Origin of the sequence: Pedobacter glucosidilyticus DSM 23534 (genome assembly GCF_000425145.1) — a bacterium.
GTDB lineage: Bacteria > Bacteroidota > Bacteroidia > Sphingobacteriales > Sphingobacteriaceae > Pseudopedobacter > Pseudopedobacter glucosidilyticus.
Genome location: NZ_AULF01000024.1, coordinates 1 through 57,671, shown reverse-complemented (window position 1 = coordinate 57,671; position 57,671 = coordinate 1). Strand labels below are relative to the sequence as shown.

At 35.1% G+C, this 57,671-nt stretch carries 52 protein-coding genes and 1 tRNA gene (1 of these 53 running past the window's edge); 17 read left to right on the top strand and 36 right to left on the bottom strand.

The window, feature by feature from the left end; translation table 11 throughout:
* The 8 genes from ileS to H510_RS0109590 form a co-directional block, all read left to right on the top strand.
* Positions 1–3,263, top strand: the 3' portion of a protein-coding gene (ileS, locus tag H510_RS0109625) for an isoleucine--tRNA ligase (protein WP_026904134.1). The gene continues 130 nt to the left of window position 1, outside the view; only the last 3,263 of its 3,393 coding nucleotides appear in the window; its start codon lies beyond the left edge, outside the window; its stop codon occupies positions 3,261–3,263.
* Between the two features lie 2 nt (positions 3,264–3,265).
* Positions 3,266–3,649: a TraR/DksA family transcriptional regulator gene (locus tag H510_RS0109620; RefSeq protein ID WP_026904133.1), complete on the top strand. Its 384-nt coding sequence runs from the start codon at positions 3,266–3,268 to the stop codon at positions 3,647–3,649.
* Positions 3,649–4,251: a lipoprotein signal peptidase gene (locus H510_RS0109615; protein ID WP_026904132.1), complete on the top strand. Its 603-nt coding sequence runs from the start codon at positions 3,649–3,651 to the stop codon at positions 4,249–4,251. Before H510_RS0109620 ends, H510_RS0109615 begins: the two co-directional genes overlap by 1 nt.
* Before the next feature lie 21 nt (positions 4,252–4,272).
* Positions 4,273–4,965, top strand: coding sequence for a DUF2490 domain-containing protein (locus tag H510_RS0109610; protein WP_026904131.1), 693 nt, complete (start codon positions 4,273–4,275; stop codon positions 4,963–4,965).
* Between the two features lie 222 nt (positions 4,966–5,187).
* The gene (locus tag H510_RS0109605; protein WP_026904130.1) at positions 5,188–6,630 is read left to right on the top strand and encodes an SDR family oxidoreductase; all 1,443 of its coding nucleotides are present in this window, start codon (positions 5,188–5,190) and stop codon (positions 6,628–6,630) included.
* A 72-nt stretch (positions 6,631–6,702) separates the two neighbouring features.
* Positions 6,703–7,128 carry a CBS domain-containing protein gene (locus tag H510_RS0109600; protein WP_026904129.1) on the top strand — a complete coding sequence of 142 codons (426 nt, stop codon included), beginning with the start codon at positions 6,703–6,705 and terminating at the stop codon, positions 7,126–7,128.
* Positions 7,129–7,193: 65 nt separating this feature from the next.
* Positions 7,194–8,099 carry a TIGR01777 family oxidoreductase gene (locus H510_RS0109595; protein ID WP_026904128.1) on the top strand — a complete coding sequence of 302 codons (906 nt, stop codon included), beginning with the start codon at positions 7,194–7,196 and terminating at the stop codon, positions 8,097–8,099.
* Positions 8,092–9,405: a cryptochrome/photolyase family protein gene (locus H510_RS0109590; RefSeq protein ID WP_026904127.1), complete on the top strand. Its 1,314-nt coding sequence runs from the start codon at positions 8,092–8,094 to the stop codon at positions 9,403–9,405. Before H510_RS0109595 ends, H510_RS0109590 begins: the two co-directional genes overlap by 8 nt.
* 3 nt (positions 9,406–9,408) lie before the next feature.
* Here H510_RS0109590 and H510_RS0109585 read toward each other — a convergent pair whose 3' ends face one another.
* From H510_RS0109585 to H510_RS0109545, 9 genes are all read right to left on the bottom strand, one after another.
* Positions 9,409–10,413, bottom strand: a complete 1,005-nt coding sequence (locus tag H510_RS0109585) for a LacI family DNA-binding transcriptional regulator (protein ID WP_026904126.1) — start codon at positions 10,411–10,413, stop codon at positions 9,409–9,411.
* A 125-nt stretch (positions 10,414–10,538) separates the two neighbouring features.
* Positions 10,539–11,657, bottom strand: a complete 1,119-nt coding sequence (locus H510_RS0109580; RefSeq protein ID WP_026904125.1) for a PKD domain-containing protein — start codon at positions 11,655–11,657, stop codon at positions 10,539–10,541.
* Positions 11,658–11,667: 10 nt separating this feature from the next.
* A complete protein-coding gene (locus tag H510_RS0109575; protein ID WP_026904124.1) occupies positions 11,668–12,369 on the bottom strand; it encodes a fasciclin domain-containing protein in 702 nt (233 codons plus the stop codon).
* 19 nt (positions 12,370–12,388) lie between these two features.
* On the bottom strand, positions 12,389–13,948 hold the full coding sequence (locus H510_RS0109570) for a RagB/SusD family nutrient uptake outer membrane protein (protein ID WP_026904123.1): 1,560 nt from the start codon (positions 13,946–13,948) through the stop codon (positions 12,389–12,391).
* Between the two features lie 11 nt (positions 13,949–13,959).
* Positions 13,960–17,130, bottom strand: a complete 3,171-nt coding sequence (locus H510_RS0109565) for a SusC/RagA family TonB-linked outer membrane protein (RefSeq protein WP_026904122.1) — start codon at positions 17,128–17,130, stop codon at positions 13,960–13,962.
* 369 nt (positions 17,131–17,499) lie between these two features.
* A complete protein-coding gene (locus tag H510_RS0109560) occupies positions 17,500–18,522 on the bottom strand; it encodes an asparaginase (RefSeq protein WP_026904121.1) in 1,023 nt (340 codons plus the stop codon).
* A 53-nt stretch (positions 18,523–18,575) separates the two neighbouring features.
* Positions 18,576–19,343, bottom strand: coding sequence for a TatD family hydrolase (locus tag H510_RS0109555; RefSeq protein WP_026904120.1), 768 nt, complete (start codon positions 19,341–19,343; stop codon positions 18,576–18,578).
* Between the two features lie 79 nt (positions 19,344–19,422).
* Entirely contained in the window at positions 19,423–20,382 is a 960-nt protein-coding gene (locus tag H510_RS0109550) for an FKBP-type peptidyl-prolyl cis-trans isomerase (protein WP_026904119.1), read from the bottom strand.
* A 117-nt stretch (positions 20,383–20,499) separates the two neighbouring features.
* Complete coding sequence (locus H510_RS0109545; RefSeq protein WP_026904118.1) at positions 20,500–21,510, bottom strand: DHH family phosphoesterase; 1,011 nt, start codon at positions 21,508–21,510, stop codon at positions 20,500–20,502.
* Between the two features lie 108 nt (positions 21,511–21,618).
* Between H510_RS0109545 and H510_RS0109540 the strand changes: the two genes are divergently transcribed.
* A complete protein-coding gene (locus tag H510_RS0109540) occupies positions 21,619–22,038 on the top strand; it encodes a nucleoside-diphosphate kinase (protein ID WP_026904117.1) in 420 nt (139 codons plus the stop codon).
* 61 nt (positions 22,039–22,099) lie between these two features.
* Here the strand turns inward: H510_RS0109540 and H510_RS0109535 are convergent, their stop codons facing one another.
* The 11 genes from H510_RS0109535 to pruA form a co-directional block, all read right to left on the bottom strand.
* Positions 22,100–23,107: a hypothetical protein gene (locus H510_RS0109535; protein WP_026904116.1), complete on the bottom strand. Its 1,008-nt coding sequence runs from the start codon at positions 23,105–23,107 to the stop codon at positions 22,100–22,102.
* A gap of 69 nt (positions 23,108–23,176) precedes the next feature.
* Positions 23,177–24,712 carry a 2-oxoglutarate dehydrogenase complex dihydrolipoyllysine-residue succinyltransferase gene (gene odhB, locus H510_RS0109530; RefSeq protein ID WP_026904115.1) on the bottom strand — a complete coding sequence of 512 codons (1,536 nt, stop codon included), beginning with the start codon at positions 24,710–24,712 and terminating at the stop codon, positions 23,177–23,179.
* Between the two features lie 29 nt (positions 24,713–24,741).
* Positions 24,742–27,546: a 2-oxoglutarate dehydrogenase E1 component gene (locus H510_RS0109525; protein ID WP_026904114.1), complete on the bottom strand. Its 2,805-nt coding sequence runs from the start codon at positions 27,544–27,546 to the stop codon at positions 24,742–24,744.
* Between the two features lie 92 nt (positions 27,547–27,638).
* The gene (locus H510_RS18615; protein WP_036692481.1) at positions 27,639–28,538 is read right to left on the bottom strand and encodes a MerR family transcriptional regulator; all 900 of its coding nucleotides are present in this window, start codon (positions 28,536–28,538) and stop codon (positions 27,639–27,641) included.
* An 81-nt stretch (positions 28,539–28,619) separates the two neighbouring features.
* Entirely contained in the window at positions 28,620–30,143 is a 1,524-nt protein-coding gene (locus tag H510_RS0109515; RefSeq protein WP_245584814.1) for a cryptochrome/photolyase family protein, read from the bottom strand.
* A gap of 84 nt (positions 30,144–30,227) precedes the next feature.
* Positions 30,228–31,298, bottom strand: a complete 1,071-nt coding sequence (gene arsB, locus H510_RS0109510; RefSeq protein WP_026904112.1) for an ACR3 family arsenite efflux transporter — start codon at positions 31,296–31,298, stop codon at positions 30,228–30,230.
* A gap of 3 nt (positions 31,299–31,301) precedes the next feature.
* Positions 31,302–31,721 carry an arsenate reductase ArsC gene (locus tag H510_RS0109505; RefSeq protein ID WP_026904111.1) on the bottom strand — a complete coding sequence of 140 codons (420 nt, stop codon included), beginning with the start codon at positions 31,719–31,721 and terminating at the stop codon, positions 31,302–31,304.
* Positions 31,722–31,745: 24 nt separating this feature from the next.
* Complete coding sequence (locus H510_RS0109500) at positions 31,746–32,312, bottom strand: DUF6428 family protein (protein ID WP_026904110.1); 567 nt, start codon at positions 32,310–32,312, stop codon at positions 31,746–31,748.
* Positions 32,313–32,340: 28 nt separating this feature from the next.
* Positions 32,341–32,670: an ArsR/SmtB family transcription factor gene (locus tag H510_RS0109495; protein WP_026904109.1), complete on the bottom strand. Its 330-nt coding sequence runs from the start codon at positions 32,668–32,670 to the stop codon at positions 32,341–32,343.
* Positions 32,671–32,802: 132 nt separating this feature from the next.
* Positions 32,803–33,756, bottom strand: coding sequence for a Fic family protein (locus H510_RS0109490; protein ID WP_026904108.1), 954 nt, complete (start codon positions 33,754–33,756; stop codon positions 32,803–32,805).
* 199 nt (positions 33,757–33,955) lie between these two features.
* Positions 33,956–35,584: an L-glutamate gamma-semialdehyde dehydrogenase gene (gene pruA / locus H510_RS0109480; protein WP_026904107.1), complete on the bottom strand. Its 1,629-nt coding sequence runs from the start codon at positions 35,582–35,584 to the stop codon at positions 33,956–33,958.
* Positions 35,585–35,799: 215 nt separating this feature from the next.
* On the opposite strand from pruA, the gene H510_RS0109475 reads away from it, so the two are divergent.
* Both H510_RS0109475 and H510_RS0109470 read left to right on the top strand, forming a co-directional pair.
* Positions 35,800–37,008 carry a proline dehydrogenase family protein gene (locus H510_RS0109475; RefSeq protein ID WP_211226566.1) on the top strand — a complete coding sequence of 403 codons (1,209 nt, stop codon included), beginning with the start codon at positions 35,800–35,802 and terminating at the stop codon, positions 37,006–37,008.
* A 55-nt stretch (positions 37,009–37,063) separates the two neighbouring features.
* A complete protein-coding gene (locus tag H510_RS0109470) occupies positions 37,064–37,948 on the top strand; it encodes an AraC family transcriptional regulator (RefSeq protein ID WP_026904105.1) in 885 nt (294 codons plus the stop codon).
* 343 nt (positions 37,949–38,291) lie between these two features.
* Here H510_RS0109470 and kbl read toward each other — a convergent pair whose 3' ends face one another.
* The 5 genes from kbl to H510_RS0109440 all read right to left on the bottom strand — a co-directional run bounded on the left by kbl (position 38,292) and on the right by H510_RS0109440 (position 43,540).
* On the bottom strand, positions 38,292–39,482 hold the full coding sequence (gene kbl / locus H510_RS0109460; RefSeq protein ID WP_026904104.1) for a glycine C-acetyltransferase: 1,191 nt from the start codon (positions 39,480–39,482) through the stop codon (positions 38,292–38,294).
* Between the two features lie 50 nt (positions 39,483–39,532).
* Complete coding sequence (locus tag H510_RS0109455) at positions 39,533–40,594, bottom strand: glutaminyl-peptide cyclotransferase (protein WP_026904103.1); 1,062 nt, start codon at positions 40,592–40,594, stop codon at positions 39,533–39,535.
* Complete coding sequence (locus tag H510_RS0109450; protein ID WP_026904102.1) at positions 40,572–40,940, bottom strand: YraN family protein; 369 nt, start codon at positions 40,938–40,940, stop codon at positions 40,572–40,574. Before H510_RS0109450 ends, H510_RS0109455 begins: the two co-directional genes overlap by 23 nt.
* Positions 40,940–42,874, bottom strand: coding sequence for a DNA primase (gene dnaG / locus H510_RS0109445; protein ID WP_026904101.1), 1,935 nt, complete (start codon positions 42,872–42,874; stop codon positions 40,940–40,942). The genes H510_RS0109450 and dnaG overlap by 1 nt, the downstream gene beginning before the upstream one ends.
* Positions 42,875–42,940: 66 nt before the next feature.
* Positions 42,941–43,540 (bottom strand): TetR/AcrR family transcriptional regulator, encoded by a 600-nt coding sequence (locus tag H510_RS0109440; protein ID WP_026904100.1) that lies wholly within the window; start codon positions 43,538–43,540, stop codon positions 42,941–42,943.
* 269 nt (positions 43,541–43,809) lie between these two features.
* Here H510_RS0109440 and H510_RS0109435 point away from each other — a divergent pair, with 269 nt between their 5' ends.
* Complete coding sequence (locus tag H510_RS0109435; RefSeq protein WP_026904099.1) at positions 43,810–44,427, top strand: outer membrane beta-barrel protein; 618 nt, start codon at positions 43,810–43,812, stop codon at positions 44,425–44,427.
* A 121-nt stretch (positions 44,428–44,548) separates the two neighbouring features.
* Here H510_RS0109435 and H510_RS0109430 read toward each other — a convergent pair whose 3' ends face one another.
* Positions 44,549–45,025 (bottom strand): Lrp/AsnC ligand binding domain-containing protein, encoded by a 477-nt coding sequence (locus H510_RS0109430; protein ID WP_026904098.1) that lies wholly within the window; start codon positions 45,023–45,025, stop codon positions 44,549–44,551.
* 163 nt (positions 45,026–45,188) lie between these two features.
* Between H510_RS0109430 and H510_RS20125 the strand changes: the two genes are divergently transcribed.
* The 3 genes from H510_RS20125 (at position 45,189) to H510_RS20120 (ending at position 46,302) form a co-directional block, all read left to right on the top strand.
* Positions 45,189–45,300 (top strand) — tRNA-Asp (locus H510_RS20125).
* 518 nt (positions 45,301–45,818) lie between these two features.
* Positions 45,819–46,034 carry a hypothetical protein gene (locus H510_RS0109425; protein ID WP_026904097.1) on the top strand — a complete coding sequence of 72 codons (216 nt, stop codon included), beginning with the start codon at positions 45,819–45,821 and terminating at the stop codon, positions 46,032–46,034.
* Positions 46,035–46,128: 94 nt separating this feature from the next.
* Positions 46,129–46,302 (top strand): hypothetical protein, encoded by a 174-nt coding sequence (locus tag H510_RS20120; RefSeq protein ID WP_155977914.1) that lies wholly within the window; start codon positions 46,129–46,131, stop codon positions 46,300–46,302.
* A 99-nt stretch (positions 46,303–46,401) separates the two neighbouring features.
* On the opposite strand, the gene H510_RS0109415 is transcribed toward H510_RS20120, so the two are convergent.
* The 7 genes from H510_RS0109415 to H510_RS0109385 all read right to left on the bottom strand — a co-directional run bounded on the left by H510_RS0109415 (position 46,402) and on the right by H510_RS0109385 (position 51,375).
* Positions 46,402–47,712, bottom strand: coding sequence for an ABC1 kinase family protein (locus H510_RS0109415; RefSeq protein WP_036692478.1), 1,311 nt, complete (start codon positions 47,710–47,712; stop codon positions 46,402–46,404).
* 177 nt (positions 47,713–47,889) lie between these two features.
* Positions 47,890–48,576, bottom strand: coding sequence for a TetR family transcriptional regulator C-terminal domain-containing protein (locus H510_RS0109410; protein ID WP_342662625.1), 687 nt, complete (start codon positions 48,574–48,576; stop codon positions 47,890–47,892).
* 19 nt (positions 48,577–48,595) lie between these two features.
* Positions 48,596–49,237 carry a flavin reductase family protein gene (locus H510_RS0109405; RefSeq protein WP_026904094.1) on the bottom strand — a complete coding sequence of 214 codons (642 nt, stop codon included), beginning with the start codon at positions 49,235–49,237 and terminating at the stop codon, positions 48,596–48,598.
* 1 nt (position 49,238) lies between these two features.
* On the bottom strand, positions 49,239–49,937 hold the full coding sequence (locus tag H510_RS0109400; protein ID WP_026904093.1) for an SDR family NAD(P)-dependent oxidoreductase: 699 nt from the start codon (positions 49,935–49,937) through the stop codon (positions 49,239–49,241).
* A gap of 1 nt (position 49,938) precedes the next feature.
* Positions 49,939–50,640, bottom strand: coding sequence for a GTP cyclohydrolase I FolE (gene folE, locus H510_RS0109395; protein WP_026904092.1), 702 nt, complete (start codon positions 50,638–50,640; stop codon positions 49,939–49,941).
* A complete protein-coding gene (locus H510_RS0109390; RefSeq protein WP_026904091.1) occupies positions 50,603–51,016 on the bottom strand; it encodes a 6-pyruvoyl trahydropterin synthase family protein in 414 nt (137 codons plus the stop codon). The genes folE and H510_RS0109390 overlap by 38 nt, the downstream gene beginning before the upstream one ends.
* 71 nt (positions 51,017–51,087) lie before the next feature.
* Positions 51,088–51,375, bottom strand: coding sequence for a TIGR03643 family protein (locus tag H510_RS0109385; protein WP_026904090.1), 288 nt, complete (start codon positions 51,373–51,375; stop codon positions 51,088–51,090).
* A 40-nt stretch (positions 51,376–51,415) separates the two neighbouring features.
* Here H510_RS0109385 and H510_RS19885 point away from each other — a divergent pair, with 40 nt between their 5' ends.
* On the top strand, positions 51,416–51,568 hold the full coding sequence (locus tag H510_RS19885) for a DUF2256 domain-containing protein (protein ID WP_081659247.1): 153 nt from the start codon (positions 51,416–51,418) through the stop codon (positions 51,566–51,568).
* 37 nt (positions 51,569–51,605) lie between these two features.
* A complete protein-coding gene (locus tag H510_RS0109380) occupies positions 51,606–52,949 on the top strand; it encodes a DASH family cryptochrome (protein ID WP_026904089.1) in 1,344 nt (447 codons plus the stop codon).
* A gap of 933 nt (positions 52,950–53,882) precedes the next feature.
* Here the strand turns inward: H510_RS0109380 and H510_RS0109370 are convergent.
* From H510_RS0109370 to H510_RS0109350, 3 genes are all read right to left on the bottom strand, one after another.
* Positions 53,883–54,191, bottom strand: coding sequence for a hypothetical protein (locus H510_RS0109370; protein WP_026904087.1), 309 nt, complete (start codon positions 54,189–54,191; stop codon positions 53,883–53,885).
* A 1,129-nt stretch (positions 54,192–55,320) separates the two neighbouring features.
* Positions 55,321–55,521: a type II toxin-antitoxin system VapB family antitoxin gene (gene vapB, locus H510_RS0109360; RefSeq protein ID WP_026904086.1), complete on the bottom strand. Its 201-nt coding sequence runs from the start codon at positions 55,519–55,521 to the stop codon at positions 55,321–55,323.
* Between the two features lie 808 nt (positions 55,522–56,329).
* A complete protein-coding gene (locus H510_RS0109350; protein WP_026904084.1) occupies positions 56,330–57,466 on the bottom strand; it encodes an ATP-binding protein in 1,137 nt (378 codons plus the stop codon).
* Between the last annotated feature and the right edge of the window lie 205 nt (positions 57,467–57,671).

The window sequence follows — 57,671 nt, the reverse complement described above, 5'->3', positions numbered from 1 at the left end:
AGGGGCCGCCGTCTGCTAACGGAATGCCAGGTATTCATCATGTTATGGCTAGGTCTATTAAAGATATTTTTTGCCGTTATAAAACTTTAAAAGGTTTTCAGGTTAAAAGAAAAGGCGGTTGGGATACACATGGTTTACCTATTGAGCTAGCGGTTGAAAAATCTTTAGGTATCACCAAAGAAGATATCGGTAAAAAAATTAGTGTAGAGGAATATAACGATGCCTGCCGTAAAGAGGTAATGAAATATACCGATGTATGGAATGACCTTACTGAGAAAATGGGTTATTGGGTAGATTTAGAAAACCCATACATCACTTACGAAAATGAATATATTGAAAGCCTTTGGTGGATTTTAAAGCAATTACATAGCAAAGGTTTCTTATACAAAGGTTATACCGTACAGCCTTACTCGCCTGCTGCCGGTACAGGTCTAAGCTCGCATGAGTTAAACCAACCTGGCACTTATCGTGATGTTAAGGATACTTCTATTGTTGCGCAGTTTAGGTTAAAGAAAGATCAAGTTCATCCGCTGATTTCAAGACTTTTTGAAACCGAGGAAGAAGATACCTCCATTATTGCTTGGACAACCACGCCTTGGACTTTACCCTCCAACTGTGCTTTGGCTGTTGGCGAGAAAATCACCTACGTAAAAATCAAGACCTTTAACCAATATACGCACCTTCCGGTAAGTGTTGTTTTGGCTAAAGATTTAATAGCTAAACACTTTAAAGTAGAAGCTCAGAATTTATCTTTTCAGGACTATAAAGCTGGCGACAAACTCATCCCTTGGGAAATTGCTGCCGAGTTTACAGGTAAAGAGCTTTTAGGCTTACGCTATTTCCAATTGCTTCCTTATGTAAGTAACGAGGATTTAGAAGCCAAAGCTTTCCGTGTGATAGCTGGTGATTTTGTGACGACAGAAGATGGTACGGGTATCGTTCATATTGCATCAGTTTATGGTGCTGATGACTTTAGAGTTGCCAAAGAAAATGGTGTACCATCTGTTATGGTTACCGATGAAAAAGGAAACGAATTCCCATTGGTAAACAAACAAGGTAAGTTTGTGGATGAGGTAACAGATTTTGCTGGCAAATATGTAAAAGAAGAGTATTATAGTGATGAAGAACGTAAAGCGGCCGATTTTAAGCCAACTGATGTTTTAATTGCCATAAAACTTAAAGAAGAAAACAAAGCTTTTGATGTTAAAAAGTACGAGCACAGCTACCCACATTGCTGGCGAACAGACAAACCTGTACTTTATTACCCTTTAGATAGCTGGTTTATTAAAACCACAGCCGTTAAAGAAAAACTTGTTGCCCTTAATAAAACCATTAATTGGAAACCAGAAAGCACCGGAACCGGAAGGTTTGGTAATTGGCTTGAGAATTTAGTGGATTGGAATTTATCTCGTTCTAGATATTGGGGAACACCTCTACCAATTTGGAGAACAGAAGACGGTACTGAAGAAATTTGTATTGGTGCTGTTGCCGAGCTAAACGCAGAAATAGCAAAAGCTATAAAAGCTGGTTTTATGCCAGAAGGTTTTACTTTACAAGACATGCATCGTCCTTTTGTTGATGATGTAATTCTAGTTTCTTCAACGGGTAAAAAAATGTTCCGCGAGCCAGATTTAATAGATGTTTGGTTTGATTCTGGAGCCATGCCTTATGCACAATGGCATTATCCTTTTGAAAATAAAGAAGAATTTGAGAAAGCCTACCCAGCAGATTTTATTGCTGAAGGTGTAGACCAAACCCGTGGATGGTTTTTTACTTTACACACTATTGCAACTTTATTAAGCGAAACCAGCGATGATATAAGAGCCGTAAATATTAAAAATGCTAACCAAGGCATTGCATTTAAAAATGTAATTTCTAATGGTTTGGTATTAGATAAAAACGGCAATAAAATGTCTAAAAGGTTAGGAAATGCAGTAGATCCTTTTAGCACCATAGACACCTATGGCGCTGATGCTACACGTTGGTACATGATTAGCAACGCATCGCCTTGGGATAACTTAAAATTCAATTTAGATGGTTTAGATGAGGTTCGTAGGAAATTCTTCGGTACTCTTTATAATACTTATGCGTTTTTTGCCCTTTATGCCAATATAGATGGTTTTAAATACGCAGAAGAAGAAGTTGCTAACCGCCCAGAGATAGACCGTTGGATTATATCTTTATTAAATACTTTAACCAAAGAAGTAGACGAGTTTTATGAAGATTTTGAGCCTACAAAAGCGGCTAGAGCCATACAAAACTTTGTTGATGAGCATTTAAGTAACTGGTTTGTACGTTTAAGTCGTCGCCGTTTCTGGAAAGGAGATTATACTGAAGATAAAATATCGGCTTACCAAACTTTATACACTTGTTTAGTGGGTGTTGCCAAATTAATGTCTCCTATAGCACCTTTCTTCTCAGATAGGTTGTTTAACGATTTAAATAGCATCACACAGAAGGAGGATGTAGCATCTGTACATTTAACAGATTTCCCAGTTTATCAAGCAAACTTGGTTGATAAAGACTTAGAAGAAAGGATGCAACTAGCACAAGATATATCTTCCATGATATTATCATTGCGTAAAAAAGTAGGCATTAATGTAAGACAGCCACTGAGTAAAATATTGTTACCAGTACTAGATCAAGGTTTCCAGCAAAAAGTAGAAAAAGTAAGAGAACTCATTCTTTCTGAGACCAATATCAAAGAAATAGAGTTTATTACAGATACAGCGGGTATCATTAAAAAGAAAATAAAACCAAACTTTAAAGCACTTGGGCCAAAAGTTGGTAAGAGCATGAAAGCTGTAGGAAATTTTTTAACGGCTTTAAATGATGAGCAAATCCAAACTTTGGAGACCAATAGAAATATAACCTTTGAAGTAGAAGAACAAACATTCAGCATTGCTGTTGAGGATGTAGAGATTATTGCGGAGGACGTACCGGGCTGGCAAGTTACCAATTTAGGGCGTTTAACTGTTGCTTTAGATGTTACCATCAGCCAAAACCTAAAAGAAGAAGGTATTGCCAGAGAGGTAATTAACAGAATACAAAATTTAAGAAAAGACAAAGGTTTTGAAGTTACGGATAAGATAAGTGTTGTGCTGCAAAGGCTTCCAGTTATTGCGGATGCGGTTAGTAGCAATTTATCCTATATTTGCGAAGAAACACTGGCAGAATCTTTGATATTAAGCGATGAATTAACCGGTGGAGACACCATAGAAATAGAAGACACTCAAATTTTTATCTCACTAAAAAAGAACTAAACATGGAGACTAATAATAAAACCCGCTACTCTGATGCCGAGCTACAAGAGTTTAAAGAACTGATAACAGCAAAATTAAATAGCGCAAAAGAAGAGTTAGCTATGCTTGCGGGCTCTTTAAGTAACCCAAATGTTAATGGTACAGATGATACTGCTGGTACTTATAAAACCTTAGAAGACGGCTCTGCAACTTTAGAGAAAGAGCAAATTAACCAGCTTGCTGCCCGTCAGAAAAAGTTTATTGAAAACCTAGAGGCTGCATTGGTAAGAATAGAAAATAAAACTTACGGTATTTGCAGAGAAACAGGGAAATTGATACAAAAAGAGCGCTTGAAGGCTGTACCGCATGCTACTTTAAGTATGGAAGCTAAATTAAAACAGAATTAATGAAAGGTTATACCAAGCCTGTATTTTTAATTGTACTGGTACTTCTTGCTGATCAGATTTTGAAAACCTGGATTAAAACCAATATGTATATTGGTCAGGAATTCCAGATTATTCAAGACTTTTTTATTATCCATTTCACAGAAAATAACGGAATGGCCTTTGGAATGGAGTTTGGCGGAGAACTAGGGAAATTGGCGCTGTCTTTATTTAGAATTGTAGCTGTTATAGGGATAGGCTACGGCTTACACCATCTTATTAAGCATAAATATCATAGAGGTTTAATTCTTAATGTATCTCTTATTTTTGCTGGTGCCTTAGGAAACATCATAGATTCTGTTTTTTATGGTCTAATTTATGGCTATGAAAAACTTTTTCATGGCCGTGTGGTTGATATGTTTTACTTCCCTATTTTTACAGGGGTTTTCCCAGAATGGTTACCTGTTTGGGGTGGCGAGGATTTTATCTTCTTTAGACCAGTATTCAACATCGCTGATGCTGCTATATCCGTAGGTGTTATTTTGATTTTAATTTATCAGAAAGTTTACTTTAAAGAAGAAATTAAAGAAGAGCCAAGTACCAATAGTGAAGTAATTGAAGATTAAGAAAATTCATTAATTACATTCATGAAGAAAAAAATTCTACTTTTTTTAGCAGGTATTACATTAGCCTTAACAGCAACAGCGCAAACGGTTAATCAACAATCTGGCTGGGCGGCTTGGTTCCATAGTCAGAAATTTTCTAAAAAAACGGGGCTACATTTTGATTTTCAAGTACGCTCTGCAGATGATTTGGAATATGTAAGAAACATCCTGATAAGACCTGGCTTTACTTGTTTTATTAATGATAAGCTAAATGCAACGGTTGGTTACGCTTTAATTATTACCGATGAACCTAACAGAGAAGCCCTTACAGAAAGTCGTATATGGGAGCAATTTATAGTCACCTACAAATTGGGTAAAATCCCCTTAACCCATCGTTTTAGGTTAGAACAAAGGTTTATTAACCAAGCTAATGGCGATGATGCTTTTTCGCAAAGGTTACGCTATTTTTTCAGGAGTGTTATCCCATTACAAAAACAAAATACGCCAGCTTTTAGTAAAGGTGCTTTCGTAGCTTTACAAAACGAAGTTTTCTTAAGTATTCAAAACCAACCCAATGGTTATTTATTTGACCAAAATAGGCTTTACTTGGCAGCAGGCTATAGGTTAAACCCGAAAATGGATTTAGAAGCAGGTTATCTCAATCAATCTATTAAAGGTGCTGCTGTAAATACCAATAACCATATTTTTCAATTAGCCTTGTATACTAGATTTTAATATTTAACAATATCCTATAGAATAGGCTATCTCAAAATCGCATTTGTCACATTGAGCGGACCTTTGTTGTCATCCTGAGCGAAGTCGAAGGATAATAAAAGGCTTCGACTCCGCTCAGCCTGACACAAAATTGTAGCTTGAGACAGGCTTTTCTGTTTTACACTGATATTAAAAACTTCATCAACACCTAAAACTGCTTTTGATTTTAGGTGTTGATATTGTATGAAGATTCTACTAACAGGTGCTAATGGCTATATCGGAACCAGATTATTACCTGTCTTACTAGAGCATAAACATGAAATAGTTTGTCTGGTAAGGGATAAAAGGCGTTTCCAACAGGATAACAATTGGGAAAATCAAGTAGAGATTATCACTGGAGATTTACTTCAGGAAGAGTCTTTACAAGAAATCCCTAAAGATATTGATGCTGCTTATTATCTGGTTCATTCTATGAGCAGTACAGATTTCAGTGATTTAGAAAAACTATCTGCTCATCATTTCATCAAAGCTTTAGAAAAAACCAATTGTAAGCAGGTTATTTACCTTACCGGGATTGTTAATGATGATAATTTATCGGTACATTTAAAATCTAGGTTAGGCGTAGAAGAGATTCTTAAATCCTCAAAAATTGCACATACATGTTTAAGAGCCGCCATAATTATTGGCTCTGGCAGTGCATCTTTTGAAATCATACGAGATTTAACAGAGAAACTTCCTATCATGATTGCCCCTAAATGGTTAAAAACACGTTGCCAGCCTATTGCTATCAGAGATGTTTTAGCCTATTTACATGGCGTATTAGGCAATAACAAAGCTTTTAACAAAACTTTAGATATTGGAGGTCCTGATATACTTACCTATAAACAAATGCTATTGCTTTATGCCAAAGAAAGACATATTAAACGCTGGATTTTTACTATCCCGGTACTTACCCCAAGATTATCATCCTATTGGTTAAATTTGGTTACCTCTGTAAATTATAGTATTGCCAGTAGCTTGGTAGAAAGTATGCGTAATGAGGTGATTTGTAAAGACGAAGAGATTAAAAAAATTGTTCCGCATGAGTGTGTAAGCTACCAAACAGCTTTAAAATTGGCCTTTGAAAAAATAGAGCAAAACTCTATAGTATCTAGCTGGCGTGATGCTTTAAACCGTGGCTTTTTAGAAACCAGTTTTATGGACCAAGTTAAAGTACCACAAAATGGAACGCTAGCGTACAAAGTTAAAATTGATTTTAAAAGAGATAAACATGAGGTTTTACAAAATATTTGGGCTATTGGTGGTAAAAGGGGCTGGTATTATTTAGACTGGCTTTGGAATTTAAGAGGGATTATAGACAAACTAGCCGGTGGTGTAGGTACCAGAAGAGGAAGAAGAAGTAATATAAACGTAAAAGCAGGTGATGCCTTAGACTTTTGGAGGGTAATTTTAGCTGATAAAAAAAATAGCAGGCTGTTGCTATATGCGGAGATGCGTTTACCGGGCGAGGCATGGTTGGAATTTAAAATTATTGATAGACCAAGTGGAAGCATCTTAAGCCAAGTGGCAACCTTCAGACCCAGAGGGCTATGGGGACGTATTTATTGGTGGATGTTATGGCCTTTTCATTATTTTATCTTTAATGGGATGGCACTTAACCTGGTGAATTACAAAGAAAATGTTTAACCGTTTTTTGATATTACTATTTCTTTGTAAGGAAAATTTTACTAAATTTAGTTAACCCATAAAACTAGATTTATGAAACCTGTAAGTAAAATCCTTAAACAAAAAACCAATCATCTTATTAAACTCAGTCCTGATGCTACAGTTTTTGAAGCTCTCCAGCTGATGATGGACCATAATATTAGTGCTGTTTTAATAGGCCAAGACCAACTTGAAGGAATTTTTACTGAAAGAGATTATGCCCGTAAAGTGGTACTACAAGGTAAATCATCAAAAGAAGTTAAGCTTAAAGAAGTGATGACTGCAAATTTAGTTACCATTTCTCCGCAAGATAGTGTTGAGTACTGCATGCAAATGATGACAGACAGACATATACGCCATTTACCCGTTTTAGAATTTGGAAATTTGGTGGGCATGGTTTCTATAGGTGATGTTGTAAAATTTGTTATAGAAGACCAAAAACAAACCATTCAGGATTTAGAAAGCTACATCAAAAGCTAAAATTTACAACTTAAAATCATAGACTGCTAAAACTAAAATCTGGTATTTTGGTTATTAAAACAGCTATGGCAAAAAAGATTCTGATTACTGGCGGCACAGGTTCTGTTGGTAAAACCTTAACACAACTATTACTCAGCAAAGGACATGAAGTTTGTCACCTTTCCAGAAGCAAAGGCAAAAACCCTGATGTTAAAACTTTTATCTGGGATGTAGAAAATCAAGTTATTGATGAAACTTGCATTGATGGTGTAGACACCATTATCCACTTGGCTGGTGCTGGTATTGCAGATAGCCGCTGGACAGCAAAAAGAAAAGAGTTATTGATAAAAAGCCGTACAGAATCTATAAAGCTTATTTATCAGTTATTAGATAAAAAACCACATCAAGTTAAAGAAGTTATTTCCGCTTCGGCTTCTGGCTATTATAGTAACCGTGGTGATGAAATTTTAACAGAAACATCAAAACCTTTAGATGATTTCTTAAGTACCTGCTGTATTTTATGGGAGCAAGCTGTAGATTTAGGAAAGAAATACAATTTGCGTATCGTGAAATTTAGAACGGGTGTTGTGCTAGATAAAGACTCTGGTGCGCTAGAAAAATTAGCACAACCTATAAAATTTGGCGTGGGCTCTCCGCTTGGTAATGGCAAACAATGGATTTCTTGGTTACATCTGCATGATGTGGTAAATATGTATGATTTTGCTATTGAAAATGAGCAATTGGAAGGTGTTTTTAATATGGGATCGCCTATACCTGTTACCAACAAAGAGCTAACCCAAGCTGTAGCTCAACAATTTAAAAGACCTATCTGGCTCCCTAACGTTCCAGCTTTTATTTTAAAACTTTTATTTGGAGAAATGAGCTTAGTAGTGCTTGGAAGTACCCGCATGGATGTAAAAAAAATACAAGATGCTGGCTTTAAGTTTAAATTCCCTGATATCAAATCTGCATTAAAAAATATTTATGAGTAACTCTAAAATCAGTATCTTTTGGTTTAGAAGAGATCTTAGGCTAAATGATAACGCTGCCTTGTATCATGCTTTAAAAAGTAATTATCCGGTATTGCCCTTATTTATTTTTGATGAAGAGATACTGTCAAAACTCGAAGATAAAGATGATGGCAGGGTAACTTTTATCCATCAGGAAATCATGAAAATAAGTGAACTACTTCATGGTTTAGGCAGTTCAATCATCATTAAATACGGTAAACCTTTAGCTATTTGGTCATCCCTATTAAAGGAATATGATATTGCTGAGGTATATACCAATCATGATTATGAGCCTTATGCTAAAGAAAGGGATAAAAGTTTAAATCAGTTATTTCAAGAAAAGCAGGTCGTATTTAAAACTTTTAAAGACCAAGCTATCTTTGAAAAAGATGAAGTTGTTAAAGATGATGGCTCTCCTTATGTAGTTTTTACGCCTTACAAAAGGAAATGGTTAGCTCAGTTAAATCCCTATCACTTCAAACCTTATCCAACAGAAAAATATTTCCAGCATTTCTACCAAACTAAACCATTTGCGGCTGTAGATTTGGCTGATATGGGTTTTGAACCTAGTAAATTAAAATTTTCTGAAATATCTTATTTAGGTATTTTAAAAGGATATGGAGAAAATAGGGACTACCCTGCTAAAAATGCTACTTCTCGTATCAGTTTACATCTTAGATTCGGGACTATCAGTATACGCGAATTGGTAAAAAATGCTTTGGATTATAAAAGTGAAGCTTGGTTAAATGAATTGATTTGGAGGGATTTTTATTTTGCTATTATATGGCATTTCCCACATTCTGCAACACAAGCTTTTAGGCCTGAGTATGACCAAATAGCATGGCGTAAAGATGAAGAAGCTTTTAAAGCATGGTGCGAAGGAAAAACAGGTTACCCCATTGTAGATGCTGGTATGCGAGAACTTAACGAGACTGGTTTTATGCACAATCGTATCAGGATGGTTGTGGCTAGCTTTTTAACCAAGCATTTACTGTTAGACTGGCGCTTGGGAGAGCGTTATTTTGCCAGAAAACTTCTTGATTTTGAACTTTCTAGTAATGTAGGAGGTTGGCAATGGGCGGCAGGTTCTGGTGTTGATGCAGCACCTTATTTTAGAATTTTTAACCCTTATGAGCAACAAAAGAAGTTTGATAAAGAACTAGCTTACGTAAAAAAATGGGTTCCTGAATTTTCAGATCCGTTTAAATATCCTAAAGCTATTGTTGACCATAAATTTGCCAGAGAAAGATGCTTGAAGGTTTATCAGGAAGGATTAGCTAAGCGTTAGCTACTAGGTTGAAGCTCTTTTAATTAGGACAGATGGTAAAATAATTTTTTCATCATTTAATTCAACCATATTCCTATTCAGAGCATCCAATATGGCTTGTGCTGCTGCTTTACCAATTTCATAAGCCGGCTGCGAAACTGTAGTTAAAGGTGGGCTCAACAATGCTGCCGCAGGCATATTAGAAAATGTAACCACTTTAACATCACTAGGGATAGATAAACCTAAATCTCTACAAACGGTATAAGTTGTAATGGCTAATCTTTCTACACAAGTAAATATAGCATCGGGCCTGTTTGGAGAGGACAACAACTTTTTAATAAGATTATAATTCTCATCATCATTGGTGGTACAACTTAAAACTCTTTTTTGCTCACCTGTATATTTATAATCTTCTAAAGCTTTTAAACAACCTTGCATTCTTTTTTGGTCTACTGATATATTGAGTGATAAGGATATGTAGGCGATTCTCTGCGCTCCTCTCTCAATCAGATGTTCTGTTGCTTTATAGGCGCTTTCTATATCATTGGTAATTACTTTTACTGTATTCAGTTTATTAGAAACCCGATCAAAAAATACAATTGGAATTTTTTTCTCCTTTAATGCTCTTAAATGAGAAATATCATGGGTTTCTGTAGCCATACAAATTAATACGCCATCTACCCTTCCTTCTAGCTTATTTACAATACTGACTTCTTTTTGCTGATCTTCATGACTTAGATAAATAAGCAACTGATAACCTGCTGTTTGCATGATAGACTCTATACCATCTATAGCTAATGCAAAGAAGTTATTGGATAATTCGGGTATGATAACAGCAATAGTCTTGGTCTTTTGACTACGGAGACTCATTGCATGGGGGTTGGGCTGATAATTTAACTTTTCGGCCAGGTACTTCACCTTCTGTTTGGTTTCCTCACTAATTTCATGACTATTACTTAAAGCCCTAGAAACCGTGGAAACAGAAAGGTTTAATTCTTTAGCTAGTTGCTTCAGGTTAACTTTACTCATATAACTTCTCTTTTACCAAGATAAGAATAAGTTAAGAAATGTAGCAATGGCTACTGCATGTTTAAATAAAAACGGGCAAGTTTATAAGCTTACCCGTTTTAAAATTGGTTTAATAATATTTCTCCTTATATAGGATCACTTAAAATAGTGCCATCGTTATTGATGTAAACGCTGTTTAAAAATAAAATTGAAGGATTAGTATCAGCAGCCACTTTACCAGGGAATTGAATTTGAAATTCTCTTACCACAGGATCTTCAAAATCAGGAAATCTTGTTTTTGCCTCTGCTAACCAGTTCTTTATACCATCACTTCTAAACCATTCTACACCCTCAACGTGTGCAATAAACACATTTTCAGCATTTATGGAGAAGGTTATATTTTTTGCTACACCATCAGTAAATAGAAATCTTGGATCTCTTCCTGATTGGGCAGTTAGACCAGGTCCTGTTAGTGCATAAGGTGCTGGAAATGTACCAACTGTAAAAGTACCTGTACCAGTTGCTGGTGTATATGTTTCAAATCTTATTTGATAATTATTTTGGGTAGCTGGATTGTTTCTAGGCCAAATCTCCCATCTAATTTCTCTGATATAAGCTCTTTCTGGATTCCTTGAAGGTTGATTAAAAAGTAACCTAACAGTGAAAGGAGCACCTGTTTTAAAAAATGTTTTGTATCCTATCTTTGTTCTAACTGAAAAAGGAATTTTTAGCTCTGCCAGATTTAATAACCTACGAATATTAGCATCTGTATTACTATTGTTATTTCTATTTGATGCTAGCTCAATAGAACTATTTTGACGATTATTAGAATTAAATAAGACAGGAGTAGTCCCTCCTCTAACATTAGACTGTGACCATCCATTTCCTATAAATGTATATGGGCTTTGAAAATGATCAAAGAAATATCTGGTAACATTCATTGTAGTTGTTCTGGTAGAAGTGTTCTTCCCTTTTTTAGCAGTGGCTGTAACCTGATACTGTCCTACTTGAGTAGGGGCAACCCAAACATTTTCGAATAAATTCTGAGTTCTAAACCCTTCGAATCTACCGCCGTTTGCTGACCATTCGTAAGACATTCCTTCTTTCTCGCCCTCAGTACTAGCCCACATTAATACCTTCTCACCAAAATAGTATTCGTCTCCGGCTTTATTTAGTGAGACCATTTCTACCTCATCATCTTTCTTGCAGGAGGTAATTATTAAACCTAGTACAAGAACATAAAATATATTTTTTGCTACTCTCATTGTTTTAAAATTATGGATTGTTAATAATAGCCTGCCTTGTAGGTTGAGTTAAAAACCTGTTCATTACGTGAACTACACCATTTGTTGCATAAAGATTTGGAGTTCGTGGTGTTAAACCAGAAACAGGACTGTTTAAATAATCATTGATTCTTAAATTACCATCTCTGTCGTTTGTCATATACATCCTTACTTTAGCTGAATCATTCGTAGCATTGAAGGCAAAAGACTCAAACCAGCGTGGTGTTGATCCCAATACTGGGTAATCTACTCTACCTTTAATTACATGATATCTTAAAAGCCTAGCAATTTCTTCTCTACTATAATCAGCCCAGGATGACCCTCTAACTAATAAATTAAATGTAGGACTGCTGGGGTCTGTATCTATAACTCTATTAATGCTAAAATAGCTATTACCATCCTCTATATTTATGGTAGCATTATTATGCAATAAGAAAAATGTATTACCCTCAGACATATAAAGCTGCTTAACATCACTAAAAGCTGGATCTTGATCTACATAAGCTAAAGCTTCTATCAATCCAGAAAACAAATCTGGTCTGGATTGGATAAATTCCATAGTTGTCATATTCAATTTATCATTATAAAATGATGTTGTATACTTTTTAGACTTCTGTAAAGGGAGTTTTTCACAAGCTGTCAAAACAGTAACTAAACAAGCTACTCCAATAACAAATATTCTTTTTAAATTCATCTTAATTAAATTAAAATTATTATTCTGAATAAGGAGGATTTTGTTTACCTCTCAACAAAGGATTAGCGTTGATAACAGCTGAATTAATAGGATATAATATACGTCCCATTGCTTCATTTGAATTATAAACTACAGATCCGGCTCTACTTGATAATACAGGATTCATGATTTCTCTTAGATATTCATATCCATTTAGTGAGTAATCATAAATATTACCTATTCTACAGAGATCAAACCATCTCTTGCCTTCTCCTAATAATTCAAGCTGTCTTTCTTCCAGAACTGTTCTCTGAATTGCAATACCTATTTGGTCAGAAGTACCAGAATAATCGGATAATCTCGCCTGAATAGTGTAACCTACACGATTTCTTACTGCGTTAACAATGTCTAGAGCTTGTTGATGGCTACCTGTACGAGCCAAAGCTTCTGCTCTAAGAAGCATAACATCTGCATATCTATAAATTGGTAATTTAACATTACATTGGTCATTACCTATATATGTAAACCTATTAGTAACTGGATCTACAGCCATGAACTTCCCAAATTTCTCAACAGTTGTTTCGTAAATTGCTAAAGTTGGGTATAAAACAGTATCAACCGAGTTCCATAATCTAGAATCTAACTTTCTATTTGTAACTGGATCCACTCTGTTATAATATTTACCTATTACGTTGCCTCCAAATGTATATTGACTGGTGTTAGAACCTGAGCCAAACTTCTGGCATACACCTATACCTTCATTACCAAATTCTACAGCGTCCCAATATAAATTGAAGATAGTCTCTGTAGATGCTTCTGGATTTAGAAAAATATTCTTCCAACCAGCTCCGTTTGTAACCCAAGAATATCCTGAAATGTTATTCGATGCGCTAATTGCTTCATTGTATTCTTGAAACCACATGTGGACATCAGTCTTAAGTGCATATACCGCAGGTCTTTGAATATAAAATTTAATAGCAGTATTTCCTCCAATATTTGCAATTGCGCCGTCTAAATCAGAAAGAATTTGAGCCTTCACTTCCGCCACTGTTGCTCTAGGGAAGTTTATTTGCTCCGTTACTGATTCAATTGGAGTATCCACAATTGGAACACCTCCCCAAACTCTTAAAGCATAAAAGTACAACATTGCTCTTATCGCATAAGCTTGACCTAGCTTATCACGATATAAAACTTCACCTGCTGCCACATTGCTTTCAATCATTGGAGGTAATCTATTAATGGCTGTATTACAAAGAGAGATTGTTCTATATAAATTTGTCCAATCTGTAATGCTATTTAAATCATTATCATTACCTGCTAAAACATTATTCAATAATTTAGTTTGTGCGGTACCAGTACCAGCTCTTGTAACGTTATCAGATCTCACTTCTCCCCAATCAAACCAATTGGTACGTAGAGTTGTCTGAAGAGAGTTATAAACTCCTGCCATGAAGGCCTCAACATCCTTTTGATTCCTCCAGAAATTATCAGGTGCTACTGTTTCAAGAGGGTCTCTTTCAAGAAAGCTACAACCTGAACCACTTACCAATAAGAATATGGTAGCACTTATTGTAAAGAATATATTTTTTATCTTTTTCATATTATTAATATTTAAAAACTAGCATTCAGACCAAGACCAAATTCACGTCTTCTTGGATATCTTCCAACATCTCTTCCCGGTTCTAAAACATTTCTTTGATTAACCTCTGGATCAAATCCTGAGTAACTTGTCCATGTAGCTAAATTATTGCTATAAGCATATAAGCTTAGGTTTTTCATAAAGGCTCTTTTAGCAATTTTATCCGGCATCTGATAAGAAAGTCTTACAGTTTGCAAACGGATAAAAGATCCATCTTCTAAGAAGTAGCTATTGCCAGGACGAGAATTATTGGCTGTTCTATCTCTACTATAAACATCCGTTATTTGCCCAGGATATTTCCATAAGTTTCTGATGATATATGGGAAAGGAGTTACATTTGTTGAACTAAACTGAGCATTTCCTCTATTTAACTCATTATAAATCTGGTTTCCAAAGCTTCCAAATAAAAAGAAAGAGAACGTAAACTTTTTGTAGCTTAAGCTATTTTGAAATCCTACAGTTAATTTAGGTATACCTGAGCCAAGCACTTGTCTATCTTCAATACTTATGGTATTATTATAATTTCCATTAGCATCTGGAAGATTCTCCCATATTACATCGCCTCCTTTTGAAATAGTACCATCTACACTCAATTGGCTAACCGGTCCAGTATACGGAGTGCCATCAGGAAGAACATAGCCAGTTAATACTGGTCTTAAATTTTTATCTGTAAATATATTCCCGTCAGCATCTCTTTGAAATTGTGGGATTAATCTTGTAGCGTAATCTGGGGTATAAGCATTAGATTCATCATAAGCATAAACACCTAAAGCTTTATATCCAAAGAATCTTCCTGCCTCTTCACCTTCTCTTACTAAAAAGATATTATTAAGTATATATTCATCACCAGGTAAGTCAGTTATATCATTCCTGTTGAACCCTAAATTAACATTAGATTGCCAAATAAAATTTTTATTTGTATTTCTAATAGGATAGCCAGAAATTTCAACTTCCACCCCTCTATTTCTAATTGAACCGCTGTTTATAGTTGCATTGTCTGGAAAACCTATTTCTCTTGGAAGAGGTTGATCTGATAAAAGGTCTTTTGTTGTTTTTGTATAGTAAGAAGTTGATACAGCTAATCTACCTCCAAACAAGGTTAAGTCTAAACCAACATCAGCTTGTTCCTGTTGTTCCCATCTCAAACCGCTATTACCTAATCTCTCACTTACAACAACACCACTTACGCCATTATAAAAGTATTCACCAAATACATATTGATTTCTGGAAGCAAAATTACCTATGTTTTCATTACCTGTTATACCCCAAGTTGCCCTGAATTTCGCATCTGTTAAAAACTTCTTAGACCATGACATGAACTTTTCATCACTTACCCTCCAAGCAAAAGAAGTTGATGGAAAATAAGCCCATCTATTATCGGCACCAAATCTTGATGATCCGTCTCTTCTTATAGTTGCATTTAAAATATATTTACCTTTATAGTTATATCCGGCTCTTGCGAAAAAACCTAATAACGCATTTTGCGTTGCTCCGGTATTGGTACCAGCAGGACTTAAGTTTTCTAAAGCATTTAATGTTTCAATACTTTCGGTAATAAATCCACTACCATTTATACGGATAGAGTTTAGTCGAGACTCATCTAAGTTTGCACCTAAAGTACCTGTGATGGTATGATCATTATTTATTGTTTTATTATAAGAAAAATAAGCATTTGCTTGAAGTCTTCTTATAGTTTCATTAGATTCAGACGCTATACCTATACCTGTGGTTTCTAATAATCCAGAAACGGAGTTTCTATTTCGATCTAAGTTTAAAGAAGCCGAACCATCGAGGTGGAACATTAATGGTTTGCTTAATTTATACTCAAAAGATTGATAAATTATACCTGTATATAAACCATCTAAATCTTTTCTTAATCTTGCCTCTTCGATAGGATTTTTACGCCCCCCATTATCATAAATAGGCGTTCCGTCTGGCAGATAAAGTGCTTGAGAAGCTGGTCTTTGAGCAGCTTGAGATAAAACTCTACCGTCATTAACTCTATTTATGTTTTGGTATCCAAATGTTATTCTGGTAGCAAGTGTTGCTTTTGGAGAGATATTGTAATCTACATTGGTTCTCAAATTAAATCTCTTATTGTAAGAAGAAAGAATAATTCCTTCATCATCAAGATACTGAACACCCGTGTAATATGTTAGCCCTTTTTGCCCACCACTAACACTAAAATCTACCTGACGTCTTACACCTGTTTGGGTTATTAAATCTTGATAATCCCAATCATTGTTTCTTCTGTAAGCTGTAGAATCATCAAAAATAGGATATAACCCAAAACGAGTTGGTAAGTTACTTTGCTCAAAGCCTTCTCTTTCTAAACGATTTGCTTGAGGTAATTTATGCGCTAAGTTACTGTAGCTCTGAATATAATTTAATTGAACTCTTGGTTTACCCTCTTCTCCTCTTTTTGTTGTAATTAAGATAACCCCATTGGCAGCTCTAGCACCATAAATAGAAGTTGAAGCAGCATCCTTTAAAATCTCAATAGATTTAATATCGTTAGGACTTATACCATTAATATTATCTACCTGAACACCATCAACAACATAAAGTGGTCTTCCTCCATCTGCTGAAATAGTAGAAACCCCTCTAATTGATATTTGAGCTTCATCTCCAGGAGCACCAGAATCAGCAGCTACACGCACACCTGCAGCAGCACCTTGTAAAGCATCGAAAATATTTACAGGAACACGTTCTTCAATAGTCTTTTGGCTTACAGAACTTATTGCCCCAGCATTATCTCTTTTTGGAGCCGTTCCATAACCAATTACTATTACTTCATCTAACCTGCTAATGTCTTCTTTTAAAGTTACATTAATACTTGTTCGGTTATTTACAGCAACCTCTTGAGAAAGAAAACCCAGATATTTTAATTGCAAAACTCCATTTCCTGGCGCATTTAATTTAAACTGTCCATTTTCATTCGTCATGGTGCCTGAGGTAGTTCCTTTAATAGTCACTGCTACGCCGGGTAAAGGTAATCCACCTTCATCTTTGATAACCCCAGATACACTAATCGTTTGTGCGTAAGCACTGGCTACCATTAAAGGTATTACCAACAAGCATAGCACTAACCTTTTTTTAAAAATTAACTTTTGGAAAAAGTCTAGTAGTACTCTTTTTTTCATTTTATTGATTTATAGATTGGTTAATTGGTTTTTTCTGATGATTCTTTAATTGTGTACCGATTAAGCTTTATAGCATAGAAAAACGGTTGTGTCTAATCTTCCATGATTTAACTTGCATAGTAAAAAAAGTAATGGTTTTTGGTTTATTATTTGGGGATAGTGTTAACAAGCTATTTAGGTTAACTTCTATTAAACCCCCTTTATTCAAATATCGAATAAATAAAATCCAGATATGTATGGCAGATTGGCAAAAGAATATCTCCAATTAACATATAATACCATGTTATTTGGAGATCATTTTAATAAGATAGTGTAAGAAACCACATGATGGTGGTAGTCAAGAAGGTTGATTAAAAATACGATCGCATGTTAATATTGCGTTAATTCGCCTCTTATAGACGTACGAAGTCTACGCAATAAACGATCTTTAGGATAGTTTCTACCTAATAAATACATGAGTTTTGTTACGGCAGCTTCAAAAGTCATGTCATAACCATTAACAACACCCATTTTCAATAACTCGCTACTTGTTTCATAGCGCCCCATTTCTACTGAGCCTACTTTACATTGCGAAATATCTAAGATAATTTTTCCGTTTTTAATAGCATGGTCTAACCTATCTAAAAACCATTTTGCTGTTGTGGTGTTACCTGCCCCAAAACTCTCCATAATGATAGCTTCTGCATCAGAGTTTAGAACGGCATCTACAATCTGAGGACTTATGCCTGGATATAATTTTAACACCCCTATATTATTGTTTACATTAGAATGTACTTTTAAGATACAGTTTTCGCATTTCCCTATGGCTGCATCATTATATTTAATATGTACGCCAGCTTCTACTAAAACAGGATAATTGGGTGATCTAAAAGCTTCAAATTTGGCAGAGTTATATTTGAAGGTTCTATTACCTCTAAAAAGTTTATTCTCGAAATAGATACACACTTCTGGAACCCGAGCTTTCCCATCAGGTAGTTTTGCTGATGCAATTTCTAAGGCGGTGATAAAGTTCTCCTTAGCATCTGTTCTTACTTCAGATATAGGAAGTTGCGAGCCCGTAAAAATAACTGGCTTGGTTAGACCTTCTAGCATAAAGCTTAAAGCTGATGCCGAAAACGCCATCGTATCAGAACCATGAAGAATTAAGAAACCATCATGATCATCATAATTATCTTCAATTAATTTGGCTAGAAATGCCCAAATTTCGGGCGTCATATCAGAAGAGTCTATGATAGGATTAAAAGAGTGGACGGTTAATTGATAATCCATTCTTTTTAACTCGGGAACATTCTCTATAATTTGTTCAAAAGTAAATGGCTTAAGAGCGCCTGTTGCCGGATCGGTTATCATACCAATGGTACCGCCGGTATATATGACAAAAATTTTGGTCATCAGGTTAATTTTAATTTTGAACTTTATGAGTTACAAAGAAAAAGAAATAGTTCTTATACACCAAAGATTTCTATGGAATTAGCCGTTGTAATTTCTGCAAGCTCTTTTAAAGGAATTTGATGTAAATCTGCCACTTTTTGGGCAACATGAATAAGGTAAGCACTCTCATTAGGCTTTCCCCTGAAGGGTACCGGAGCCAGATAAGGCGCATCGGTTTCTAAAACAATATGCTTTAGATTTATTTGTTTTACTACTGCATCTAAACCAGACTTTTTATAGGTTACAACCCCGCCTATCCCTAAGAAAAACCCTAAGGAGATGACTTCTCTGGCTTGTTCTAAATTTCCGCTAAAACAATGGAATATTCCTCTTAGTTTATCATCTTTCATTTCGTGAAGTATGGCTAACACCTCATCAAACGCTTCACGACAGTGAATAACGATAGGTAAATTTAAATCTTTAGCCCATTGAATTTGCTGTTTAAATGCTTCTTGTTGTAAGCTAAGCGTGGTTTTATCCCAATATAAATCTATTCCTATTTCACCAATAGCATAAATTTTTGCATCATGCAGATAAGATTTTATTTTACTTAATTCGTCCTCAAATCCAATTTTAACATCACAAGGATGCAAACCTAGCATAGGAAAACAATTTGCTGGATATTGCTTACATAAATCAAAAACCATGGGAACAGATTCATGATCCACATTGGGTAAAAACAATCTACTTACATAGTTAAGAAAACAGTTATCCATCAACTGCTTTCTTTTATCTATATCCTGCTCATAATAAATATGAGTGTGGGTATCTGTCAATATCATTTCTAAAAAGTACTTTCTTTATCTCTTAAAAAGGAACATAACAAAAAACCCTTTCTAAAATTAGAAAGGGTTTTTATTTTTATTTTTTCGGAGCTTCCGGCGAAATTGGCGTTGCTACACCTTTACCCGGTACAACGTTTACCAATTCTATTTCAAATACTAAAGGAGTAAATGGACCAATCATGCCACCTTGCATGCCTTGCTCTCCATAAGCTAATGCAGAAGGAATCAATAAAACTGATTTACCGCCTTTTTTCATTTTTAAGACACCTTCATCAAAACCCGGTATCACATTACCTTGACCAATAACTAAGTTTAAAGTAGTGTAAGGTTCTCTTGCTGGGTTGTAAATGTTGTTCTTTTTAGCAACTTCTGGCAAGCTAGTATCAAACACTTTACCTGAAACTAGCTTACCCGTATAGTTTACCATTACGCTGTCACCCGGTTTTGGTTGCACACCTGTACCTTCTGTTAAGGTAGCTACTTGTAAACCTGAAGGGTATTTTTGGGCTTTTAAGCTGTTATCTTTAATGTATTTCTCTAATTTAGGTGCTTCTGCTTTTTTAGCTCTATCACCTTCTGCTTTAAAGAAAGCCTCAATTTTAGATTGGAACTCTTGCTCTTTCGTAGTATCCTTTTTAATTACATCTTCAATTTTTACGGTGTAGATGATGTATTTTCCTTTAATACCTTGTGGTCTTGGCTGACCTTTTTTCTCGGCTGAATCAATATCTACTTTAATGGTAGCGCTATCGCCTTTAGTTAATTGCATGATAGCGGTAAATAAATCACCATCATACATAGGTTTTGGTACAAAAGTTTGAGATGCTCTATCCATTTCATAAGAATTGTATAAAACAGAGTCGCCATCGGTTTTTGCAATAATATTTAAGCTGATAAAATCTCCTTCTTTGATTGAATCTCCTTCAACATCTTCATGAACTTTATAAAGTAAGCCTGATGCACCTTTCTTAAATCCACCGTTACAAGCTGCGAATCCTAACGCTGCTATACTTAAAATCAATAATCCTTTTTTCATTAATTTAATTTTGTTTAATGAGGCATTTTTTTGCCCTTTACTATTTTATAATCGTTTATCTGTTTTTTTAATGATTCAATATATCAAAAATTGCTGCCAAATATAAACTTATGTTTCTTATAGTAGCAATAGCTTTTGATATTCGGGTAATATACTTTTAAATTTTTGTACTACCTGCTCTAAGCTTTCTTCAGAATGGCCACCAGCAGCATTTCTATGCCCTCCGCCATCAAAATATTTTTTACAAATTTCATTTGCCGGGAAATCTCCGGTAGAACGTAAAGATAGCTTTACCCTATCTGATCTTTCTACAATAAATGCCGCTAATTTTATTCCGTTTATTGATAAAGCATAATTAACTATCCCTTCAGTTTCGCCTGTTTGAATATCAAACTTTGCGATATCACTTTTAGAAACACTAATTAAAGCTGTATTGTATTCTCTAAAAACTTCTAATTTATTACTTAAGCAATATCCTAAGAATTTTAAACGCCCTTCTGTAGCGTTATCATATACTTGTTGATGAATTCTCCAGTTTTCTGCACCTGCATCTATTAAATCTGCTACGATACGGTGTAAACCAGCAGTTACAGTTGGAAATCTAAATGATCCAGAGTCTGTCATGATACCAGTATATAAACATGTAGCTACATCCTTATTGATGTATTGTTTCTCTTCTAACTCATTTACAATAAAATCATAAACCAACTGGGCGGTAGCACAGGCGCCAATATTCCAATAACGATAATCATCAAAACCCTCTGGCTCTAAGTGATGATCTATCATAATTTTTATGGCTGATGATTTTCTTACCTCATCTCCTAACTCATTAATACGAGATAAAGCATTAAAATCAAGGCAAAAAATAAGCTCGGCATCGGCCACTAATTTCTTACTTTCTTCTTGCTTTTCTGTAAAAATGATAACTTCCGGATTATTAGGCAGCCATTGTAAAAAGTACGGATAATCTGTTGGGGAAACTACTTTAACAAAGTGTCCTTTTTGGATTAAATAGTTGTATAAACCTAATGAAGAGCCCATGGCATCTCCGTCTGGTTTATGGTGAGTAGTAATTACAATACGTCTAGGCTCAGCAAGCAGCGCTTTAATAGCGGTTATATCAATCATCCAAAAATCTAATAATTGCGAAGTTACATAATTACCAACAAATTAAAGAGCTATAGCTTTTACATTAAGATTTTAAACGTATTTTTGCGGTCAAATTCAAAAACAAATATGGCTACTAACAGAACTTTTACAATGATTAAGCCCGATGCCGTTGCAAACGGACATATTGGTGCTATTTTGAATGATATTACATCTGCCGGATTTAAAATTATTGCCATGAAATATACCCGTTTAAGTGAAGAGCTTGCTGGTAAATTTTATGAAATCCATAAAGAGCGTCCTTTTTACAAAGATTTAGTTGATTTTATGTCTTCTGGACCTATTGTAGCTGCTATTCTTGAAAAAGATAATGCTGTAGAAGATTTCAGAAAATTAATTGGCGCTACAGACCCAACTAAAGCAGAGCCAGGAACTATCCGTAACAAATACGCAAAATCTATTGATGCAAACGCAGTACACGGATCTGATTCTGATGATAACGCTTTAATTGAAGGTAATTTCTTCTTTAATGCTTCTGAGAGGTTTTAACTAACATAAAACTCATAAAAAAAGAGCTTTGGTATCATTCTGAAGCTCTTTTTTTATGAACTTACTTTTTTAGACCTTTAGAATTAAACAGGTTATACCTTAAAGAAAAAGCTTGCTGACTATCAATTACACCATCTACAAAATGTAAAGAACAAATAAATTTACCTTGTATATTCTTAAACATAATAGGTGTAAAACCAATATCTAAACGGTCATAAACATCAGATGTATAAAACTTATCCCCATTAATTAAGAAATGACCTTGACCTGCATAAAAGGTATTTTGTATATCAAACTTTTTGTAAGCTGCATATAAATTACTGATAAAACCTGTAGGAGTTTCTATACCTGTTAAACCTCTGGTTCTTTCTATAGAAGCCATTGCTCCTACCGAAATTGTTAAAGAATCAAGAAACAGGGGTTTGCCTAAATCTAAACCCAATTGCACCAAAACAGCTCCATTGTCTTGTAAATATTGGTCGGCAGGCGGCATTTTAGAAAAAGCATTATGGAACATGTAAGCATAATGTGATAAGAAGAATTTACCCGGCTGGTATTTTCCAGAAAAACCAAATAAAAATGCCTCTCTGTTTTGGTTAGTTTGCTTGCTTGTCCAATCTATCCAGATATTTTGTTTAAACTTCGCCGTTTCATATTTAACCAACATCCCCTCTATATTGGGTCTGAAATAATTTAAGGTATCGTTTAAAAGAATACGGGGATAATCATCCAATAAATTTACTCTCGGGAAGGCTCCTAAATAAAAATCCCAAGCTTTGTTTTGGTATTGATAATAGATAACCGGATTAGCTTTTTTTATAAATTCTGAAGAACCAAATTCGTGAAGTAAATTAACACCAACTCTTAGACGATGTACGCTATCTAATAAAACACCAATTTCAGGCGAGAAACGAGCACCGAATATGGTTTGAGATAAACGTCCTGATTTTGCATATTCTCTATTATCTGCAAAACCGTGGAAATTAACATTCGTTTCTAATTGCTGTGTAAAGCCACTTAAAGAGCTTAAGATTAGAACAGAAACGATTAAATACTTTTTGATGCTCATAAATTTGCTCACTAAAAAAGAAAACCTCTGGAGAAAATTCCAGAGGTTTCTTTAGTTTATCGAAAAGGCTTAAACGCCTAGTAATAATCTTGCTGGGTCTTCTAAAAGTTGCTTAACTCTAACTAAGAAACCTACAGACTCACGTCCATCAATAATACGATGGTCATAAGACAAAGCTACATACATAATTGGTCTGATAACTACTTGTCCGTTTTCTGCAACTGGTCTTTCAACAATATTATGCATACCTAATATAGCTGATTGTGGCGCATTAATAATAGGGGTAGATAACATAGAACCAAAAATACCACCATTGGTGATGGTAAAGTTACCACCTGTCATTTCCTCAATAGTAAGTTTGTTTTCTCTTGCTTTTGTAGCTAAGCTGATAACTTCTTTCTCTATCTGAGCTAAAGACATTTTATCTGCATTTCTAATGATAGGTACAACCAAACCTTTAGGCGCAGAAACCGCTATAGAAACGTCAGCAAAATCACTATAAACAATTTCATCGCCATCTATTTTAGCACCTACCGCAGGGAAATCTTTTAATGCTTCTGTAACTGCTTTAGTAAAGAATGACATGAAGCCTAAACCTACTCCATGTTTTTCTTTAAACTGATCTTTATATTTTTTTCTAAGCTCCATTACGGGCGCCATATTAACTTCATTGAAAGTAGTTAACATAGCCGTTTCATTTTTAACAGAAACTAAACGCTTAGCAATGGTTTTTCTTAGCGAACTCATTTTCTCACGACGTTCTACTCTATCGCCAGATGTTGTTGTACTTGGCTGACTAGTAGCTGCTGCTTTTGCCGGAGCACTTGCTGGCTTAGCTGCTTGAGCGTTATTAGCATCCTCTTTTGTGATTCTGCCACCTACTCCAGTTCCGCTTACTGCGCTAGGGCTGATGCCTTTTTCTGCTAAAATTTTGGCTGCTGCTGGAGAAGGTGTTTTATCTGCATAAGAAGAAGCTCCTTCAGCTTTTGCTGAACTTGCTGCTGGTGCTGCTGCCGGTGTAGAAGAAACAGTTTTTGCAGAAACACCTGCTGAACCACTAATTGAAGCTACTAAAGCACCAATCTCTAATACATCGCCTTCTTTAGCTATAGTTTTTAAAACACCTGCACTTTCTGCTGGTAACTCAAATGTTGCTTTATCAGATTCTAATTCTGCAATTACCTCATCCATAGCAACTTCATCACCATCTGCTTTTAACCATTTGGTTAAAGTAACTTCTGCAATTGATTCTCCAACTGCCGGAACTTTTACTTCTACAACACCACCACCTGTGGAAGCTGGTGCTGCTGCAGGAGCCGCTTCTTCTTTAGCAACTTCAACAGAAGCCTCTTCTTTAGCCGGAGCAGAATCTGAACCTTCTATTTTACATACTAAAGCACCAATTTCTAGGGTATCGCCTTCCTTTGCGATAGTTTTTAATACTCCTGCACCCTCTGCAGTAAGCTCAAATGTAGCTTTATCTGATTCCAGTTCTGCAATAACTTCATCCATTTCTACATGATCTCCATCAGATTTGATCCATCTGGAAAGGATCACTTCAGTTATAGACTCGCCTACTGCAGGCACTTTAATTTCTAAGCTCATAAATACGCTATTATATATTTGATATATGATTAATCTACTTTAGCAGTTTTAGCGGTCGACGCTTTTTTTACTACTTCTTTAACTTGCTCTGTATTTTTTATCTCGAAAGCTTTAGCTACTATGGCAGCTTGCTCTGCTAAGTGTAATTTTGCAAAACCTGTTGCAGGGCTGCTGCTAGGCTTTCTAGAAATTACATCAAAATCAAATTTAGATTTTCTAAACACTCTGCTAATGAATGGCCAAGCGCCCATGTTTTCTGGTTCTTCTTGTACCCAAATAAACTCAGCATTGATATATTTCTCTCTAATTTTATCTAACTGTGCAAAAGGAGTAGGATACATTTGCTCTAATCTCACAATAGCAATATCTTTTCTGTTTAACTTTTCTTTCTCCTCTTGTAAGTCGTAGAAAATTTTACCAGTACAGATTAATACACGTTTTACATCTTTAGCTTTCGCTGATGCATCATCAATAACTTCTTGGAATTTACTATTGGTAAAATCTTCTAAAGGAGAAACGCATTTAGGGAATCTTAACAAACTCTTAGGTGTAAATACAACTAAAGGCTTGCGAATTTCTCTTTTTAGCTGGCGACGTAATACATGGAAAAATTGAGCTGGCGTAGTACAATTTACAACGCTCATGTTATACTCGGCACAAAGTTCTAGGAAACGCTCTACCCTTGCAGAAGAGTGCTCCGGACCTTGACCTTCATAACCGTGAGGCAATAACATCACCAAACCATTAGCTCTTTGCCATTTGGTTTCTGCTGATGATATGTATTGGTCTACAACAATTTGAGCTCCGTTAAAGAAATCTCCAAACTGTGCTTCCCAAATGGTTAAAGCATAAGGGTTTGCCATGGCGTAACCATACTCAAAACCTAGTACACCGTATTCTGAAAGGTGAGAGTTATAAATCTCAAAAGGAGCTTGCTTTTCTGATACTTGTGTTAAAGGCGTGTATTCTTCTTCAGAATCTTCTACTTTAACAACCGCATGACGGTGAGAGAATGTACCTCTTTCAACATCTTGACCACTTATTCTTACTCGGTTACCTTCGTTAACTAAAGTACCGTAAGCCATCAACTCGCCCATTGCCCAATCAAAAACATGGGTTTCGTTAACCATTTTCTTACGATCTTTAAACAAACGGTCTACTTTAGATAAGAATTTCTTATCGGTTGGCAAATCGGTAATTTTAGAAGCTATTTTTAAGAAAGTATCTTTATCTACGCTGGTATCAGGAGATGACACAAAATCTTCTTCTTTAGAGAACCTTACTTCTGTCCATGCGCCAGAGAAAACTGGGTTTATTGGTGCACCTTCATCTTCTTTTGATTCATTTAACCTTTCTTGTAAAAGATCTCTGAACTCTTTATCCATTTGTTTAGCCAAATTGGCATCAACAGCCCCAGCAGCTTTAAGTTTTTCAACATAAATTTCTCTTGGGTTTGGATGTTTTTCTATGGTTTTATAAAGAAGTGGCTGCGTGAATCTAGGCTCATCAGACTCGTTATGTCCATATCTTCTGTAACATAAAATATCTATAAATACATCATTATGGAAACGCTGACGATATTCCATCGCCATATTGATAGCATAAACTACCGCTTCAGGATCATCACCATTTACGTGGAATACTGGCGATAAAGTAACTTTTGCAATATCTGTACAGTAAGTTGATGAACGAGCATCTTTAAAGTTAGTAGTAAAACCTACCTGGTTATTGATAACCAAATGGATGGTACCACCTGTTTTATAAGCATCTAACTTGGCCATTTGTAAAACCTCGTAAACCAAGCCTTGACCGGCTACTGAAGCATCACCATGTATCAAAATAGGGGCGATTTTTTTATAATCGCTACCGTATTTCATATCCATTTTAGATCTTGATAAACCTTCTACAATGGCACCCACAGTTTCTAGGTGAGAAGGGTTAGGACAAAGACTTAAATGAACTTTATTGTTGTTAGAGGTTTCTACATCGGTAGAAAAACCCATGTGGTATTTAACATCACCACCAAAAGGTAAATCTTTATTGTATTTACCATCAAACTCAGAGAAAATATCTTTGTATGTTTTACCCATGATATTGGCTAAAACATTTAAACGACCACGGTGGGCCATACCTATCACAAATTCTTGGATACCTAACTCCGCTCCTTTTTCTATAACCGAGTCTAAAGCAGGTATTAAAGATTCTGCTCCTTCTAAAGAAAAACGTTTCTGACCTAAGAATTTTGTTCCTAAGAAACTCTCAAAAACTACAGCTTGGTTAAGCTTTTGTAAAATTCTCTTTTTCTTGTCGGTATCAAAATTTGGCAGGTTACGACTAGATTCCATACGCTCCTCAAACCATTTAAATTTGATAGGATTACGCATGTATCTATACTCCACACCGATAGATTGACAATAAGTATCTTCTAATAGTTGATAAATGTCTCTCAGCTTAGCAGGGCCTAAACCAACTTCAACACCGGCGTTAAATACGGTATCTAAATCAGCATCGGTAAAACCAAAAGTTTCTATACCCTTTCCAGGATAATATTTTCTTCTTTCTCTTACAGGGTTGGTTTTGGTAAACAAATGGCCTCTAGTACGATAGCCATTAATCATGTTTAAAACATTAATTTCTTTTAATACATGATCTGGAGTTGAATTTACAGATACATTTTCGGCGCTGTTTCCGTCTGCTGCCTGTTGGCCAAAATCAAATCCTTCGAAAAATTTCTGCCAGCCAAAATCTACTGATTGCGGATCTTCTTTATATGATTGATAAAGGGAATCTATATAGGCAGAATCTGCGTTACTTAGGTATGAAAAACTATCCATCAAAAACTAATTCTTTATAAGGGGCAAAAGTAAAAAATAGGTTTGTAAACCACTAATTTAAAAGGCTTAAATATTCAAATAATTATTTGAAATTAAGAAGCTATGCTCATATTTAACTTTTCTATGATACTTGCAAACTCTCCTATATTTTTCACGATGATGATTTTCTCTTCTTTATTAGTCTCTTGACTGGTAATTAAACTCCCTGTAAGAATTAAGGGGGTTTGGCCAATGGCATTTTTAATTTTAGAGACTGCATCATCAACATCCGTATCTGTATTTAAAACTGTTAATACGGATAATACATAATCAGGCTCATAATAATTTACAACCTCGGCTAAGCTTTCGTAAGGGAGATTTTGACCTAAATATAAAACATGGTGACCATTGCTTCTTAGCATATATTGTGCAAACAACAAGCCTACTTGGTGATGTTCATTAGGTGGTAAAAAGAGTAAATATCTTTTACCTTGTTTATTAATTTTTTTATTGAATTGTGTGGTACAATAAATAATTTTTTGCTCTATTTTATGCGTAGCAAAGTGCTCGTGTGCTGGGTTAATGGTACCAACCTGCCACATAAAGCCTACTTTTCTTAAAAAGGGGAAAACGATTTCGGCTACAGCCGTTTCCATTCCCATTTCTCTGATACAAGTACTTAAAATTTCGTCAAACTCTTCATCATCCATTTTTAACATGGCATTTGAAAGCATTTGAACCTGTATATTGGTATTGTAATGATTTTCCTTGAGTGAGGCAACCAGTTGATTGATTTCTTCACTATTCATTTGAGAAATCTTACTGATTTTATATCCGTTTTCATTTAATGTTGCGATGTTGAGGAACATGCACAAATCTTGATCATCATAATAACGGATATTGGTTTCTGTACGTTTTGGCGTGAAGAAATTATAACGTTGTTCCCAAACCCTAATGGTATGGGCTTTTATACCAGTTAAGTTCTCAATATCACTAATAGAAAATCTTTTCACCTTACCTGTTTTATAGCTACTTCTGCTTTAGAGTTATTGCAGTAACAAGCTAATGTTAAATTTGTTTAAACAAATACAAATTTACAAGCTGTTTAGATTTTCCAAATATTTTTTTGCTTGTTCTGAAATTTTTTCTTTCTCTGTAGGTTCCATTTTTTCCAAGAGTTTATACATCATAGATACCCTTTGGTTATTTTTAAGTTTTTCTTCTTGTTGTATATAAAAATTCCAATACAAGCTATTGAATGGGCATGCCTTATTTCCGTATCTTTTGGTCTTATCGTAAAAACAGTTTTTACAATAATTACTCATTTTATCAATATAGTTGGCAGATGAAACATAAGGTTTACTTCCTACAATGCCTCCATCTGCAAATTGGCTCATTCCTCTGGTATTGGTAATTTGTACCCATTCTATAGCATCTGTGTAAACGCCTAAAAACCAATTATCAACTTCTGTAGGATGGATCCCCGCCAACAAGGTAAAGTTTCCAATCACCATTAAGCGCTGAATATGATGTGCATAAGCATTTTCTAAAGAATTAGCTAAACAGTGCTTTAGGCAGTGCATTTTCACTTTTCCATCCCAAAACCAATTTGGTAAGGAAGTAGTGTAGTTAAAGAAATTTTTTTCTTTGAAACTAGGCATTTCTGCCCAATAGATTCCACGCATATACTCTCGCCAACCTATCACTTGCCTTGTAAATCCTTCTACCTGAGCAATGGTAATGCTGTTTTGATGCTGCTCCCAGTATTTTATAACTTGCTGTACAACTTCATTAGGGCTGATGATTTTTAGGTTGAGTACGAAAGATAATCTGGAATGAAATAGAGTTACATGCTCTTTCAGCATGGCGTCTTCATAAGTACCGAAAGCGGGTAAAAGTTCTTGACAAAAGTGGTCTAACAGCGCAAAAGCCTCTTGCCTACCAACCGGGTAATCAAATTCTTTTTTATTGATTTCGCCTATATAAGGAACCTGCATTTTTTCTAGTAAGTTTACCAACTCGGTAACATCCCTTTTAAAAAGTAAAGGTTCTTTCAAAGGCGTTTTTCCATCATATTTTTTTCTATTATCAGCATCAAAATTCCATTGACCACCTATTGGGTTAAGTTGGCTATCAACCAATAGATGATGCTTTTTACGCATATACCTGTAGAAGTTTTCCATGAGGTATTGCTTTTTCCCCTTGAAAAAGTCTTTTACTTCATTTCTTGAAGTTAGGAAGTGATGCGTATCATAAACTTTACTCTCTTTAAATTCCTTTTGGATTTCTTTTAAAGTTTCATCTAGCCTTAATTCATCTGGTAATTGATACTCAAATTTCTTGATGTTGAGCTTTTGTTTGAGCCAGATTAAGTTTGCTCTAAAATCTTGTTGATTTTCTGCGCTATCCAGATAAAAGTAAATCACATGATGCCCTTGTTGTTTAAGACTCAGGGCAAAATGCCTCATATTAAGGAAGAAACCGACAATTTTTTGGATATGATGCTTCACATATAATTGTTCTGGCATAATTTCCATCATCACATAGGTAACATCCTTTTGCTTATCAGCAAACCAAGGATGTTGCCAGTTGAGTTGATCTCCTAAAATTAACCTCAAGGTTTTGGACATTTAGAGTCAACATGTAAAATGCAATTTGGTTTTGCATTATTTTATGGGTTTTGACAACCTGTGGATTTTTTTTCAATCCGTATTCGGATAATACTTTCTCCTAAACCAAAAAGCTAAATTTACCAAAGCTATTAAAGCAGGTACTTCTACTAAAGGACCAATAACCCCGGCGAAAGCCTGCCCAGAGTTAATACCAAAAACACCAATGGCAACGGCTATAGCCAGTTCAAAATTATTCCCGGTAGCTGTAAAAGCTATAGATGTTGATTTTGAATAATCGGCACCAAAATATTTTCCTACATAAAAACTCAGGATAAACATCACCACAAAGTAAATGAGTAAGGGGATGGCAATTCTTACTACATCCAAAGGTATTTGTATCATTAATTTGCCTTTTAGGCTAAACATTACCACAATGGTAAAAAGTAAGGCAATTAAAGTAATAGGCGATATAAAAGGAACAAATTTTTCTTGAAACCACGTTTCGCCTTTGAGTTTAATTAGGCTATATCTACTGATAATACCCATCAAAAAAGGAATCCCTAAATAGATAAAAACACTCTCGGCAATTTGGCTCATGGTAATATCAACAGCTAAACTGCTTAAGCCAAAATAGGGAGGCAAAACGGTTATAAAAATATAGGCATACACACTGTACAAAAGCACTTGAAAAATACTGTTTAAGGCAATTAAACCTGCAGCATACTCTCGGTTTCCTTCGGCAAGTTCATTCCAAACCACTACCATAGCAATACATCGGGCTAAGCCAATTAAAATTAGGCCCACCATATACTCGGGGTAATTAGCTAAAAAAGTAATAGCCAAAATAAACATCAAAATAGGACCAATAACCCAATTTAGAATGAGCGAAGCGCTTAACACTTTGGTATTTTTAAATACCTCGCCCATGTTTTCATATTTTACTTTTGCTAGCGGCGGATACATCATCAAAATTAAACCTATAGCTAATGGGATATTAGTTGTTCCACTAGAAAAGGAGTTGATATAAGCAGAGGATGATGGTATAAAATAACCCAGAGCCACGCCCAATATCATAGCTATAAAAATCCATAAGGTTAAATTACGATCTAAAAATCCTAATTTTTTCCGCTCTACCGCCGGAGCGCAGTTATTTGCCGACATATCTTAATCTTTTTTAACGTAGGTAGCTACAAAATTTTGTGCGTAGTTTTTAATCATCTCTCTTACTTCTCTAAACTGGGCCATAATTTCCTCTTCTGTACCTTGTGCTTTGGCTGGATCTGGAAAGTTGTAATGAAATTTCTGAGCCTGAGTTGGAAAATACGGACAATTTTCTTTTGCATGATCACAAACGGTTATCATATAATCAAAATCTATGTTAGTGTATTCATCAACATGGTTAGAAGTATGCTTAGAAATGTCTATACCATCTTCTTTCATGGTAGCAATTGCTCTTGGGTTTACACCATGTGTTTCTATTCCGGCACTATAAATATTTGCATGCTCTTGTGCAAAATGCTTTAAATAACCTTCAGCAATTTGGCTTCTGCAACTATTGCCTGTACATAAAACTAAAATATTCATCTATTCTATTTAAATAATTAAAAATTAACAACATCCAGAACCAGGCTCGCAACTGTTTCCTTCTTGCGTAACTAAGTTTTTTAATTGAATTTTTGGCTTTACAGCCGATGGTGCACAACATTCTTCTCCTGCTGGAGTGGTACCACAACTTCCACCTCTTTCTATGGCCTTACATTGGGTAACATCGGGTCTTAAATCGATAATGCAATTCTCCTCATCTTTGACAAAAGCTTTTGGCAATAACTGTCTGGTATCATATTCTTGATTACCAAATTCTACTTTTACAACCGCATCAGCCTCAATAGTTAAAGATTTTTCTACCAATTCAATAATAGAGATAGCTTTTCTAACTTTCATAGATTTAAGCTGTTGCTGATTTTCTGGCTCCCAAAGCTGGATGATAACTTCTGTCCATTTGTTTACCACACCACCACAATCAACAGAAGTGATAGGTGCGTATTTTAATTCTGTGATATGATAAGAGGGCGAAACCCATTTATCCTCGGCATATTGAAATTGTAAATCTAATAAGGGATTCGCAACCAAAGCAGCCCTAAATTCTTTCCAAGTCATCATTTCTGAAACATTCATAATAGTATGATTTAATGATTAATTCATTTTAGCAACAGCTTACAGGACCTTTAAATTCTTTTAAAAAACCGCTTAAGTGTTGTTCTAATTTTTTCCAGTTTTCTGGATGAATACAATAACAAACGCTTACACCTTCTATAGTGCCTTGTATTAATCCTGCATTTTTTAACTCCTTTAAATGTTGAGATATGGTAGCTTGCGCTAAGCCTAATTCTCCTACCAAATCTCCGCAGATACAAGTATTAGCCACCATCATACGCTGTAAAATGGCAATACGAGCCGGATGTGCCAAGGCTTTTAATAATGTAGCCAATTGGTTTTGCTCTTCTGTAAATATTTCTGTCTTTGTAACTCCCATATCTATATATTGCAATATTACGATTAATTAATAACTCGTCAAATAAAATTTTATTTTTTAACTAAAAGGGTATGAAAAGCTAATCAATTATCATGATAAGAAGATTGGTAAAAGCTTGTGATAAATTAAAATCTATTTTAATCTATATATGGTTTTATTTAGATTACCTATATTTTCAAACATATTTAATTCAACTCCCTTTTTTAAATCTCTACTTGCGGTTGCTGATGATAAATCTTTAAAAACATTCATGTAATCTTTTCTACTAAACTCTTTTATCCCTAAGCTCGAGAAATATTCTAAACGGTCTATATCTTTTAAAATGCGGTTGTTATAATTTAATAGATTTTCCAGAGATTGCTGAATAACACTTAGCATATATTCTATAAAGGGAGTTGACTTGCCAGACTTATCACTTAAAGCTAATGATTGATAATAGGCATCTTGAGTTTGGCTAATTAATGTTTCAAATGGTAAAAACTCAAAAACCGGATATTCACTCATTAAGATTAATGTTTGCCATAATCTTCCCATTCTACCATTTCCATCAAGAAAAGGATGAATAAACTCTACTTCATAATGAAATACACAACTCTTGATTAAAGTTAACTCATCATCTTTTTTTAGATACTCAAATAAGTCTTTCATGAGGTGTGGTACTTGCCCAAATGGAGGTGCTACATGTGTTACCTGTGTTCCTTTAACTATACCCACACCTTGCTTTCTATACGCTCCAGGAGATTTTATTAAACCACCCATTAATGCTTGATGAGCTTTTAAAAAGCTTTTTTCTACATCAAATTTGTGTTTTTTTAAATCGTCATAAACTCTAATCGCATTTAAAACTTCCAAAACATCTTTTTCTGGACCTATAACTCTTTTATGCTCTATCAATGCGGTTATTTGTTCTTCGGTTAAGGTATTTCCCTCAATCTGTAATGAAGAATGAATAGTTTTTATTCTATTTTGCTTGCGAAGCTGCGGTGATGGCTTATGGAGATAATTAGCATTAATTTCACCTATCTTCTCAGAAATAACGCTTATCTGTTTTAAAATTTTTGGAGTTATATCGTAAGGAGGCTTCATTGATAGTATCATTTGATAGTATCAAAAATAAAATCATTCTACCATTAGACAAAATTAATTTAGTGCAAGTTATTATGGTAGATATTGCTATGATTAACGATAGACTCAAAACTTATATAAAAGAACATAAAAAAAGCTGTCTCCATGATGGGGACAGCTAAACTTAAACCTAAACATATTCACTTAAACAATGAATTCTTTACTCCATAAATGGATATCTATAATCCGTAGGCGGATTAAAAGTCTCTTTTATTGTTCTTGGGGAAACCCATCTTAATAAATTAATCATAGAGCCGGCTTTATCATTGGTACCAGAAGCTCTGGCTCCGCCAAAAGGCTGCTGCCCTACTACTGCACCTGTACACTTATCATTGATATAAAAATTACCTGCTGCATTTCTCAATTTATAGGCTGCCTTTTCTATTACATATCTATCATTAGCTAAAATAGCACCTGTTAAAGCGTAAGCTGATGTTTGATCTATCAAATCTAAAGTTTCATCAAATTGCTCATCGTCAAAAACATAAATGGTTAAAACAGGGCCAAATAATTCCTCGCTCATGCTGCTATAATGAGGGTCCTTTGTTACTAGAATCGTAGGTTCAATAAAATACCCAACAGATTTATCGTAATGACCGCCAGCAATAATTTCTACACCATCGGCTTGCTTAGCATCGTCTATAGCTTTGGCTAGTTTATCAAAAGATTTTTCATCAATAACTGCATTTATGAAATTGCTAAAATCTTCTACTGGGCCCATCTTAAAACTAACTACATCTTTCAATAAGAACTCTTTTAACGCTGGCCAAACTGATTTAGAGACATAAACTCTTGAAGCCGCTGAACATTTTTGCCCCTGATATTCAAACGCTCCTCTGGCAATAGCTGTTGATGCTGCTTTAACATCAGCACTAGCATGTACCAGAATAAAATCTTTACCTCCTGTTTCGCCAACAATACGCGGGTAAGTTTTGTAGAGATGAATGTTTTCTCCAATGGTTTTCCATATTTCTTGAAAAACTTTGGTTGAGCCTGTAAAATGTATCCCAGCAAAATCTGGATGTTTAAAAATAACCTCTCCTATATTTGGGCCATCGCCATAAATTAAATTGATAACACCAGCGGGTAAACCTGCTTCTAAGAAAATACGCATGATTAATTGTGCTGCATAAATTTGTGTATCGGCTGGTTTCCAAACCACTACATTACCCATTAAAGCTACCGAAGCTGGTAAATTTCCAGCAATGGCGGTAAAATTAAATGGCGTTAAGGCAAATACAAATCCTTCTAAAGGGCGTTGCTCTACCCGGTTCCAGCTGCCTGCCGGAGATACTGGTGGCTGCTGCTGATAAATCTCCGTCATGTATTTTACATTGAAACGTAAAAAATCTATCAACTCGCAAGCCGAATCTATTTCTGCTTGATAAGCATTTTTAGATTGCCCCGCCATGGTTGCTGCATTTAAATCATATCTATATTTTCCAGCAATTAAATCAGCTGCTTTTAAAAATATAGCTGCCCGATGTTCCCAAGACATGTTTTCCCAATTTTCTTTAGCTTTTAAAGCTTCAGAAATTGCTTTCTCTACATGGCTTTTATCTCCTTTATGGAAATTTGCGATTACTTTCTGGTGCGCATGAGGCGGACGAATACTTCCTGTATCGCCAGTTCTAACTTCCTCGGCACCAACAAACATCGGTATATCAAGCGTTGTGGCATATACCTTTTCTAAAGCGTCTTTAAGTAAATTACGCTCTTTACTTCCCTTTGCGTATTGCAAAACAGGTTCATTAATGGAAACTGGTATATTAAAAAATCCTTTCAACATTTCTTGATATTTATAAGTAACACGCAAAATGTATACCTAACGTTTTTATCTCTAAATAAAACAAGCCTTTTAAAACAAATAGCCTAGTTTTTGTTTAACAAAGTAAGTGCTAATACAGGATTTAGATATAACAAAAATTGTCCATTAATAGTCTAAAATTGCCAAAACAAGGCAAATAAATGTTTGCTTATTATTTTTGATATATTATAAAATAGATGATGAATAAGAAGGTTTCTTTTAACGATACAGCCATTGCCTTTTCGCACAAAACAGACAAAGAATTGGCCCAAGCGCATTTTGTTTTCTCTTTAATGAAATTCCAATGGTTAGTAAGAATTGGAACCAAATTAACGCCTTTAGCTCTTAAGTGGAAGTTTCCTATAAAAAGTCTTTTACGCAATACTATTTTTAAAATATTTATAGGTGGCGAGAGTTTGGAAGAAACTAAAAAGGTATTAAAAACGCTAGATCAATATCAGGTAAAGGCAATTTTAGATTATGGTGCCGAAGGGAAAGAAAATGAAGAAAGCTTCACCAAAACTTGTGCGGAGTTTATCTCTCTTATTCATTATGCTGGTGCACAATCATCTGCTCCTTTTATCAGTATCAAAGTAACAGGCTTAGCTCGTTTTAGCTTTTTAGAGAAGTTAAACATCATCATTAAACAGCATCCATTTACATTACCTAACCCGAAGGCTCTAACATCAGCAGAGCAAAAAGAACTTCAACTACTTTTAGCTAAAATTACTACTATTGTAGAAGCCGCTAAACAACAACATATTGGAGTTTTAGTTGACGCTGAAGAAACTTGGATTCAAGATACCATTGATGCCTTAACTTTCCATTTTGCAAAACTTTATAACCAAGAGCAAGCTGTTATTTTTAATACGATACAGTTTTACCGTACAGCAGCCTTTGATTTATTACAAGAAAGTATCCGCTTAGCACAAGAACACTCTTTTACAGTAGGTATAAAAATGGTGCGTGGTGCTTATATGGAAAAAGAACGTTTAAGAGCTCAGGAATACGATTATCTCTCCCCTATTCACCCAACAAAACAATCTACCGACGATGCTTTTAATAAAGGTTTAGCTTATGCAATTGCTAATTTGGAGAAAGTACACCTGATTGTTGCTAGCCATAACGAAGAAAGCAACAGTTACGCTACCGAACTTTTAGCTCAATACGGTTTCCCTCAGCAACATCCGCATATTCATTTCTCGCAGCTTTATGGCATGAGCGACCATATTACTTTTAATTTGGCTAAAGCCGGATACGCAACCAGTAAATATTTACCTTATGGCCCTATTGATGATGTTGTGCCTTATTTGATGAGAAGGGCAGAAGAAAATACCTCTGTAGCAGGGCAAACCAGTAGAGAACTACAACTTATAGAACAAGAAATTAAAAGAAGAAAAGCTTAACTATCAGATATTGCTCTTTTTTTAGCTAATTTTAAATTGCATTTAGCAATTTTAGATGAAAGTTATACAATTTACCGTACCTGTAGACAAGAGCGATTCTGTTGTTATTCAAGAAGATATACTCCCTAATTTTTATCATTATTTGCACAGACATAAAGAAGTGCAAATAAGCTTAATTTTAAAAGGTGAAGGGACATTGATTGCTGGTAATTTTACTCAGCCTTTTAAAGCTGGTGATATTTACATTTTAGGCGCCAATCAACCGCATTTATTAAAGGGAGACGCTAAGTATCTAAAACTGCCTAATAAGAATAATATCCATGCTATCCATATTTTTTTTGATGCACAGCAGCTATTAGCTCCCTTAAATGCTATGCCTGAGTTTGTAGCTATTCATCAATTTTTAAAACTTACAGATAGTAGCTTGCAATTGCCTTCAAATTATTATCAAAAAACGGCAAAGGAGATTATCAAAATTAGCAAAGCTAGTGGTTTTAATAGGCTCATCAGCTTCTTGCAATTGCTTGATTATTTTTCTAAAGAGGTTAAAGATTGGCGTTCTTTATCTACCGGATTTTCTAAGAAGTCTTTCTCAGAATCTGAGGGGATGCGCATGAACGATATTTATCAATACACTTTAGAGAATTATGCTGAAGATATCACCCTCAAAAAAATTGCTGCCGTGGTACATTTAAGTACTTATGCCTTCTGTAAATATTTTAAGAAACATACTCGGAAAACATACCTCAATTTTTTAAACGAGATAAGAATTAATGAGGCTTGTAGAAGAATTTTACATGGCGATTCTGAATCTATATCAGCCATAGCTTATGCCACAGGTTTTAATAGTACCATTACTTTTAATAGGGTTTTTAAAAAAGTTACGGGGATGTCGCCAACTACTTATGTGAAGGTTTATAAGTTTAAAGTGGGGGATTAAATGTTTTTTATCTGGATAAGCAGAGTCGAATTCCTATTATCATTCGACTCTGCTATTATATTGCCATTTATAATATATTAAAAACTAGGCGTTCACGCACAGGCTTTCTGGCCTCTTGACCGGCCATGTCAAGTCACTTTTTTCCGCAAAAAGTGCCCAAAAACTCTCCGCTGCGCCGCTTGCTTCTAAAGATTCTGCTAAGGTTAGTTTTGTATATACCGCAACCGCCAAGGCGGAATTAAGCGTAAACGGTTGTTAATGCTCAGGCTCGATTACCGTATTACCTAGAGAACTCATTTATAGTTAACTATTAAAACATTACACATGGAAAGTCAACACCTAACTACTCAATCACACCCAATTCTTTACCTACTTTTTTGAAAGCTGCAATACATTTATCTATGTGATAGCGGTCATGTGCGGCAGACATTTGCACTCTTATTCTTGCCCTACCTTTTGCTACTACAGGATAGTAAAAACCAATAACATAAATACCTTCTTCTAACATTCTGGAAGCAAATTGCTGAGCCAAAGGCGCATCATACAACATCACCGGAACAATGGGGTGTGTACCTTGCTTAATATCGAAACCTGCTTTGGTCATTTCTGCTCTAAAATAAGCGGTATTTTCTGCCAATTTATCTTTTAAAGCGGTACTTTCTTTTAACATATCTAATACTGCGATAGAAGCGCCCACAATAGCGGGAGCTAAGGTATTGGAGAATAAATATGGTCTTGATCTTTGTCTTAGCAATGCTATAACTTCTTTAGGACCAGAGGTAAATCCGCCAGAAGCGCCACCTAAAGCTTTTCCTAAAGTACCTGTTATGATATCTACCCTACCCATAACACCATGATGCTCATGAGTACCTCTTCCGGTTTTACCCATAAAACCAGAGCTATGACATTCATCTATCATCACTAAAGCCTTGTATTGATCAGCTAAATCACAAATTTTATCTAACTGGGCGATGGTTCCATCCATAGAGAAAACACCATCAGTAACAATAATACGATGTCTTAAATGTTGTGTAGCTTGTAATTGAGCTTCCAAATCGGCCATGTCATCATGCTTGTAACGATGACGTTGTGCTTTACACAACCTAATACCATCAATAATAGAAGCATGGTTTAACTCATCAGAAATGATAGCATCTCTTTCATCAAATAAAGGTTCAAAAACACCCCCATTAGCATCAAAAGCGGCAGCATACAAAATAGTATCTTCTGTACCTAAAAACTCAGATATTTTTTGCTCCAATTCTTTATGGATGTCTTGGGTACCGCAAATAAAACGTACCGATGATAAACCAAAACCATGGGTATCAATAGCCTTTTTTGCTGCTTCTAAAACCACCGGATGGTTAGATAAGCCTAAATAGTTATTAGCACAAAAATTAATTACTTCTTGGCCGCCTGTTACAGTAATATCTGCCGATTGTGGGGTAACAATAACACGTTCGTTTTTATATAAACCCGCATCTTTTATATCCTGTAATTCTTGCGTTAAAACAGGTTTTAAAGTTTCATACATCATTTAAAATTTTATGGTTCAACAATATGTTGGGTAAAGCGGTTTTGTAATTATCTCTTTACCATTTCTATCTGATACAATTTAGGCCATTTTTTACCGGTTACAAATAACCTTTTGCCTTTAGCATCCCAAGCAATACCGTTTAAAACATCTTGGTCTTGATCTTCTACTTGCTCTTTATTTAAACCTATCAAATTGATATAAGCTTCTACCTCTCCGGTTTGTGGGTTGATGATGGCTATTAAATCTGATGTATAAATATTGGCAAACAGTTTACCATCTATCCATTCTAACTCGTTCAGTTGGGTAACTGGGCCTTTATCATCATAAACTTCTATATAACCTTCTGGCTGATAGCTTTCTTTGTTTAGCTTATAAATTTTATTACTTCCATCGGTATTGTAAATGGTTGCGCCATCATAAGCTAAGCCCCAACCTTCAGCAGCGTGGTTGTAAGGTAAAGTTCTTAATAAGTTGAAAGTATTTTTATCATATTCTAAAATAACTCGCTCTTTATAAGTAAGCTGAATAATTTTATCACCAATAACCGTCATCCCTTCGGCAAAATATTGCTGAGCTATATCTTGTTGTTGTAGCACTTTACCTTCAACGGTGGTTTTTCTAAGACTAGAAGCGCCATACTCGCCATCACTTTCATAAAAGAAACCATCATGATATTCTAAGCCTTGGGTGTAAGAAGAAACATCGTGTTTATAGGTGTTGATGATTTTAAAGCCATATTGTTCCGGAGTTTTGGACGATACCAAAACTACATTGGTACTCAGCTCCTGCACATCGGCACCAATATACAATTTAGCTTGGATGAGCCTGATACCCAAAGGCATTTCTTTGGTGTCTATCATTTGGGTAGCGGTATCTTTTGCTGATGCTACCAGTTTATCATCAATAAAATATTGTACAGAATCTGGAAGCTTGCTGCTTAACATCAAACTTAATTTAAGAGGTTCGCCAGCTTTAATTAAGCTGCCGCTTTCTGGAAATAGTAAAGCTATTTCTTCCTGACCAGTTTTTTTACCTTGATTACAAGATAAAATCAACATCAGGAAACTAAAAACAGTAACCAAATATTTATTCATAATTCCAAAAAGCATCTTCAATATGTTTTAAAGTGTATTTTTCTAATTTTTTATCAAATAAAATGGAGATAATATCAAACCTTATTTCTCCTTGATGATTCATCAAATAAACGTATTCTTCGGCAGCATCTGTTAAAAGTCGCTGCTTTTTTACATCCACAAAATCCTCTGGCTGGCCAAAAGCACTTCCTGAGCGTGTTTTAACTTCTATAAAAATGATGGTTTTGTGCTTAAAAGCTATCAAATCAACCTCGGCTTTGCCAAAACACCAATTCTCGTCTAATATTTCAAAGCCCTGCTGTTCTAGAAAATCTTTGGCTATTTGTTCGCCATTTTTTCCTAAGGTATTGTGTTGTGCCACTATTTTATAATTACAGAACCCAGATAATGAGAGATATACCTTTCTACTTCTTTTAAATCTAGGTACTCCTTCATTAAAATCATCTCATTAGCTTCGTTTTTCTCTTGTTGCAATTCCTTTTGCTTGGTGATAAGCATGGCAGAAACTTTTTTCTTTTTCAGATGAAAAATAGCTCCCATAACTGTAGATTTTAAGTTTTGTGTTTCATCATTTACATTGATGTTGTGCATGGTGTACCAATTCTCGCTTAAATGATAAGGAGAAGAAATGATAGCAATAGCTGTTTTAGATATTTCTTTATCAGGATGTTGGATAAAATCTTTCTCTGTTGGGAGTTTACCTTTCTCTAATTCATCATGATAATAAGAAATGATGCGGGTGTAAACCGGATTTAGGAAACTAACATCGCTTAAATTGGTGATGATGTATGGCCCAATGTAAGTATCTGTCATATCATCCCAATTTACCAATTGATGACCATAGGTAAGCAACACCCTTAGGATTTCCTTTTCCTGGTGTTCATCTGTTTGGCTTGGTTTATCTTCAAATAAATCTGCTGGCGGACCATCCTCTGAATCAGAAAACTCTGGTGAAGGCTGGTTTTGCGGATTATTTTTATCTTTCTTAGCTTTTGTTAAACGTATTTTATTAAGCTCGGTAATTAAAATACGCTCTTCCATATTTAAAAGGCTGCTACACTCTCTTAAAAAAACAGAAGCCTTTATAGCATCAGGAATTTTTGCAATACTTTCTACCACATCTCTAATAACACCCGCCTTTTTGATGGGGTCATTTGCAGCATCCTGTAAAAGAATCTCGGTTTTGTAGAAAATAAAGTCTTTCTTATTTTTCTCTACATGGGTTTTAAAAGCCGAAGCACCATAAGCCTGAATGTAAGAATCTGGATCGTGGCCATCAGGGAAAAGTACAACTTTTACATCTAGGCCTTCTTCCAAAATCATATCTAAACCTCTTAAAGAAGCTTTTATACCTGCCGCATCACCATCATAAAGAATACAAACGCTATTGGTAAACCTGCTGATGAGCTTAATCTGCTCGGTAGTTAGGGAAGTTCCTGATGAAGCAACTACGTTTTCTACTCCAGCTTGATGAACGGCCATCACATCGGCATAACCTTCTACCAAAAAGCAGTTGTCCATATCTCGGATAGCTTTTTTAGCTTGAAAAAGCCCATAAAGCACATTAGATTTATGGTAGATATCGCTCTCTGGCGAGTTTACATATTTAGGAACGCTCTTGTCTGTTTTTAAGGTTCTGCCGCCGAAACCTATAATACGGCCCGTAAAGTTGTGGATAGGGAAAATGACACGAGCTCTGAATCTATCGTAAATACGGCCCTTATCATTTTTAATAACTAAGCCGGTTTCTTCTAAAAATTCTTGTTTATAACCTTCAGAAAGCGCTTTATCATTTAAGGCAGACCATTCCTCGGGAGAGTAACCTATTTCGAATTTTTTGAGCGTTTCTTCTCTAAAACCACGTTCTTTAAAATAGCTTAAGCCGATAGATTTGCCTTCATCCGTATTCCAAAGGTTGTTTGCAAAAAACTGAGCTGCAAAAGTTGATATAACGTAAAGGCTTTCTTTTCTATCAACCTCGGCTTGGTATTCTGGTGTAACCTCGGTTTCTTCAATTTCTATGTTATACTTACGAGCCAGATATTTTATAGCTTCTGGGTAGGAGTATTTCTCATGACTCATGATAAATTGAAGAGAGTCGCCACCCTCGCCACATCCAAAACACTTATAAATACCTTTTGCTGGGGAAACATGAAAAGAAGGTGTTTTTTCGCCATGGAACGGACAAAGCCCTATCATACTTGTGCCTCTTTTTTTGAGGTACACAAAATCTCCTACAACTTCCTCTACACGAGCTGTTTCTAAAACACGGTCAATGGATTCTTTTTTTATCATGCGATAAAAACAAATTTAAGAGAATTTGCGAAGCAGCGTATCATAATCTTAAAGATTAGGAAAAGCTTATTTTGTGATGCCACCCAAAATCATGTTGATGAGCCTACAACAAGATTCTGAAGAACTTGTTAAACAGGCGGAGGATTGATTAGGAAGTTCTAAACCATTAAAGGCTGCATTTGTCCAGCTGGCAAAGAAAGTGATTTCTTCATCGTTCATACTTTTAAACTCGCCACACTGCACACCACTTTTGATGATTTCTTTGATAAAATCGATATGTATTTGCTCAAACTCTTGCTTTAAACCGAATATTTCTCTAAAATGGTCGAAAACATCTTCAAAAACCACTTTGCTTAAATTATCATATTCTTCTTTAAGTTTTAGCCTAGACATTAAATAAGCCTGAAATTTGGCTAAAGCTGTACTTTCTGCATTAACCGCAAGTCTAATATGTTTTACAGCATTTTGCATTTCATGATTTACAACGGCTTCAAACAATTCTGATTTACCTGGATAATAGTAATAAAGCGTACTTTTTCCTTTACCAACAGCTTTGGCAACATCTTCCATCGTGGTTTTTTTTAAACCATACTTAGAAAATAGTTGCTTAGCAGCATCTAAAATTTCTTTGTTAAGACCATCATCATTTACAGGAGTTGCCACCATTGTTTAGACTTCTTTGAATAATTATTCTAAATATACAACATTTTTCTTACGTATCAAGTATATCATTATCTTAAAATGCTTCTCCTATTACCTCTGTAAAAGTCAGGCATAAGTAAAACTTAAGTCAGATTAGATTCATATAGCCCATGAATCAACAAGTTAACTTAGATTAAACGTACAGGCCTTAAAAATATTTTTGCATTATAGATTTTTAGACTAATTTTGACTAACAGTCGAAAGACAAAGTAAAATATAAATATAAAAAAGACATGAAAAAATTAATTTTATCAATTGCAGTATTAGCAGGACTAGGTGTTTCTGCACAAGCACAAACAGAAAAAGGAAAAATTATTCTTGGTGGTTCAGTAGCTTATCAATCAGAAAAATCTGATGCTAACGGTGCTAATGCTGGTGAAAGTTTTAACGTACTTCCTAGTGTTGGATACTTTGTAGCAGAAAACATTGCCATTGGTACAGGTATAGGTTACAACTACAGCAATGTAGGAGTTGCAAGTGCTACCGGACAAAGAGAAGAGTTTTTAGTTAGTCCTTTTGGTAGATATTACACTGCTTTAGGCGAAAAATTCAAATTCTTTGGTCAGTTACAAGTACCTTTGGCTTTTGGTACTGTAAAAGCTACCGACGCTAGTGGCGATGCGGGCTCAAAAACTGGTACTTCAACTTCAATTGGTGTAGCATTATCTCCAGGTTTTGCTTATTTCCCAACTAAGAAAATTGGTATTGAGTTTGCCCTTAACGGAATATCTTACAACAATTACCGTGTAGAAGATACTAATGGTAACGAATTAAAAGGTGCTGGCAGCGATTCTTTTGCAATTGGCACAAACTTCTTTGCACCTAGAATTGGAATTCAGTTCCATTTCTAAGCATATAGCTGGTTGGATAGCTAAAAAGCGTACTATATGGTACGCTTTTTTTGTTTTTCTGCTATTGTATGCAAACATCAACACCTTTAAAGAGGTGTAAACTACAAGCCTTATTGTTTTATTACTTAAGTGTGATTTGCCTTTTAATACTTTCCTCTAAAGAGATAAAAGTTTCGGTACGTTGTATACCTGGTACAGCCTGTACTTGATCGTTTAAAACGTGACGAAGATGCGTGGTATCTCTACAAATAATCTTAGCAAACATAGAATAAGCACCCGTACAATAATGCAGCTCTACAATTTCTTTTACTTGCTTTAGTTTCTCTACAGCATCATGGTATATAGAGCCTTTTTCTAGATAGATACCTAAAAACGCACAAATATCATAGCCAACTTTTTGTGCATCCACAATTAAATTTGAACCTTTGATGATACCCATATCCTGCATCTTCTTCATCCTTACGTGTATAGTACCACCTGAAACAATGAGTTCTTTGGCAATTTCTGTATAAGCTGTAGTTGCATCATTCATCAGGATAGACAAAATTTCAATATCCAGATTATCAATTTCTAAATTTTGGCGGGCTTTATCAATCATGTTTTTGCTATTTTTTAATCGTAGACAATATTAAATAAAAAATTACTAAAAATTAAAATATATTGTTGAAATATTTGTAAAATATAAGTTTTGCTATTACATTTGTATTGTTCAATCACGAGAAAGAAGGCGATCTTCTTCAAAAATTGAAAAATAAATATACTGTAGGGTGGTGAAATTGGCAGACACACCTCCTTGTCTCGGTGGCGAAGGTTTGGGAAATAGCAGCAATGTGAAATAACTACTTCGTGTAGGTTCGACTCCTACCCCTACAGCCCTTTCGTTTAATTTAGGTTTATAATTGGTTAGTTTAAGCTCAGTTCTCCCCGTTCTGAGCTTAACTGTTTTATAGGGGTTTGGTTACGAGCATTTAAGTTTCTTTCATTTTTAAAGCATCGGCTCTAACGCGTAATACAAGCGTTTTTCGGTTCTAAAACAAGATTTATACATCTAAGGGCATTTTTACTTACTTCTACTACTTTGAACGACTCATTTTAATACAACTTAAAATGAAACCAAACTTCGAGTACCCACTCCATCCAGATTGTAAACCAGCAGCAGTTTCAGGACGTAAGATTACAGACAAATGGTATGTCTACTTCATTGCATTCTAGATGATATACTGTCTACTTCTGAGAATATAAGAAAATCTTGGATAAAATTGTATGAGGATGGAAATATGCAATTACAATGTAGGTTAACAGGCAAAAAGCACCTTATTACTAAAGAGTTTTTTGATAAAGTAAAATGGGATTAGTTTTTATACTTTTGATTAAGGATTAAATTTTGCAGGATGGATATTCAAAGCAGAAAATTAGAATTCATTCAAGACTTCCTAAAGTTACAGAGTGAAGAAGCAATTATTCAATTGGAGAAGCTTTTGAAAAAAAGTCAGAAAGTTGAAAAAGAGAATAGCTTTAAGCCGTTTACTGTAGGAGAATTGGAGGATAGAATCTCAAAATCAGAACAAGATTTTCAAAATGGCAGATTTAAAACGCAAGACGATTAGAAAAAATACCTGCTAATTGGTGAAACAACCTGCGTCCGCACAACATTAGAAACTTGAAAACAATTTTGTAAATTTGTTTTAAAAGCATCAAACTATGACACATGCAGAAAAATATATAATTAAAACTTATTCAGGACTTTTTGAAAGTTTGAGCTCAATTAGCAAACTTGAGTTGTTAGAAAAACTCGCAAAATCAATAAGAAAAGATACAAAGATTAAAGAAAAAGTATTCTTTAAATCCTTTGGTGCACTTGCTTCTGAAAAATAAGCAGCAAAAATTCCAATGAGATTTAGGAAAATAGAGCATTAGGAAACTAAATGAGGTTATAAATAAGCTAAAAAAAACTTTAAAATTCCTCCACAAACATTAATAAGCCAATTGTACGTGTGGCTTATAGGTATCTGTTCTGATATTTGCTTTTAGCTCATGCAAAATATTGTATAAACCAAAGTTGGTACGATTTACATAAATAAAATGCTTCACACCACGAGCCTGTTTAAATTCGGGCATTTTAGCTATTTTCTCGCCAAAGGTGTATAATTCATCAAAGAAATGGGTTTGCCCGAAATCAAATTCACCTGTCATATAAGGTTCTGCAAAGAGGGTAATCATTTCTTTATAGGTTTGGTAATAGAACTCTATTTGTTGAGCATTATCTTTTGGCAAAATCATCTCTAAAAGCCTAAAAGCTTTGATGGTTTCTTCTTTATTGTTCAATAATTCTGTTGATGTAGTAGAGAAAAAAGGATAATAGAAATCATCTGGGATTTCTTTGATACATCCAAAATCTATAATACCTAGCTTGCCTTCAGGAGTAATTAAGAAATTACCCGGGTGCGGATCAGCATGTACTGCTCTTAATTCATGCTGTTGAAAATTATAAAAATCCCAAAGTGCCTGGCCAATTTGATTTCTTAATTCCTGACTAGGGTTGGTTTGTAAAAACTCTTTCAGATGCAGACCTTCAATCCAATCCATCGTAATTATTCGTGGACCAGACAATTCTGGATAATACGCCGGAAAAACTAGATTGGGAATATTAGCGCAAGCTTTAGAAAATTCTAGAGAGCGCTTTACTTCTAATTCATAATCTGTTTCTTCTATCAAGCGCTCTTCAACTTCTTTCATGTAAATATCCAGCTCTTTTTCGCTCATACCTAGCAATCTAAAAGCAAAGGGTTTTACCAATTTAAGATCTGATGAAATAGAACTGCCAACACCTGGATATTGGATTTTTACTGCTAATTTTTTCCCCTTTAAAGTAGCTTGATGGACCTGTCCAATTGATGCTGCATTGGTTGATTTTAAGTTGAAAGTATCGTAAATCTTATCAGGAGACTTACCAAAATGCTTTTTAAAAGATTGCACAATCAATGGTCCGCTTAAAGGTGGCGCATTGTATTGTGATAAAGAAAACTTATCTACATAAGCCTTTGGCAGGATATTTTTATCCATACTAAGCATTTGTGCTACTTTTAAAGCACTGCCCTTAAGTTGGCTTAAAGAGTTATAAATGTCGCTGGCATTATCTTCATTCAGTTCATCTCTACTTAAATCTGGATTGAAAAGTTTTTTAGAGTAATGCTTGATATAATTACCGCCTATTTTTATACCTGTGCCTACAAATTTTGCAGAACGAGCTACTTTACTAGATGGAATACTGTTTTGCTCTTTCATTTTTATATGTGAGTAATAGATGGAATGATACGTGATCTATTGGTTTAGATGCTCAAATCCATCCTTATTTTTCAGTCCTTATTCCTTGCCCCTTTATTCCTTTATCTTTATTCCTTGCTCCTTTATCTTTATTCCTTGCTCTTTACTCCTTGCTCTTTACTCCTTACTCCTATAAAGTTAAAAAGCCATTTTTATACCTGCATGCTGTGCTAAAAACTTTCCATATTCAAATAAATTATCGATAGGAGAGCGCTGGAATAAATCAAAAGTTACGTTGATACCTTTTTCTATGGCTTCATCGGTTTTTTCAAAACCTGCGGATTGATCTTTGACCCAGAAGTTTAGTAAGAAGGCTACTTGTAACCAAAGTGCATCCACATATTTATCGCTAATAAACTTTCTTTCTGAAAGCTCGCCGCTTTCTAAACCATCTTGTATTATTTGGGTGCTAAACTCTGTAAAAGTTTCTTTCGCTGAACTTAATGCCGTTGGAGTTTTAAGTCCTTTCTTAAAACTTCTTACGCTGTGTAAGGCATAACTTCTTTTGCTTTTTAAGAGCTCAAAAAAACTGTAGAAGAAAGAAAGGGCTTTTTCTCTTGCCGAATATTGTTCCCAAACTTCCTGACTTTTAATCTCGGCGATGGTTTTAGAAAATAAATCATTCCAGATATCAGCTTCTATAGCGCTAAAAGAGGCATAAAACTTATAAAATTCTTCTTCTGCCATTTTATTCTTTTTAGCAAAAATAAAAACCGATGCAGGCTGTTTGCCCTCCGTTAATAGATGTTCTATATAAGCGTTCTGAATTTTTTCTTTAGTACCCATTGCTTTTGGCTTTTTTTCTGAGACTTTATTTTCCATCATCTTCAAGATTAATTACTTCTTAAACGTTTATTTCTTCCGGATGTTTTTCTGGTTGTGCATAGCTTAATCTGGCTAGCAATTGGGTGCTATGGTAAGCATCTAAACCAGCCACAGTTACCGTATTTGTTGCAGCAAGATTTACGTAACCATCTGCTAAAATTAAATTCTCATCAACCAAAACATGTTGCACTTCGCCAATAACTATGCGAGTACCATTTAACGCAACCGGTATGATTTCTTTTAATTTTAAGCCCAGTTTAACTGATGATTCTTTCACAAAAGGAGCATCAAAGCCTTCTAAATATTCCTCCTGAAAACCACATGCAGCAAACTCAGATTCACCGGCTTTATACCTAGCACTGGTTTGATGTGCCGCTTTGTAAAATTCTTCTTTAACGTTATTAAGTGTATAAAACCCGCTTTCGCTGATATTTTTTAGGGTTTCATGCTCTGGTCCGTCTGGCCTTAGCACCATGCCGATATAAGGCGGATTTGCCCCAATATGAAAAATGGAGTTAAATAATGCAATATTGGTTACTCCGGTATTATTACTTTTTGTAGCCACCATCTGTAGGCTTTTAAAGCCTGATATACTGTTCATAAAAGTGGTACGGTACCTGGATGGCAGCTCAGTAATTTGCGCTAGTGTAAGATGCTTCATCTTAAAATGATTTTAATGTAGACATTCCACCATCTATACCTATAACTTGTCCGGTTACCCAAGAACTTTTATCAGATAAAAGAAAATAGGCTGCTTCTGCAAGTTCTTTTGCGGTACCCACCCTACCCAGTGGGTGTCTTTTTTCTGAGGCTTCTCTTCTTTCTGGTGTAGCTAATAAGCTAGCTGCCAAAGGCGTATCTGTTAAAGAAGGTGCTAGTGCATTTACTCTTATTTTTGATGCTGCAAATTCTGCTGCCAGAGAAACTGTTAAACCTTCTATAGCACTTTTTGCTGCCGATATAGAAGCATGAAAACCCATACCTGCTTTTGCAGCTACAGTGCTAAACAACAAAATACTAGCTTGTTTAGCTGCTTTTAATTGTGGTAAAACTTGCTGAATAACTTTAACCGCACCAATAACATTTACTTCATAATCTTTTCTAAAATCGTCTGCCGTTAAACGGGGGAAAGGTTTCAAATTGATAGTACCTGGACAATAAGCTAGACCATGTAAATTTTCTGGTAAATGATCCTTTAAGACAGAAATATCTTCCAAAATATCCAAGGCTACAAATTTTGCTTCCAGAGGTAATTCTCCTTTATGCCTAGAAACAGCAATGACCTCATGCCCATCAGCAAGCAGCTTTTTAACTAATGCCAAACCTATACCTGTACTACCACCAATTACCAAATAATTCATGTTATCCTATATGTTTTAAAAATTCGTTACGGGTATCAATATCTAAGAATTTGCCACCATATTCTGCCGTTACTGTAGAGCTTTGCACATCTTTGATTCCTCTTGATGATACACATAAGTGCGTAGCATCAATGACAACAGCAACATCTTCTGTATCTAAGGCTTGCTTTAATTCGTTAGCAATTTGCATGGTTAAGCGCTCTTGCACTTGCGGCCTTTGTGCAAAGTATTGTACTATACGGTTTAATTTTGATAAACCAATTACTTTACCATTGCTGATATAAGCTACATGTGCTTTTCCGATAATAGGAACAAAATGATGCTCGCAGTTGCTATACAAAGTAATATTTTTTTCTACCAGCATTTGATTGTACTGGTACTTGTTGTCAAAAAGCTTCATATCTGGCTTATTTGCCGGATTTAACCCTTTGAAAATTTCTTTTACATACATTTTAGCTACTCTTTGCGGAGTACCTCTTAGGCTATCGTCAGTAAGATCAAGCCCTAAAATATCCATGATATGCTTAAAATGATGAGCAATTTGGTCTATTTTAACATCGTCTTCTAAATCGAATGCGTCTGGTCTTAAAGGTGTATCGTAAGATGTGCCAATATGTTCGTCGCCTAACTCATCAAAATGAGTTAATAAGTCTTTTTTTAGTGGTTTAAGCTGGGTACTCAACATAGTTTCTTTCAGTTTCAAAAAGTGTAACATAAAGATCTAGCGCATGATCTAAATGCGCTCTTAGTATATTCCAAATTACCATAGCAATGTTTTCTGCAGTAGGGTTTAAGTCTTTAAACTCTGCCACATCCAAATTAAGGTTCTTATGGTCAAATTTTTCTACAACATGCTCTTGGATGATATCAGATAAAATTTTCATATCTACCAGGTAACCTGTTTGCTCATCGGTGTAGCCAACAACTTTTACAACAAGTTCATAATTATGTCCATGGAAGCTAGGGTTATTACACTTACCAAAAACTTTCTTATTTTCTTCATCACTCCATAAGGGGTTATGAAGCCTATGAGCGGCATTAAAATGTTCTTTTCTGTAAACGGCTATTTTCTGTTTCATTGTAAGTGTAACATCAAGGATATAGTTTTGTTTAACTTTTATAGATAATTCTTAAACAAATGTACGATGGATTATCGTTTAGAGATTTTGTTTAATGTAATTTGACGTTGTAATGAACATTTAAAGCGGTTTACATCTTGGGCTCTTTTCTTTTGATGTTTGATAGAAACTTGGTGAGCCCGCTCTCTCCATAGCCTCCAACTTGATGGTTTAAGCTCTCTTCTCATCAGCCTAATCACCTCTTGTTCTGATAATTTAAATTGATAAGCTATAGCCTCAAATGGCGTACGGTCTTCCCAAGCCATCTCTATAATCCTATCAATTTCAGCCGGGCTTAAGTGTTTAAAATCTTGTTTCATTCCTCTTTAAACATCCGAAGTATTTTATTGTTTAAGTAACATGAAGAACAAAAGCGGTAAGGTTGTTAGCAAAGCTTATTTACCCTCAAAACTTTGTGCATCATGTCATCGGCCTTTTTCTTGGCGTAAAAAGTGGGAAAAATGTTGGGAGGAAGTAAAATATTGCTCAGAACGTTGTCGAAATATGAAATAATAACCAAATTGCAGGCATTTTAATTATAAACCTTGGTATGAGTAGTAAAACGATATTAGTATGGTTCAGGAATGATTTACGTATTCATGACAATGAAATATTGCTTGAAGCTACTTTAAAAGGTGCTAAAATTGTTCCAGTCTATATTTTTGATACTCGTTATTACACACAGTCTGTTTATCAAACTCAAAAAACAGGCGTTTTTAGGGCGCAGTTTACTATAGAAAGTGTTACTGATCTAAGACTTTCATTACAAAAACTAGGTGGAGATTTATTGGTATATACCGGTATTCCAGAAGAAATACTTCCCGAAATAGTTAAAAAATATCAGGTTGATGAGGTTTATCACCATAGAGAGGTAGCTTCTGAGGAAACTAAAATTTCTTCTCTGGTAGAGGATGCCCTCTGGAAAAGTCAAATCAACTTAAAGCATTTTATAGGTCATACTTTATATCATAAGGAAGATTTGCCTTTCCCTATAAAAGACATTCCCGATGTATTTACAAAATTCAGGAAAAAAGCAGAAAAAGAGGGTCAAATACGCTCGGTATTTACCACGCCAGAAAAAATTGTAGTTCCTAATAACTTAGAACAAACAGAAATTCCAACACTTCAAGATTTAGGTTTTGAAGCATTTCAGCCCGACCAACGTAGGGCTATAAATTTTATAGGCGGCGAAACAGAGGGCTTAAAAAGGTTAAATTATTATTTGTGGGAGACAGATTTTCTAAAGCAGTATAAAATCACCAGAAATGGTTTAATAGGTGCTGATTATAGTTCTAAACTCTCGCCTTGGCTATCTGCCGGATGCGTTTCGCCAAGAGAAGTTTATTGGGAAGTTAAAAAATATGAGAAAGAGCGTGGTGCAAACGACTCTACTTATTGGCTGATTTTTGAATTGATTTGGAGAGATTATTTCCGTTTCATGTTTAAAAAATATGGCACACAATACTTTATACAAGAGGGGGTAAAAGGGAAAGCTCAGGATTTAGCACCTAACCAAGAAGAGCTTTTTGAGAAATGGAAAGCTGGCAAAACGGGAGTACCTTTTGTAGATGCCAATATGAGAGAGCTTAATCTAACAGGTTTTATGAGCAATCGTGGCAGACAAAATGTGGCTTCTTATTTAGTGAAAGATTTAAAAGTAAACTGGACTTTAGGAGCAGCTTATTTTGAAGAAAAGCTTATTGATTACGCCCCCTCTAGCAATTGGGGGAATTGGGCTTATGTTGCTGGTGTAGGTAATGACCCTCGAGAAGACAGGTATTTTAACATCCCAAAACAAGCTAAAGAGTATGACCCTAAAGGTGAATATGTAAAACTATGGCTACCAGAACTTTCTGACCGTAGTGTAGAAACTGTACATGAAAATTATATTTAAGGGGGTACGGGGCTTTAGTGATTTCTTCTGGCGTTTATAACGAGTACTTAACACTGGTAATCGTATCGCTTTTTGATTAAGTGCAGATTTTTTTAACTGCAGAGGTCGCAGTGTACACAGAGATTTTCCTGGTTTTATTTCCTAGCTGGATGTTGTTTAATGCGTCATTTTGTTATCATGAACGCAGTGATTTATCTTTATATGAAGGTTATAAAAGACTGCTTCATGCTTCGCAGTGACAAAAACCTGAGCAGAGTTCTTCTTGAGCTCGTTTGCAAACGAGTTCTTACTATGGGGTAGCGATTGTATCGCTCTGTTTATTAAAAGCAGATTTTTTTTAACCGCAGAGGGCGCAGTGTGCACAGAGGTCTTTCTAGTTTTGTTACCTAGCTGGATGTTGTTTAATGCATGATTTTGTTATCATGAACGCAGTGATTTATCTCTATATGAAGGTTGTAAAAGACTGCTTCATGCTTCGCAGTGACAAAAACCTGAGCAGAGTTCTTCTTGAGCTCGTTTGTAACGAGTTCTTACTTTGGGGTGGCGATGGTATCGCCTTGATTATTAAAAGCAGTTTTTTAACCGCAGAGGGCGCAGTGTGCACAGAGATTTTTCTGGTTTTATTTCCTAGCTGGATGTTGTTTAATGCGTCATTTTGTTATCATGAACGCAGTGAACTATCTCTATATGAAGGACATAAAAGACTGCTTCATGCTTCGCAGTGAAAAAAACCACGAGTGCCTGCCTGTCCGGTTATGTAGAGAATAGAGAGGATTCTCACCCTGAGTGGAGTCGAAGGGGGGGGTTACGACTGCTAAAATGCTTTTAACAGACCCTTTCAGGTTCAAAAGTTAGCGTAACATTTATCTTCAAGTTGCTATTGAACAGTCTTATCCTGCGTTTATCCTACGTTCATCTTACGTTAGTCTTACGTTAAGATGATACTTGTTCTTTAGTTGATGCCATGTAGTCTGTAATAGCTTGGTGATATACCGATTTACCCGGTGGGGTATGAGCGGCGACTTCTTGTTTCTTTTTTGGATCTGCTAAAACTGATTGAGCATATCGTACAGCTTTAGAAAATCTACTTTTCTCTTTTATTTGCTTTTCACTAGGAACTACATTAGACATATCTGGGTAACTACATACAAATACTTTTTCATTTCGGGTTTTAAAAACTATTTGCTTATTAAGCGCACCGCTTAGTCCTTGTAAAATGATGTTATTTTTTACTCTTGCCATAGGTAACTTATTTAAACTCTAAGATATTGAAATAGAGCGTTTTTTACAAAATACATTCCAATCAATATCATCCATCATAGAGCGTATGTATGAAAGACTCGTATACCTTAACTTTTGCTGATATTTCTCAAATAAAAATTCCATTTTGTTTATTAGAATAAACAAAAATTTAAAATATTGCTTAGCGTAATAAACAATATTAAGAGTTTTGCTCACTGCAGTAACTCTTTTAAAGCAAAGACCGCAATATTCATAAAGATTTTTCTGGTTTTGTTACCTAGCTGGATGTTGTTAAATGCATGATTTTGTCATCACAAACGCAGTGATTTATCTTTATATGAAGGTTATAAAAGACTGCTTCATGCTTCGCAGTGACAAAAACCTGAGCAGAGTTCTTCTTGAGCTTGTTTGTAACGAGTTCTTACTTTGGGGTGGCGATTGTATCGCCTTGATTATTAAACGCAGATTTTTTTAACCGCAGAGGGCGCAGTGTACACAGAGATTTTTCTGGTTTTATTACCTAGCTGGATGTTGTTTAATACATCATTTTGTTATCATGAACGCAGTGATTTGTCTTTGTATGAAGGTTATAAAAGACTGCTTCATGCTTCGCAGTGACAAAAACCTGAGCAGAGTTCTTCTTGAGCTCGTTTGTAACGAGTTCTTACTTTGGGGTGGCGATTTATCACCTTTATTATCTAAAGTATTTTTTTTTTACCGCAGAGGGCGCAGTGTTCACGGAGTTACCATATCACATCTAAAGGATATTTTTTTATATGTTCATCCTTAGAGATTAAAATAAAATTATAACTTAGAGCTGTTGAAATGATTAATCAATCAAATGGGTCCCTGTGAATGAATGATAAATCTTTAAGTATATTCAATTCGCTCATAAGGATAGGTAAAATTTCGATATCGCTTTTTACACAGGCTTCATAGAGTTCTTGTAAACTATAAGATAAATTAAGTTTACCTAGCGATTGTTTAATGGTAATTTCCCAAAAACTGGCTATACTAACATAAAGACTCTGATTAGCGTCCGTAAGAATCTTTATCGAGTTGCTAGACAAAGTAGGATGATTATCTTGCATCCAAAGCAAGGTATGCGTATCTAATAAAAATCCTTTCACTACATATAACTTTTAAAATCCTCAAAGGGATCGTCAAATGAGTCACTCATCTTCATCTTACCTTCTAATAAACCTAAAGGTCTTTTTTTGGATGAAATGACTGTTTTTTTTACTTTTTTTTCTAAAATAAAATCAACAACTTCTTGTTGGTATTTTTCGGGTATAAGCCTAATTTTTTCCAAAATTTCAGTCGTACTCATTTGTATCTTTAATTATTTAAATAAAAGTAATAAAATATTATATAAAAGCTATGGAGAAGTACCACTATTCAAGTGTAAATTTGAGGCTCTATAATAAATTGCTATGTTATGTAGAGAAATTTCTCATTTAAACAAGTCCGTTTGGCTCAACACCAAATTCTACCTTGTATTCCAATTGTTTTTTAAGCTCGTTTGCAAACAAGTTCTTACTATGGGGTGACGATGGTATCGCCTTGATTATTAAACGCAGATTTTTTTTACCGCAGAGGGCGCAGTGTATACAAAGATTTTTCTGGTTTTGTTACCTAGCTGGATGTTGTTTAATGCATGATTTATCATCATGAACGTAGTGATTATCACTACATGAAGAATATAAAAAAGACTGCTTCATGCTTCGCAGTGACAAAAACCATGAGCAGAGTTCTTCTTGAGCTCGTTTGTAACGAGTTCTTACTATGGGGTGGCGATTGTATCGCTCTGTTTATTAAACGCAGATTTTTTTTACCGCAGAGGGCGCAGTGTGCACAGAGATTTTCTTGGTTTTATTACCTAGCTGGATATTGTTTAATATATGATTTTGTTATCGTAAACGTAGTGATTATCACTATATGAAGAATATAAAAAAGACTGCTTCATGCTTCGCAGTGACAAAAGACTCTGTATAAGATATTAGCTCTCCCATAATGAAATTGAATAAGTTAAATAGTTTCGCTACTCACCATTACAACAATAGACTATTGACATGCTTATCATAACAATTAAAATAAAGCTATCCTAACAGCTAAGTATGCCATTGAAAAGTATAAGATTAGATAATTCCCCCGGCCCATAATTGCTCTAAAAAGGCTTTCCAAGGTTTAATTGTAATATTGCCAATTTTTCTTTCCAAAGGATCATTACTTACCACCATAAGTTTTTTTACAGGGTACTCCTCAGAAAAGCTTTTCAAACCTTTTAAATGACGTTCTTGTACATTATTGGTAGCTTTTATTTCTACAGCTACTTCATGGTCTCCCAGTATAAAATCAACTTCAATTTGTGATGATGTTCTCCAGAAAGAAATTAAATAGTTTAAATCCGAATATTTACTATGTGCATAAAGTTCCTGATAGATAAAATGTTCAAAAGCATGACCGAAAGCCTCGCTTCCATCTTCTATTTTATGACGTTTAAGTAAAACGTTAGCAATACCTACATCAAAATAGTAAAATTTAGAGGCTTGCACTACTCTACGTTTAGGCTTTTTCTGAAAGCTGGGAACAAAACGACCTATTAAGGTGTCTTCTAAAATTTGAAAATATTCTTTTACGGTTACAGAACTTACACCACAGTCTGCAGCAATATTAGTATAGTTAACCATTTCGCCATTAGAGAATGCTGCTGACTCCAAAAACTGATTAAATGCTTGGATATTTCTAATCTTAGCTTCCGCAATAATTTCGTCTTTAAGATAATTGCCGATATAAGCCTCTAATAACTTCTTAGGATTATCTGCCAAATAATGCCTAGGCAATAATCCATTATTCAATGCTTTTAATAAATTAAAATCCGGAATTTCAGAATAAATTAGAGAGTACAATTCATATCTTAGTGCTCTTCCTCCTAATAAATTCGAGCCTGATCTAATGATTTGCCTTGGGCTAGAACCGCTAAGTATAAATTTTACTTGATGATTCACTATAAGCCAATGAATTTCATCCAACAATCTGGGTATCTTTTGAATTTCGTCTACAATAACTACTTTATTAGGATTGGCTAAAACAACTTCCCTAAATTGTTCCGGATAACTTTGATATCTTCTAAATACATCCGAAAGCAGGAGATCAAACCACACGGCATCTGGAAATAAATACCTTAATAAGGTGCTTTTACCTGTTTGCCTTGCTCCCCAAAGAAAAAGGCTTTCTTCTCCTGAACCTTCCAAAATTTGCTTTCTTAAAAACATACTTTAATATATCATGTAAATTTAAAGTGAAACTTTAATATATCATGTAAATTTAAAGTTTAATTTTCGGTTTTGTGCATATCATTTATAGCTAATGTTATTAGCTAATCGAAGGGATTGTCACCCTGAGTGGAGTGGAAGGAGGTGTATGATAAGCAAAATGCTTCGACTCCGCATAGCATGACACAAAAGCCCAGAGTGCTTA

What these genes read in the sequence shown, in the direction of transcription:
- H510_RS0109585 (WP_026904126.1), bottom strand. Translation starts at nt 10,413, where the DNA reads ATGAGTAAAGTTAACCTGAAGCAACTAGCTAAAGAATTAAACCTTTCT.
- H510_RS0109495 (WP_026904109.1), bottom strand. Translation starts at nt 32,670, where the DNA reads ATGGGAGTTACAAAGACAGAAATATTTACAGAAGAGCAAAACCAATTG.
- H510_RS0109350 (WP_026904084.1), bottom strand. Translation starts at nt 57,466, where the DNA reads ATGTTTTTAAGAAAGCAAATTTTGGAAGGTTCAGGAGAAGAAAGCCTT.
- H510_RS0109430 (WP_026904098.1), bottom strand. Translation starts at nt 45,025, where the DNA reads ATGATTGATAAAGCCCGCCAAAATTTAGAAATTGATAATCTGGATATT.
- H510_RS0109615 (WP_026904132.1), top strand. Translation starts at nt 3,649, where the DNA reads ATGAAAGGTTATACCAAGCCTGTATTTTTAATTGTACTGGTACTTCTT.
- H510_RS0109570 (WP_026904123.1), bottom strand. Translation starts at nt 13,948, where the DNA reads ATGAAAAAGATAAAAAATATATTCTTTACAATAAGTGCTACCATATTC.
- H510_RS0109565 (WP_026904122.1), bottom strand. Translation starts at nt 17,130, where the DNA reads ATGAAAAAAAGAGTACTACTAGACTTTTTCCAAAAGTTAATTTTTAAA.
- H510_RS0109410 (WP_342662625.1), bottom strand. Translation starts at nt 48,576, where the DNA reads ATGATGGAAAATAAAGTCTCAGAAAAAAAGCCAAAAGCAATGGGTACT.
- H510_RS0109370 (WP_026904087.1), bottom strand. Translation starts at nt 54,191, where the DNA reads ATGGCAAGAGTAAAAAATAACATCATTTTACAAGGACTAAGCGGTGCG.
- H510_RS0109575 (WP_026904124.1), bottom strand. Translation starts at nt 12,369, where the DNA reads ATGAATTTAAAAAGAATATTTGTTATTGGAGTAGCTTGTTTAGTTACT.
- H510_RS0109620 (WP_026904133.1), top strand. Translation starts at nt 3,266, where the DNA reads ATGGAGACTAATAATAAAACCCGCTACTCTGATGCCGAGCTACAAGAG.
- H510_RS0109405 (WP_026904094.1), bottom strand. Translation starts at nt 49,237, where the DNA reads ATGAAGCATCTTACACTAGCGCAAATTACTGAGCTGCCATCCAGGTAC.
- odhB (WP_026904115.1), bottom strand. Translation starts at nt 24,712, where the DNA reads ATGAGCTTAGAAATTAAAGTGCCTGCAGTAGGCGAGTCTATAACTGAA.
- H510_RS0109385 (WP_026904090.1), bottom strand. Translation starts at nt 51,375, where the DNA reads ATGAAACAAGATTTTAAACACTTAAGCCCGGCTGAAATTGATAGGATT.
- H510_RS0109600 (WP_026904129.1), top strand. Translation starts at nt 6,703, where the DNA reads ATGAAACCTGTAAGTAAAATCCTTAAACAAAAAACCAATCATCTTATT.
- H510_RS0109490 (WP_026904108.1), bottom strand. Translation starts at nt 33,756, where the DNA reads ATGAAGCCTCCTTACGATATAACTCCAAAAATTTTAAAACAGATAAGC.
- H510_RS0109475 (WP_211226566.1), top strand. Translation starts at nt 35,800, where the DNA reads ATGATGAATAAGAAGGTTTCTTTTAACGATACAGCCATTGCCTTTTCG.
- arsB (WP_026904112.1), bottom strand. Translation starts at nt 31,298, where the DNA reads ATGTCGGCAAATAACTGCGCTCCGGCGGTAGAGCGGAAAAAATTAGGA.
- H510_RS0109455 (WP_026904103.1), bottom strand. Translation starts at nt 40,594, where the DNA reads ATGCTTTTTGGAATTATGAATAAATATTTGGTTACTGTTTTTAGTTTC.
- H510_RS19885 (WP_081659247.1), top strand. Translation starts at nt 51,416, where the DNA reads ATGAAGAACAAAAGCGGTAAGGTTGTTAGCAAAGCTTATTTACCCTCA.
- H510_RS0109525 (WP_026904114.1), bottom strand. Translation starts at nt 27,546, where the DNA reads ATGGATAGTTTTTCATACCTAAGTAACGCAGATTCTGCCTATATAGAT.
- dnaG (WP_026904101.1), bottom strand. Translation starts at nt 42,874, where the DNA reads ATGATAAAAAAAGAATCCATTGACCGTGTTTTAGAAACAGCTCGTGTA.
- pruA (WP_026904107.1), bottom strand. Translation starts at nt 35,584, where the DNA reads ATGTTGAAAGGATTTTTTAATATACCAGTTTCCATTAATGAACCTGTT.
- H510_RS0109500 (WP_026904110.1), bottom strand. Translation starts at nt 32,312, where the DNA reads ATGAATGTTTCAGAAATGATGACTTGGAAAGAATTTAGGGCTGCTTTG.
- H510_RS0109610 (WP_026904131.1), top strand. Translation starts at nt 4,273, where the DNA reads ATGAAGAAAAAAATTCTACTTTTTTTAGCAGGTATTACATTAGCCTTA.
- kbl (WP_026904104.1), bottom strand. Translation starts at nt 39,482, where the DNA reads ATGTATGAAACTTTAAAACCTGTTTTAACGCAAGAATTACAGGATATA.
- H510_RS0109605 (WP_026904130.1), top strand. Translation starts at nt 5,188, where the DNA reads ATGAAGATTCTACTAACAGGTGCTAATGGCTATATCGGAACCAGATTA.
- H510_RS0109380 (WP_026904089.1), top strand. Translation starts at nt 51,606, where the DNA reads ATGAGTAGTAAAACGATATTAGTATGGTTCAGGAATGATTTACGTATT.
- H510_RS0109540 (WP_026904117.1), top strand. Translation starts at nt 21,619, where the DNA reads ATGGCTACTAACAGAACTTTTACAATGATTAAGCCCGATGCCGTTGCA.
- H510_RS0109440 (WP_026904100.1), bottom strand. Translation starts at nt 43,540, where the DNA reads ATGGTGGCAACTCCTGTAAATGATGATGGTCTTAACAAAGAAATTTTA.
- H510_RS0109470 (WP_026904105.1), top strand. Translation starts at nt 37,064, where the DNA reads ATGAAAGTTATACAATTTACCGTACCTGTAGACAAGAGCGATTCTGTT.
- H510_RS0109560 (WP_026904121.1), bottom strand. Translation starts at nt 18,522, where the DNA reads ATGACCAAAATTTTTGTCATATATACCGGCGGTACCATTGGTATGATA.
- H510_RS0109590 (WP_026904127.1), top strand. Translation starts at nt 8,092, where the DNA reads ATGAGTAACTCTAAAATCAGTATCTTTTGGTTTAGAAGAGATCTTAGG.
- H510_RS0109415 (WP_036692478.1), bottom strand. Translation starts at nt 47,712, where the DNA reads ATGAAAGAGCAAAACAGTATTCCATCTAGTAAAGTAGCTCGTTCTGCA.
- H510_RS0109550 (WP_026904119.1), bottom strand. Translation starts at nt 20,382, where the DNA reads ATGAAAAAAGGATTATTGATTTTAAGTATAGCAGCGTTAGGATTCGCA.
- H510_RS0109390 (WP_026904091.1), bottom strand. Translation starts at nt 51,016, where the DNA reads ATGAAACAGAAAATAGCCGTTTACAGAAAAGAACATTTTAATGCCGCT.
- vapB (WP_026904086.1), bottom strand. Translation starts at nt 55,521, where the DNA reads ATGAGTACGACTGAAATTTTGGAAAAAATTAGGCTTATACCCGAAAAA.
- H510_RS0109435 (WP_026904099.1), top strand. Translation starts at nt 43,810, where the DNA reads ATGAAAAAATTAATTTTATCAATTGCAGTATTAGCAGGACTAGGTGTT.
- H510_RS0109505 (WP_026904111.1), bottom strand. Translation starts at nt 31,721, where the DNA reads ATGAATATTTTAGTTTTATGTACAGGCAATAGTTGCAGAAGCCAAATT.
- H510_RS0109555 (WP_026904120.1), bottom strand. Translation starts at nt 19,343, where the DNA reads ATGATATTGACAGATACCCACACTCATATTTATTATGAGCAGGATATA.
- H510_RS0109535 (WP_026904116.1), bottom strand. Translation starts at nt 23,107, where the DNA reads ATGAGCATCAAAAAGTATTTAATCGTTTCTGTTCTAATCTTAAGCTCT.
- H510_RS0109400 (WP_026904093.1), bottom strand. Translation starts at nt 49,937, where the DNA reads ATGAATTATTTGGTAATTGGTGGTAGTACAGGTATAGGTTTGGCATTA.
- H510_RS0109595 (WP_026904128.1), top strand. Translation starts at nt 7,194, where the DNA reads ATGGCAAAAAAGATTCTGATTACTGGCGGCACAGGTTCTGTTGGTAAA.
- H510_RS0109580 (WP_026904125.1), bottom strand. Translation starts at nt 11,657, where the DNA reads ATGAGAGTAGCAAAAAATATATTTTATGTTCTTGTACTAGGTTTAATA.
- H510_RS20120 (WP_155977914.1), top strand. Translation starts at nt 46,129, where the DNA reads ATGACACATGCAGAAAAATATATAATTAAAACTTATTCAGGACTTTTT.
- H510_RS0109425 (WP_026904097.1), top strand. Translation starts at nt 45,819, where the DNA reads ATGGATATTCAAAGCAGAAAATTAGAATTCATTCAAGACTTCCTAAAG.
- H510_RS0109545 (WP_026904118.1), bottom strand. Translation starts at nt 21,510, where the DNA reads ATGATTGATATAACCGCTATTAAAGCGCTGCTTGCTGAGCCTAGACGT.